The following is a 54936-nucleotide window of genomic DNA, read 5'->3' as shown; positions in this document are numbered from 1 at the left end:
CAAAATGAACGAGACTTTACATTCACCCTTAACAAAGATCTTGTGAAGATGAACTCTGCCACATTCCTTGGTACAGGCACCAATAAAACTGTTATTACTGGCGATTCCATTACGCAAACTGCAGGTACTCAAACAAATACATCTACTGCAGCAGGTAATACTGTAGCTAATGGTACTAAGTCCACAGAGACTACTGCAGCTGGTCAAGTGATTAAAGACGGTGCTAAGACTAATACTTCTACTGTTGATGAAAATACAATTGTAGATGGTACTAAGTCAAATAAATCCACTGTGGATGGTAATACTATTACAGATGGTACAAATACTACAGCAACAACATCTAGCTCTGTAACTGTCAAAGATAATGCTGGTAACAGCACCGTTATTACAAAAGATAATGTTACAACTGGTGTTGGTGGTAACAAAATTACTCTTGATGGTACAGCTGGTAAGGCTACAGTTGGCGCCTCTGTAGTTGATGGTGTAAATAATACATTCACTACAGGTGGTGCTAATGCTGTTAAGTTAGATGGTGCAGCAGGTACAATCAAGACTGGTACTGTAACAGTAACTGGTGGTACAACAAACGATATTACTGGTTTGTCTAACACAACAGTAAATTCTGCAGACTTTGCAACGAAAGGCCGTGCGGCTACAGAAGAACAATTAAAAGCTGTAGGCGAACAAACATGGCAAATCACGGCAGATAAAGATGCTACTACTTCTGGTGTTCAAACAGGTACTAAGAAGGATGCTAAGGTTGGTAAAGATGATAAAGTTCAATTGATTGCTGGTGAAAACATGACAGTAAATCAAAATGAACGAGACTTTACATTCACCCTTAACAAAGATCTTGTGAAGATGAACTCTGCCACATTCCTTGGTACAGGCAGTAATACAACAGTCATTACTGGTAACAGTATTACACAAACTGCGGGTGCTCAAACGAATACATCTACAGCAGCCGGTAACACGATAGCAAATGGTACTAAATCCACAGAAACCACAGCAGATGGTCAAGTCATTAAAGATGGTGCTAAGTCTAACAAGTCCACTGTAGATAGTAATGTTATCGATGATGGTAATGGTAATGTAAATACATCCAATGCAACATCGAATACCATTACAGATGGTACAAATACATCTACTATAACTGCTGGTAAAGCCAACATTGGAAACATTGCTGTTGATGGTGTGAACAATAAGATTACTATGGGGAATGGTGCAAGTCCTGTTACACTAGATGGCGCTAATGGTCATTTGGATGGTTTAACTAATACAACATGGGTTCCAGGTGTAACAAAAGCTACTACTGGCCGTGCTGCTACAGAAGATCAATTGCAACAAGTATCTGATGCAGTAGGCGCTGGTTGGAAGGTGAATACTGGTACCGTTGCTGGTTCTAGCGGTGTATCTAATGGTGCTGCTTCAACTAAGGTATCCAGTGGTGAAGAAGTAAAACTTCAAGCCGGAGATAACCTTGTTATCGACCAAAATGGCAAAACAGTATCTTATTCTTTGAATAAAGACCTTACTAAGATGAATTCTGCAACCTTTGAAGCAACAGGCGGTAAAACAACTGTTATCAAAGGCGATAGCATCGTTCAAACAGATGGTGGTAAAACAAATACATCTAATGCAGCGGGTAACACTGTTGTAGATGGTAATAAATCCACTGCTACAACTGCAGCGGGTACTACTATCACTGATGGTGCTAAGACGAACACATCTACAGCTGATAAAAATGTAATTGATGATGGCGCAGGTAATACTAATGTATCCAATGCAACTAGTAATACATTGAAAAATGCAGCTGGTGATGAAACTAAGGCTGATGCTAAGGGGGTAACTGTTAAAGATGCTGCTGGCAACAATGCAACTTTCACTAAAGATGGCATAACGATTACAAAAACTGGTAAAGATACGGTTTCCTTGACTAGCAATGGCCTCGATAATGGCAAGAATAAGATTGTGAATGTTGCGGCTGGTGTGGCGAATACAGATGCAGTTAATGTTGGTCAGTTGAAAGAATATGCTGCTAAGTCCACTACAGAATTGACTGCTAATGGTGGTCAACCTGCAGGTAGTACGACGGGCAATATTGTATTAACTAAGACAACTGCTGCCGATGGTCATACAATTTATGACAATAAGTTGAATGATAAGATTACCTTAGGGACAGATCCAACGAAGGCGGTTACAGTAGATGGTACTACTGGCACGGTAACAGGCTTAACTAATAAAACTTGGACACCAGGTTCTATCGTTTCTGGCCGTGCGGCTACAGAGGATCAATTGAAAGAGGCCGTAGCTGATTCTGGTTGGAAGGCTGCTGTTGATAAAGAAGGATCTGGTCAAAGCACTGTTGTAGGTACAAGCCCTGAAAAAATCAAGGCTGAAGAAACCGTTACTTTCAAAGCAGGCAATAACATGATGGTTACTCAAACAGGTAAATCTATCAGTTATGCGGTAAATCCTGAGCTTACAGACATGAAGTCTGCTACATTTAAGGATGCGGCTGGCAATACAACGGTAACGAATGGTAATGGTATTACCATTACGCCTGGTAGTGCGAACCCTACAAATCCACATGCAGGCCCTGTATCCTTAACGAAGGATGGCCTCAATAATGGTAATAACCAAATTAAAGGGGTGGCGCCTGGTACAGATCCAACAGATGCAGTGAATGTATCTCAATTAAATGCGTCCAATGCAAATACTAGCCAAGCTATCAATCAAATAGCAGGTGAAGTACAACATGTTGGTGCTCATGCAGCGGCAATGGCAGCATTGAAACCTATTCAATACGATCCATTAGAACCAACACAAGTCATGGCCGGTGTAGGCAACTATCGCGGTGAAACTGCGGCAGCCCTTGGCCTTGCGCATTACACAAATGAAAACACTATGTTCAACGTAGGCGTTTCCGTTGGTGGTAACCATAATATGGTTAATGCTGGTGTAACTCATAAATTTGGTTACAGCCCAGAAAAGAAAAATATTCCAGATCGTTACAAAGCAGGCCCTATTAGCTCTGTGTATGTAATGCAAGATGAAGTCTCTAGCCTTAAAAAGGAAAATGCAGAACAAAAATATGTTATCGCTGATCAAGCGGCGCGTCTTACTACGTTAGAAGCTGAGAACGAACAACAACGTCGTGAATTGGCAGAAACGAAGAAGGGCTTAGATGATTTGAAAGCAGCGGTAGATAAATTGTTAGCATCCAAAGGCTAAGTAATATATGATTGATAATAAAAATCAACTTGTAAAGATATAATAATCTTGGAATAAAATAAAGAACCCTCTTAACTACGATACTTATACCCTGATAGGTATAAAACGTATGCAAGGGGGTTCTTTGCATTTTTGATATAAGTTATTATTTAAAATGCATGACATATGAATGACTTCTCATATGTTATATGATATAATACGGTAATATTATGGAAAGTTTAATGTAATCTCTTGAGGTTTATTATGGGGAGTCATTATGTTAACATCATTACAACGCTGGTTCTCAGTAGATACCATATTACCGATGAAGGATCGACTGGGGCCGGTAGATACTACAAAAAACTTATATAATAAATACTTAAAAATAGCTTGGCCTGCGACCTTGCAAGGACTCATGATGCAGTTGATGACTGCCATTGATTTGGCTATGGTAGGCTCCTTGGGTGCCTCTGCACTGGCTTCTGTAGGTATCATGGGACAACCAGAAATGGTTATGCTCGTCATTTGCCGGGCCTTATCGATTGCAGTCACCGCAATTATTGCGCGCCGTCATGGTGAAGGTGATGTAGATGGCATGAATGCAGTGCTCAAGCAATCCATACTACTGAACTTTTTAATTTATATTCCATTGCTTGCTACGTGCTTATTTAATTTAGAGCATATTTTGCGATTTACCGGCGCAGAGGATGGGTATATTGAAACGGCTGTTTGGTATGGTCGGTTCATTGTCATGAGCCTTGTGTTCCAGTCCTTTAGCCAAATTGTAGGGGGCGCTCTCATCGGCTATGGTAATACAAAGGTTATCTTTAAATCCAATGTGGTAGGGAATATATTAAATACGATTATGAATTTCTTCTTAATCTATGGTATTGCCTTTTTCCCAGAATTTGGTGTCATGGGGGCCGGTATTTCGACGCTCATCAGTAGTGCCGTTATCGCAGCATTGCTATTGCGGGCTATTTCGCAACATACCAAGACTGGTCTAACCTTATTGCATCCGTCAAAATGGCGCTTTGAGCGTTCCGTACTTCATACGATATTCCACGTAGGGGGTAGCTCTTTAGGGGAGCAGTTCTTTGAACGTTTTGGTATGTATACATATACCATGATTGTGGCATCCCTTGGTGCCGTACCGTTGGCTGCACATTATGTGTGTATGAATTTGATGGATATATTCTATTACTTTGCCATGGGCCTTGGCTTTGCCGGGGCTTCTCATACGGGGCAAAACTTAGGACATAAACGGCCGGATTTAGCGAAGGCTTTTGGTCGTATCGGTGCTCGCATGGGTTTATTTGTGGGGGTCGTTAGCGGTCTCATTTTTATTAGTGCCGGTCATTTGCTGGTACAAGCCTATACTCGTGAAAGCGAGGTTGTCACATTAGCTACGGCATTGATGGGCATTATGGCTATCGCTGCCTTTCCTCAAGCACTACAACAGGTCTTTGCAGGCGTGTTGAAAGGTGCAGGTGATACCTTCTATATCATGAATTATTCATTAATTAGCGTTGCTGTTATTCGCCCAATCATTACCTATATACTATGTATTACATTAGGTCTAGGCCTATATGGGGCATGGATTTCTCTATGCTTAGATCAATCGTTACGGCTTGTTTGTGCCTACATACGTTTTATAGGTGGTTCATGGCAGCATAAGGTGGTATAGGTACATTGAAACTTTTAAAATAGTTTATGAAAGTTTTATGAAAAACTTCTTGCCTAGTAATTAAGAATGGTATACAATACAGATGTGGAATAAATGACACGTTGGGGAACGTGTTGTTTGTAAAAATCATCAATTTCACGTATATATGTAAGGGATATATATATGAATATAAAGAGGCATCGGCCAGTAATGGTTGATGCCTCTTTTATATGCGTGTGCACATGACTAAGCCCCCAGATAAACAGGGGGCTTGTAGTATGTTTATGAGATTAATTATAGATTATTACATTCTAGCCATGCGGCCATAGCTTTTTTGCCTGCTGCTGGTAGGGACTCGGAGAATACTCGTGCATCTTTGCGGATTCTAGGAATATCAATGCCCGCATTACATAGCTCTGCACAGTGGCCCACAAGCCAGCTTTCAATAACGGTCGGATCTGCCTCTAGGTGAAATTGCAATCCTAAAATATGATTGCCAATCGAAAAGGCTTGGTTAGGACAGAGGTCTGTTTCAGCAAGGCGAACGGCACCTTCTGGAATGTCAAATTCATCGCCATGCCAGTGTAGAACAGGTGTATTGCCTAAGAGGGCTAGTGGTGTATGTTGCCCTTCAGCAGTAAAACGCAATGGTCCAAAGCCGATTTCCTTTTTGCCATGGCTCATAGGGCCCACATGGCCGCCCATGATGCGGGAAATAAGTTGCGCTCCAAGACAGATGCCGAGTAATGGTTTTTTACTATCGATGCGGTCCTTAATAAACTTGATTTCATCGGTTAAAAAAGGATAGATTTCTTCGTCGTATGCACCAATAGGTGCCCCACAGACGATAACAAGATCTGCCTTACTTGCATCGTACTGATTAAAGTCAGCAAGGGGGGCCTCAATATATTCTAAGGTAAAGCCGCGTTCTATTAATAAAGGTTCTAAAATACCTGCGTTTTCAAAGTGGATATGACGTACTACATAGGCTGTTTTACTCATGGTTCCTCCTTATAACTATGTACAACTATCTAGTGCTAGTATATCATATTCTATAGAATTTTATGTGAGCTTTCACACAAAGTAAAGCAAGTGGGAAGAGTCATGTTTACTTTCATACAATTATATCGAATAATATCGTTGGCATGACCGAAAATTTGTATATATTCATAAGGTTTTCATTAGAATATTGATTTTTTTCGAAGTGTTGTGTACAATAGAATTATCGTTAAAAAAGCCCTTATGTATGTAAGGGTGATTAATGGAGGGAATAATACAATGAATAAAAAATTAGTAGCATTATTGGCTGTAGCTACAATGGGTATTTCTGTTGTAGGTGCTACACCACAAACACAATTTACAAAAGGTGAAACTCAAGTTGATCTTGGCGCTGCAAGCGTTGAAACTAAAGCAGACGGTTTTAAAGCTGCTCACAAATGGAATTTCGATGGCAATATCACTCACGCATTACGCGACAAAACTGCTATCCAATACGGTTACCATGGTTTGAACTCTAAACATGTTGATTCCAACATGCAAGAAGTAAACTTGATTCAAACATTGAGCAAAAACTTTGCATTGTATGGTGGTTTTGGTCGTATTCATAGCGATGCTATCAACCATACAAACAATATCGCTCAAGTTGGTATTATCGGTAAAACTGCTTTAGGTTCTAAAGTAGACGTATACGGCAAAGCTGGTATCGGTACAAAAGAAACTACAACTTGGGAAGCAGGTTTAGGTTACAAAGCAACTGATGATCTTGATATCAATGCTGGTTACCGTTATGTAAATACAAAAGCAACTGATAACCACAATGTATCTTTCCAAGGTCCTGTAGTTGGCTTGTCCTACCGTTTCGGTGGCGCTGAAAAAGCTGAACCAATCGTTATGACTCCAGCACCAGCTCCAGCTCCTGTAGTTGAACACACTGCAGCACCTGTACAAAAACCAGCTAAAGCTGATTACTATGTACAATCCATCTACTTTGATTCTGACCAAGACGTTCCTCGTGCAGACCAAGGTGCTAACTTACAAGCTGCATTGAACGCTGCTAACCAATACAAAAACGACCAAGTAAAATTGTTGGGCAATGCTGATACTGATGCTAACCCTCAATACAACATTGGCTTGTCCGAACGCCGTGTACAAGATGTTGCACAATACTTGGTAAATAATGGTGTAGATGCTAACCGTTTGATCGGTATCGCTAATGGTGATGCAAAACCTGTTGCTACTAATGCAACTGCAAACGGCAAAGCTGAAAACCGTCGTGTAGACGTTTTCATTCACCGCTAATTTGAGTTCTCTCAATTTAATCTAAGCCTATACAAGTCCATCTTTTCGTCTCTCTATATATTTTGAGTGCGATAAGATGGACTTTTGTGTTATACTAAATCTATTAGAAATACTACTGTACATATGTAATTTGATCGTTGTCATATAGCTTTCATTTACATTGTGTACAATACTTACCATGTGTTTAGTAAAAGTGAGTTATTAGTATGGAAAAATTTAAATATTATAAGGAGCTTATCGGCGCGATTATCCTTGCAGGACTCATGATATTGGTGGCCTTGCGCATTAGCGATATAGCATCGGGCATCGATGCATTGATAACGGCCTTTGTACCGCTTATCGTAGGTGCCTGCATGGCCTTTGTCCTCGATATTCTCGTCGTCCGCTATGAATGTTGGTTATGGCCGCGTATCGAATCGGGGTGGCGGTATAAGATTCGTCGTCCGTTGAGCATTATCCTATCCTTTGTGACGATTAGTCTCATTGTGTACTTTATTGCCCGTATGGCTGTGCCGCAGTTAGTGCATTCCATTACACTTATCGTGTCCGCAGCACCGCAGCTATATCTAGACTTTCAACATTGGATTTATCATTTAAGTAATACCATTCCATTGGCCTCGAACCCTACGGTATTAAATACCTTGAATGGTGAAAGTGTAGTTAACTATACGCGTGAATGGGGGACCAAGGGTGGCACCTATGTGGTGAATACGATGGGCACGATTCTTTCGTGGACCGTAAATATTGCATTAGGTCTTATCTTTGCCATTTACATGCTACTCGATAAGGAACGCCTCATGTCGCAAGGTAAGCGTATTTTGAAAGCCTATGCATCTGATACGTGGGTGAATCGTGTAACCTATGTGGCCAAGGTTGCTGTTCAAACATTTAGTAGTTTCTTTGTAGGACAGTTTATCGATGCCTTGATTTTAGGTATCATGGTGGGCGTTACATTATGGATTTGTAATATTTCCTATGCTACGACCATTGCCTGTGTTATTGGTCTCACCGGTTTAATTCCATTAGTGGGTATATATGTAGGCGGCTTGATGGGAGCCGTTATATTGCTTACTATTAGCCCTATGGATGCGTTGATTTACGTCATCATTTTAGAAGTTTTACATCAAATTGAAAGCAATGTGATCTACCCAAAAATCGTAGGTAATTCTGTAGGGTTACCTGGCTTATGGGTATTTGCCGCTGTTATCATAGGCGGTAGTTTGATGGGCGTTACAGGCATGATTATAGGCGTGCCATTAGTAGCCACTTGCTATAAATTACTGATGACTGACGTTGAAGAACGTTTAGCCTCTAATGAAGGCTTATAGCATTTATTAGCTGTAATATAAATAAAAATACAAGTTTGTAGAATCCGATTACTATTGGGAGGATTATAATGAATAAAAAATTACTATCTTTGGTTATGACTGGTGTGTTGGCCGTTGGTGTTTTTTCCGTAGCCACACCGTATGAAGCGCAAGCGCGTAAGACTAAACCAGAAACAAGCACAGATATTACGATTAAACGTGCACCTGGTCAATCTGTGGTTATGACAATGAGCGAAATTGGTACGATTTTCCAAAATCGTTTCCCTAATGCAGCGTTGCACTCTGTAGAATTGAATTCCAATGATTTGGCCTATGCTTACAAAGTAACTGGATATAGCAAATATCACGAATACAAAATGAAGATTGATATCATCACTGGTAATCAATCCGATATGAGCGAAGGTGGCAAACCTAAACGCGTTATTGGTGAAATCTTCAACAAAGATAAAGTTATCGAACCATCTCAAGCAGAAGCAGCTGCTAAAGCGCAATTAGGTGCAGATGCTGTTATGAAGGGCTGGAAGGTTGAAGCTCATAATGGTAAAGTTAATTACTATGTAACGATGCATCAAAATGGTAAGAAAACAGTAGTGACTGTTGATGGTAATACCGGTGCTTACATTGAACAAAGTAAAGCAACAAAATTACCTCCAGAACCAGATCAAGGTTTTGACAAACGCCGTACGAACCTCGTATGGGGCCATGACATCGTTATGGATAAAAAATAATATAAAAAAAGGAGGGAGTCAATATCTAATGATGTTGACTCCCTATTTCATTTGTTAGGTACAATCGATTACCAACGGTTTTCGTAGTACGCTTGTGTCCACATAATAACCTCGATAAGAGATGGATGTGGACTCATTGTTTCACCTACGGTGATTACGGATCTAGGATCCATGTTGCGCATAATACCTTTTTTACGCAATCGTTTTGTGCGCTCTGATGCGATTTCTTCATTGATGGCTGTTAATGGGGTTACACCGCTGTTCATAAGGTTAACGTATGGTTGGAATAGGATAGAGGCTTGTGGTCCGATTACGTGAATACCAAGGATATGGTTTGTATCTTTGTCGACCACGATTTTTACAAAGCCGTCGTTTACATCACCAGGATCAATGCCCATAGCATAGCCTTTGGCAGTAGAGGAATAGAAGTTTTTGCCTGTGCCTACATTGTAACCAGCCTTAATTGCTTCTGCTTCAGTAAGACCTACGCTACCGATTTCAGGATAGGAGAAGGTAACTTTTGGCAACACGTCGTAGCGGGCCCAACGGAAATCTGCTTCATTTTTGGCAAAGTAAAGATTATGTGCAATGATATCCGCTTCATAGTTTGCGCGATGACGGAATGCAGGTTCGCCGTTCACATCGCCTAACGCATAGATGCCGTCCACAGATGTTTCAAGAAACTCGTTTGTTTTGATCCAGCCCTTTGGCCATGTTTCAATACCTGTATTTTCAAGGTGTAACTCTTCGGTAGCAGGGCGGATACCAGCGGCTACAAGAATTTCTTCAACCTTAGTTTCTGTGATTTCACCTGTTGTACGATCTTTTGTAACGACGACTTTTAAGCCATCTTCTTGGCGAACCTCTACGGTATCTTGATTTAGAATTATGTTAATACCACGCTCTCTATAATTGTTAAGGAGATGCTCGGACATATCCGCATCTTCCTTTGGTACTAGGCGTACATTATGCTGAATAATTGTTACGTCGGTACCAGCAGAGTCAAATACATGAGCGAACTCTACGCCGATAGGACCAGCGCCTAAAATGGCAAGGGATTTGTACGGTTGTTTAGGAAACTTGTCGCCAAAGAGGCTTTCACTAGAAAGGAAGCCTGCCTCTTTTAGACCAGGTACATTTGGAATATTACTATAACCACCAGTGCCAAGAACGATGGTTGGGGCTGTAATTTCTACGATGCCAGAGCCGTCATTGAGGTGGATGTTCATCACCTTATCGGACACAAAGCTTGCAGCACCGCGATATACATCTACGTTGTCATAAGCGTTATAGTAATCATAGATGCCTGCAGACTTGTCAATCATATGCCATGTACGTTTAGCTACAGTGCCCCAATCCATTGTTGCATCGCCAACATTGACGCCTATTTTGCCGAACTCTTTTACCTCTTGTACCGCATTCGCAGCTGTTACCATAACCTTTGTAGGAATACAACCGCGAGTTAGGCATGTGCCGCCAAATTTACCTTTTTCTATGATAGCTACTTTTTTACCTGTTTTTATAGCAGCGTCAGCAACGATGGTTGCACCACCTGTACCCACTACAATAATATCGTATTGTTTCATGTTGATTCCTTTCTATATATATCTAGTAATAGTTATTATTATTAAATATATTATACCCCATTATATTGAAAATAATCAATATAGAAAATATATTGTTTTTGTTATTAGTGAAAGTTGGCGTAAGGGTAAACTTTCACAAAAAGAAAAGACGACCTCATGGATCGTCTTGTTCTATATGATGGTTTAATCCCAGTTTTCGTGATAGCCACGTTTTGCATAATCTGCAGTAGCAGTGAAGAGAATATCTGTACTGGAATTGAGTGCTGTTTCTGTGGAGTCTTGTAATACCCCGATGATGAAACCAACGCCTACTACTTGCATAGCCACATCGTTGGAGATACCGAATAGGGAACATGCCAACGGAATGAGAAGCAAGGAGCCGCCTGCTACGCCAGAAGCGCCGCAAGCGCCGATAGTAGCGATAACGGATAGAAGGATAGCTGTAGGTACATCCACGATGATGCCCAATGTATGAGCAGCAGCTAATGTCATAACAGTAATTGTGATTGCAGCACCACCCATGTTGATAGTCGCACCCAATGGAATGGATACGGAATACATATCAGGGTTAAGTTTCAAACGTTTAGCCAAGTCAAGGTTGACAGGAATGTTGGCTGCGGAGCTACGTGTAAAGAACGCATAGATAGCAGATTCGCGCAAACATTTGAACACCAATGGATATGGGTTTCGGCGTAAGTAGATGAAGGATAAAAGTGGATTGATTACCAAGGCAACGAAAATCATGGAGCCTAAGAGTAATACGAGAAGTTGGAAGTAGCTGATAAGTGCTTCGATACCATTTGTTGCGATGGAATCAGCCACAAGACCCATGATACCAAGAGGTGCGAAGCGGATAATCCAACCTACTACAGTCGTAATTGCTTGAGAGATGGATTCCATTACTTCTTTTGTATTCATAGGTGCATGACGTAGAGCACCACCGATGATAAGAGCCCAGCCTAAAATGCCGATGTAGTTAGCGGACATTAATGCTTTTACAGGGTTATCAACGATATTCTTGAGTAAAGTTTTCATGACTTCCGCAATGCCTTGTGGAGGCGCTGCATCAGCGGCACTAGCTGCTAGATGTAATGTAGTTGGGAAGAACCAGCTCACGAGTACGGCAAGTGCAGCAGAAAGGAATGTACCTAATAGATAGAGCGTAATTACGGAGCCCATACCTGTTTTTTGTCCGGAGCGATGTTTACTAATCGCCGCGATGACTAAGAAGAATACAAGGATTGGTGCAATACCTTTGAGGGCACCAACAAATAATACCCCTAATAGCGATAATTCGTTTGCAATATCAGGGACATAGAGAGCCGTCAAAATACCGATAATCATACCGATGATGATTTGTTGGATGAGGCTGACTCTATTAATGGATTTCATAAATCGATTCATAATAGACTCCAATACTTAATTAGACTACATAAAACAATGAATTCTGTCGTTTATCGAAGAGAAATAATAAATCCTCATAGAAAAGACATATGTCATTATATAACGAACATTGTTATAATTCAATAGATAAATACTAATTATATGATGCATTTTTTTCTATGTGAACATTTTGTAATTCTTTGTATATATAGTATATATATTAGAATTCGTCTAAGTTCTAGAATGTCATCGTTGGTTATGGTATACTGTCAACATGTGATATTCTTGATTATGAAAGTGGGTACCATGAATACTAAAGAATTTAACACGTATGAAGACAAAGAACAATTTGTGCAAGGTGTATTTTCTAATATTGCCAAAAATTATGATTTGATGAATACATTGCTCAGCTTTGGGCAAGACTATTTCTGGCGTAAGTTCGCCGTTAAAGAAATGAATATTGGACCTTATCAACATGTGCTGGACGTAGCTTGTGGTACTTGTGTGTTTACGAAAGAAGCATTGCGCCAAGAGCCGACTTTGACGGTAGAAGCATTAGATTTTAATGCAGAAATGTTAGAGCAAGGTCGTGAGCGTATGGCTCACGCGGATCTGTTAGACCAAGTGAACCTGGTCCAAGGCGATGCGATGGCTTTGCCTTATGCGGATAATACATTTGATGCGGCTATGAGTGGCTTTGCAATGCGGAATGTACCTGATATTAAACAAGTGCTATCCGAAATGCAACGCGTTGTAAAACCAGGCGGTAAGGTTGTAGTCTTGGAACTCGCTAAACCAAGTGCATTTGGGTTTAAGCAACTATATAATTTTTACTTCTCCTATATATTACCTATTATAGGCAAATTAAGTAAGGATAATTCTTCCTATGCCTGGTTGCCTGAATCTTTGCGTCGCTATCCTCATCAAAGCGAGATTTTAGAAATCTGGAAGTCTTTAGGTTATGAAAATGCTACCTATACTGAATTAACTGGTGGCATTGTGGCGGTTCACGAAGGTGTTGTGCCAGAATCCACTACAAAATAATACAAAAATAAAGACCGTATAACATAGTTAGTATCGTATGTTATACGGTCTTTTGTTATGTTTGTTGTTTGAAAGTAATTGATTATAGACCATAGTCGATTATGTTGCTAAAACGTAATGGACATAGCATGTAACTAACAATCTATAAACAATAGTTGTTATTGTAGATAGTATACAATATCTGCATCTTGAGATACGATTAACGATCCTTTTTCAACAGGTGTAGAAGTGCTAAGATTTGCAGCAAGCACTTTGGCACTGCGATAATAGCCTTGGTCGAATGTACTTGTTTCTGTGTTGCTAATGTTTACAGTTTTTACAGGACCTAAGGTGCGGCCTAGAGCAGCAGCAATTACCTCAGCCTTGTGTTGGCCGTTTTGAATGGCTTCTGTAGTTAAAGAATCGGATAGTTGTTGAGATGTGTCATTTTGGAATGAAAGGCTGTTTATGTCATTTGCACCAGCATTGACAGCTGCGTCTACGACCTTACCTACACTATCCAAGTTGTTGATTTTAACTGTTACAAGGTTAGATACTCTGTATCCTGTATTAACGCGTTTGCCTTCTTGGTAATCATTAGTAGGATTGATTGAAATATTGGACGTGTAAATGTCTTTTTTTGCAACATTTAAATTTGAAAGTCTGCTAATAAGGTCGCTCATGATGCGATCATTATTTGACTTAGCGGCGTTGATATTTGTGTTTTCACTTGTAATGCCTAGTGTGAGTATTGCATAGGTAGGCGCCACAGAGCGGGAAGCCTGACCAGTGACATGGATCTCAGATGTATCAAAAGATCCTTGTGGTGCTGCAAAGCTTGCCGTAGCCACAGAAGCACAAATAGCAGCCAAAGCAACTGTTTTGGTAAATAACCGTTTTGAGAATTTCATATATCTCTCCTTATATAGTATTAAAAGAACGGGGGAAATACCCCTGAAATATGACATGTATATCTTTATAAGTATGGTATTCATGTATATCATCGTAAGTTAAGTATATTGTACAAAATAGATTGCGTAAAATCAATATATTTTATTGAAAAATGAGTTAAAAGTGAAATTTTGTAAAAATGAGAATTAGGGGTTGCGTAGGTATGTGGTTTGTACTATAATAACCATACAGTCGTTGAGGCGACTGTTTCTTAATGAGGAAACACTAGATACAATCTAGATTCTTTGTTAGTTAATTTGGAATTTTATATAAATCCCTCACATAGAGGTAATTACAAAATTCTAAAAAAGATTATAAAAAGTGCTTGACACTGAATGGTCGACATGATATTATAATCTAGTCGCCAGTTGGTGAAACACTTTAAACGAAAGTGCTTCAGAGCTAGATAATATCTGGTCTAACTGGTACAGATCTTTGAAAACTGAACAATGATAGGTAATCAATCATATGATTGAACATATGCCAGAGTGCGGGTTTTGACATAGTCAAAACCAACCATAATTCAAAGTTACTTAAATGTAACGACAACACATAATGAGCTATTCAAATAGCTTCAAGATATCTTGGAGAGTTTGATCCTGGCTCAGGACGAACGCTGGCGGCGTGCTTAACACATGCAAGTCGAACGAAGAACGATGGAAGCTTGCTTCTATCAATCTTAGTGGCGAACGGGTGAGTAACGCGTAATCAACCTGCCCTTCAGAGGGGGACAACAGTTGGAAACGACTGCTAATACCGCATACGATCCAATCTCGGCATCGAGACTGGATGAAAGGTGGCCTCTATTTATAAGCTATCACTGAAGGAGGGGATTGCGTCTGATTAGCTAGTTGGAGGGGTAACGGCCCACCAAGGCGATGATCAGTAGCCGGTCTGAGAGGATGAACGGCCACATTGGGACTGAGACACGGCCCAGACTCCTACGGGAGGCAGCAGTGGGGAATCTTCCGCAATGGACGAAAGTCTGACGGAGCAACGCCGCGTGAGTGATGACGGCCTTCGGGTTGTAAAGCTCTGTTAATCGGGACGAATGGTTCTTGTGCAAATAGTGCGAGGATTTGACGGTACCGGAATAGAAAGCCACGGCTAACTACGTGCCAGCAGCCGCGGTAATACGTAGGTGGCAAGCGTTGTCCGGAATTATTGGGCGTAAAGCGCGCGCAGGCGGATTGGTCAGTCTGTCTTAAAAGTTCGGGGCTTAACCCCGTGATGGGATGGAAACTGCCAATCTAGAGTATCGGAGAGGAAAGTGGAATTCCTAGTGTAGCGGTGAAATGCGTAGATATTAGGAAGAACACCAGTGGCGAAGGCGACTTTCTGGACGAAAACTGACGCTGAGGCGCGAAAGCCAGGGGAGCGAACGGGATTAGATACCCCGGTAGTCCTGGCCGTAAACGATGGGTACTAGGTGTAGGAGGTATCGACCCCTTCTGTGCCGGAGTTAACGCAATAAGTACCCCGCCTGGGGAGTACGACCGCAAGGTTGAAACTCAAAGGAATTGACGGGGGCCCGCACAAGCGGTGGAGTATGTGGTTTAATTCGACGCAACGCGAAGAACCTTACCAGGTCTTGACATTGATGGACAGAACTAGAGATAGTTCCTCTTCTTCGGAAGCCAGAAAACAGGTGGTGCACGGTTGTCGTCAGCTCGTGTCGTGAGATGTTGGGTTAAGTCCCGCAACGAGCGCAACCCCTATCTTATGTTGCCAGCACTTCGGGTGGGAACTCATGAGAGACTGCCGCAGACAATGCGGAGGAAGGCGGGGATGACGTCAAATCATCATGCCCCTTATGACCTGGGCTACACACGTACTACAATGGGAGTTAATAGACGGAAGCGAAACCGCGAGGTGGAGCAAACCCGAGAAACACTCTCTCAGTTCGGATCGTAGGCTGCAACTCGCCTACGTGAAGTCGGAATCGCTAGTAATCGCAGGTCAGCATACTGCGGTGAATACGTTCCCGGGCCTTGTACACACCGCCCGTCACACCACGAAAGTCGGAAGTGCCCAAAGCCGGTGGGGTAACCTTCGGGAGCCAGCCGTCTAAGGTAAAGTCGATGATTGGGGTGAAGTCGTAACAAGGTAGCCGTATCGGAAGGTGCGGCTGGATCACCTCCTTTCTAGGGAGACATACACCGAGCCAAGAGCTTGGATGTCACTTAGGTCGACACTTTGGCCGCCTAACATTGTTCGGTTTTGAGAGATCTGTAAAGACTCTCTATTTGTTCTTTGAAAACTGCATAGAAGATAATTATTATATATATTTGTAAGGTCATCTCTTAGAATTTCTAAGTAGGTTGACCCGAGCACATAGGAAATAATTCTCTGACTTATTGGTGACGTACATGAAAATGTACGGCTACAAAATAAACGACAATGTATCTAATGCATGTCATAAAATCTAAGTAAAGATTTTAAGGGCGTACGGCGGATGCCTTGGCGATATCAGCCGAAGAAGGACGCGGTAAGCTGCGATAAGCTACGGAGAGGTGCAAGCAACCTTTGACCCGTAGATTTCCGAATGGGGGAACCCGGCAGTGGTTATGCACTGTCACCCATACCTTTGAGTATGAGGAGGGCACCTGGGGAACTGAAACATCTAATTACCCAGAGGAAGAGTAATCAAACGAGATTTTCTTAGTAGCGGCGAGCGAACGGGAAAGAGGCCAAACCGGAGCGGGCAACCGCATCGGGGTTGAGGACAGTCATCAAGTGTAAATGAGGTAGAAGAATCGAGTTGGAAAGCTCAGCCGCAGAAGGTGAAAGCCCTGTAATCGAAACCTTGCATACATGGGACTGTATCCAGAGTACCACGAGACACGTGAAACCTTGTGGGAAGCAGGGGGGACCACCCTCCAAGCCAAAATACTGATATCGACCGATAGCGCATAGTACCGTGAGGGAAAGGTGAAAAGAACCCCTGGCGGGGAGTGAAAGAGAACCTGAAACCGTATGTTTACAAACAGTCGAAGTCTGTATATATATCAGGACGACGGCGTGCCTATTGAAGAATGAACCGACGAGTTACTGTTGCTAGCGAGGTTAAGTGGAAAACATGGAGCCGCAGCGAAAGCGAGTCTGAACAGGGCGTTCAGTTAGTGATAGTAGACCCGAAACCGTAGTGATCTATCCATGGCCAGGTTGAAGCACAGGTAAAATTGTGTGGAGGACCGAACTCGTGAGCGTTGAAAAGCTTTGGGATGAGTTGTGGATAGGGGTGAAATGCCAATCGAACACGGAGATAGCTGGTTCTCCCCGAAATAGCTTTAGGGCTAGCCTCGAGGTTGAGAGTATAGGCGGTAGAGCACTGATCGGGCTAGGGGCCATACCGGTTACCGAACCTAGTCAAACTACGAATGGCTATACTTATACTCGGGAGTCAGACAGTGAATGATAAGGTCCATTGTCAAGAGGGAAACAGCCCAGAACACCGACTAAGGTCCCCAATGTCATACTAAGTGGCGAAGGATGTGGAATTTCCAAAACAACCAGGATGTTGGCTTAGAAGCAGCCACCATTTAAAGAGTGCGTAATAGCTCACTGGTCGAGAGACTCTGCGCCGAAAATGTCCGGGGCTAAAGTATGAAACCGAAGTCGTGTCATATGCAGCAATGTATATGGGTAGGGGAGCGTTCTCATCGGATTGAAGCAGTACCGTAAGGAGTTGTGGACTGGTGAGAAGTGAGAATGTCGGTATGAGTAGCGAAAAGAATGGTGAGAATCCATTCCACCGAAAGCCTAAGGGTTCCTGAGCAACGATCGTCGTCTCAGGGTAAGTCGGGACCTAAGCCGAGGCGGAAAAGCGTAGGCGATGGACAACAGGTTGAAATTCCTGTACCGGTGTGAATCGTTTGATCGAAGGAGTGACACAGTAAGGTAGGTCAGCACGCGATTGGAAGTGCGTGTTTAAGCATGTAGGTTGAGTTATAGGCAAATCCGTAGCTCTAAAAGCTGAGATGTGATGACGAGCTGTTTACAGCGAAGTGATTGATCCTACACTGTCGAGAAAAGCTTCTAGGTAGAGACACATCGCCCGTACCAAAACCGACACAGGTAGGCGGGGAGAGAATCCTAAGGTGCGCGGGAAAACCCTCGTTAAGGAACTCGGCAAAATGCCTCCGTAACTTCGGGAAAAGGAGGACTCATGTAGTGTGAAGGGCAGTAACGCGTGGAGCATGAATGAGTGGCACAAGAGAGGCGCAAGCGACTGTTTACCACAAACACAGGTGCCTGCTAAAGCGAAAGCTGATGTATAGGTGCTGACACCTGCCCGGTGCTGGAAGGTTAAGAGGAGGGGTTAGACTTCGGTCGAAGCTCTGAATTGAAGCCCCAGTAAACGGCGGCCGTAACTATAACGGTCCTAAGGTAGCGAAATTCCTTGTCGGGTAAGTTCCGACCCGCACGAAAGGTGTAACGACTTGCGCACTGTCTCAACGAGGGACCCGGTGAAATTGAAGTACCTGTGAAGATGCAGGTTACCCGCGACTGGACAGAAAGACCCCATGGAGCTTTACTGCAACCTAAGATTGAACTTAGTTAATGAATGTACAGGATAGGTGGGAGACTTAGAATCTAGGGCGCCAGTCTTAGAGGAGTCGTTGTTGGGATACCACCCTTTGATTAATTGATTTCTAACAGGCCGATTAACAACCGGCTGGACAGTCTTAGGCGGGCAGTTTGACTGGGGCGGTCGCCTCCTAAAGAGTAACGGAGGCGCCCAAAGGTTCCCTCAGAGCGGACGGAAATCGCTCGAAGAGTGTAAAGGCAGAAGGGAGCTTGACTGCGAGACGGACAGGTCGAGCAGGGACGAAAGTCGGGCTTAGTGATCCGGTGGTGCCGAGTGGAAGGGCCATCGCTCAACGGATAAAAGCTACCCTGGGGATAACAGGCTAATCTCTCCCAAGAGTCCATATCGACGGGGAGGTTTGGCACCTCGATGTCGGCTCATCACATCCTGGGGCTGAAGTAGGTCCCAAGGGTTCGGCTGTTCGCCGATTAAAGTGGTACGTGAGCTGGGTTCAGAACGTCGTGAGACAGTTCGGTCCCTATCCATCGCGGGCGCAAGAAACTTGAAGGGGGCTGCTCCTAGTACGAGAGGACCGGAGTGGACGAACCGCTGGTGTACCAATTATCCTGCCAAGGGTACAGTTGGGTAGCTACGTTCGGGACGGATAAACGCTGAAAGCATCTAAGCGTGAAACCAGCCTTGAGATGAGGTTTCTCATAGCATAAGCTAGTAAGATTCCATGTAGACGACATGGTTGATAGGCCAGGTGTGGAAGAGCCGTGAGGTTTGGAGCTGACTGGTACTAATAGATCGAGGGCTTTACTTAATAACAATAAGCGGAAATGTGCAACAAATATATATACCTTCTATGTGGTTTTCAGAGTACAAACTCTGACAGATTCAGTGGCGATAGCTACGAGGGTCCACCTGTTCCCATCTCGAACACAGTAGTTAAGCTCGTAAACGCCGAAAGTACTTGGCTGGAGACGGCCTGGGAGGATAGGAAGTCGCTGATTAAGTTAAAAAGGCTAACCGAATGGTTAGTCTTTTTTGTTATATAAGCCTGCATGTAGTGTCCGACCAGCGTACCTGAAAAAAGTAGAGTATGGGGTGATAGAGGTGCGTAGAGACGTATGTGATTCATACATCATATTTAAATATGCACAAAAAATTACTCATTTTACAATTTGTTTAAATTCTATTCACTCATAATTCATATAGAATCTTTATACTATCAATAGTTGATTGAGATCAACTAGGAAATGGAGGTCTACTACTTAATAACTTTTATCTGTCCCTTTTACAAATAATACAAACAACACAACACAAAACAATACAACACATAAAACAACACTTAAATACACAACAATACTCTCCCTGTGTATAAAAAACAATACATATACAAAACTCTCTAATTATATATACCATCTCCCGTATATATAAAGATAAAAGTTAAGTAGACAAAAAGAGCCCGAAAGGGCTCTTTCCTTTTTTCGTATAAATAGTATTGTTATAGAATAATTATCTGTTTGTATACATGAAAGTGAGGGGACAATTATCTTTGTATTTTGATAGTAATTTATATATTATATAAAAAAGATGAAATTCTTAAATATCTTAGAATTACCTTGACAGATGGGGGCGCTTCTTGGTATTATATTCAAGTATCAAGTACACTTGATGTGCATAGGGGTATAGCTCAATTGGTAGAGTAGCGGTCTCCAAAACCGTTGGTTGTGGGTTCAAGTCCTACTGCCCCTGCCAAACTTTAGAGCTGCGACCTTCGGGTCGCAATTCTATAAAAAAGTTACTTAAAAATATTAAAATAATGCTTGCAAAAAGCTAGTCATTATGTTAATATAATCAAGTACCAAGTACATGACTCAGTAGCTCAGCTGGATAGAGCGTTTGACTACGAATCAAAAGGCCAGGGGTTCGAATCCCTTCTGGGTCACCAAAATAAAACTCACACGAATGTGTGAGTTTTTTTATGGCTCTATAATAAATGTTGGGGTGACACCACTACGGTGTCACTTCCAACATTATTTTTTTGCAAAAAAATAAGCATATAAGGCTCACATGCTTTACAATAAAAGTGTCAAAGTCCTAAAGAAAGGATGTGAGCTTATATGCCTACTACTGATTATACTGAATTTTTACATAATGTAAAACAAGAATATATTACAAATAGCTATGAATTAGACGGAATATTTATTTTTGACATAGAATTACCAGCAACATCACATATTTGCCCAAAGTGTGGAGAAAGCACAAAGCATATTAAGGATTACCGCATACGTACTGTAAAGTTTGGAAAAGTACAACGAGGTCCACTAATTGGAAAATACAGACAGCGTCGGTATATTTGTCCGCATTGTGGTCATTCTTTTGCTGAAAGCAATCCATTTGTACGAAAACATATGCAACTAAGTGTAACTAATATTAGAATGCTATTTGATAAACTTACTGAAAGTGTAACCTATACAGCTATTGCTAACGAGTGTGATACATCTATTACTACAGTATTACGTTATTGCTCTATGATCACTATACCTAAGCCCAAGACCTTACCCACTGTGATTGGTATTGATGAGTTTAAAGGAAATGCAGAAGGCTACCAATACCAAGTTAATTTAACTAATCCAGATACACATGAAATATTAGATATTTTACCGAAACGTGATACGCAAGCATTAATCCACTATTTTGCATCATTTAAACATAAGGATCGCCTACAAGTTAAGTTTATTGTAATGGATATGTCCATACAATTTAAGCGCATCATGGAGGCGCTATTTCCACATGCGCATATTATCTGTGATCGATACCATGTATGTCGACTTGTAGATTGGGCGGTAGAGCGAGTTAGAAAGCGTGAGCAACATAAACTGGCTGCTTATTCACGTATGTTAAAACAGAATCGACGTGTACTAATGAAGCATCCAGACCATTTAACGGAAGCCGAACATATTAAGCTCTGTGAAATACTCAGAATATCTGATGATTTACGAAAAGCATATGCTTTAAAACTTTCTTTTAGAAAAATCTTTTCAATCTATGGTAAACAAAGAATAGCTGCACATTTAACGCATTGGATGGAATTAGTAAAAGCATCTGGCTTAAATGAATTTAATAACTTCTTTACATCATTTCCTGCATGGATGACGCAATTAACTAATGCATTCTTACTTCCATATTCTAATGGATACACAGAAGGAACTAACAACAAAATTAAAGTATTAAAACGGATAAGCTATGGACTTCGCCACTTTGGTAGATTTAGAGTACGTATTCTACTTTTGAGCAAAAAGAATGGCACCAACCATAACTATGATTGGTGCCAAAGAAGACTCGTAGGGTGAATACCCCAACATTTGACAGAGAGCCTTTTTTATTTGTCTAACTATATTTTATGGATCTTATTGACTAATATTAACTTAAGTGCCTTTTTAGAATTAGAACAGGCCTGTTCTAATTTGTAGGCCTCATATAGATAGGCCAACTCAGAGATAGTACAGGCCTGTTCTAATTCGTAGGGAGCCTATATGGATAGGTCGTCTCAGAGATAGAACAGGCCTGTTCTAATTCGTAGGACCCTATATAGATAGGTCGTCTCAGAGATAGAACAGGCCTGTTCTAATTTGTAGGCCTCATATAGATAGGCCATCTCAGAGATAGAACAGGTCTGTTCTAATTCGTAGGGAGCCTATATGGATAGGTCGTCTCAGAGATAGTACAGGCCTGTTCTAATTTGTAGGACCCCATATAGATAGGCCATCTAAGAGATAGTACAGGCCTGTTCTAATTCGTAGGCCTCATATAGATAGGCCAACTCAGAGATAGAACAGGCCTGTACTAATTTGTAGGACCTTATATACGGAGGCTTAACAATAATAAAACGGAGCTGCTTTGTATTAACAGCTCCGTTTTGTTAGTTGGATACTTCTTTTAATTGTCCTGCAGCAATTGCCATATTTTTAGAATAGATGGCTTGCATATAACCATAGGTGTCTGGTTTTAATTCTTTTAGCTTAGGGTTTTTCTTAATGTTTCTACGTAGAATTTGACCTGTACGAGCATCAATTAGATTGATTTCATCTTGTGTCCAATAGATGGTATCAGCATCTTGGTTGAAATAGTAATGATTGATATATTCTGTCATGTAATACATGGCGCCTTGATGGCTATATGTTTTTGCGATGATTTCGTAGTTATTGCCTTCGCCTGCACGGACGATGACGCGATTATCTGCATAGTATTGTTGGCCGTTCATGCGATACATATAGGAATAGCCTCTAGCGTTCTCTAGGTCACCTATATTAACTGCGTAGGCACTACCCGTTAAGGCAAGGAATGTAAGCGTTAGAATAGCTAATTTTTTCATAGTGTGGTGTTTGCTCCTTATTTGGCATGAGGCTGATCTGATTCAGCGACGACGTTGACCACAACTTGTTGGTTGGATGGTATTTGACTCATGATAACCGGCATTGGTTGTTCCATGGCTTGAGCAATGCCTTTTATTTGTCGAATCGCAACTGGTACGGGTGTAGAAGACCCGTCTTGAAAGTTTTGTTCTAGTGTATTGATTTCGCTAACTGTTAAACCTGCTTTTGCTGCAAATGTTTCTTGTGAAAGTTGATGTTCCTCGCGGAATGCTTTTATAATGTCTCCGATATACATAATGACCTCCATAATGTAAATTACTCTATCATTATACATGAAAGCATGATGAGATAATAGATAGATTGAAATATAGTCTTTTGTTATTAGTGTATTATAAATATTTATTTATGAAAATGTAAAAAAGGTTTGACGAAAGTAACATACGGTGATAATATAAACACATAGACAACATCATATTTGGGAATAGGTGCTGAAAAGCATAATAGAGAAGCTGGTTAAAGGCCAGCACGGTCCCGCCACTGTATGGTTGAGCGAGTCTAATTAAGTCACTGGGAAACTGGGAAGGCTAGATGAGCGTTGACACCGAGTCAGGAGAACTGCCTATTCAACATTCACCATTTGACCTACGAGTGATAGGGAGGAGAAGTTTGAGACTCCCTTTTTACGTACCCGTAAAAAGGATTTTTTTGTGTAAATGATGTTTTGTAGTACACAAATTATAATCTCTGTATTGTTAGAGCAGTCATGGTGAATATACCGTTTGGTATTATCAGCATGGCTTTTGTTATGTCTGTTAATATATTTATTGGTAAATGTAGGGCATGCATTTATTCATCATCATCCTAAAAAGAGAGATGGTCCTAGCACCTAGGTTAGGTGTTTGGACCATCTCTTTTTTTGATCTTTCAAATTTTGACATTGAGACATTGATGGATATATAAGTATCTTGAAATTGTTATTACATATGTATTTAATTATATAGGTATGATGAAGTCTTATAAAAATTACAAAAAATGATTGACGTCATATATAATAAGTGGTATTATAATTTCAGTCGGTACGCGGGAGTGGCGGAATTGGCAGACGCACCAGACTTAGGATCTGGCGCCTTACGGCGTGGGGGTTCAAGTCCCTTCTCCCGCACCAACTATATTTGCACCTGTAGGTGCTTTTTTTTTGCCCATTTACATCTATTCAAGAAGATAGGTGTTTTTTTGCATATTCGTAAATATGCTATAATAAATTATCAGTACTATTGTACTTGTAACAGATATGTTTAAGATATTATATAGATAATCATTATATATGGTGCAGTATGGATACTTCAATTGATACACTGCTTTCACAAAACCCATCTATGACAGATGGGCTAAAGGCGTTTCGCCAAAAGGGAAAGTCAGTTATATATGGTTTAAGCGGATCGCAAAAGTCGTTCCTCTTAAGTTGTGCTGTTCCAGAGGAACAAGTACAATCTATTATTATCGTGGTGCACGATAAAGAACATAAAGAATTGTGGGAACGGGATTTGGCGTTTTTCTGGCCTAATGTGCAGGTATTGCCATTTCCCATTACAGAACGTGTAGAATTTACTACCGTAGCTCGTAGCCTTGAAGGACAAGGGGCTCAAATGCGAGCGCTCAGTATGTTGGCCTGGAATCGTCCTGTTGTAGTCCTCGCTACAATAGAAGAGGCCACGCAATATGTAGTGAGTCCTCAATATGTTATATCTCAAAGTGTGCATCTTGAGGTTTCTCAATCTATAGAGCGAGATGAGCTGTTAGAAAAATTAGTTAAAATTGGATATGAACGCGTAGACCAGGTAGAACAACGTGGTCATTTTTCTGTGCGCGGAGATATTTTTGATATCTTCCCTGTGAATAGTGATGATCCAATACGTATGGAATTCTTTGGCGATGAAATCGACACGATGCGCCATTTCTCCGTAGATACACAACGGTCTATTGAAACGGTAGATGCCTATACGGTAACACCATTCTTCTTAACTAGTGATGACGCAGATAGTACATTGCTATCTTATGCAAAGGATGGACTTATCATTTATGATGAACCGGTGCGCATTCAAGAAGCGTTGAAGAAATTCTTAAAAGAAGATACAACACATCGCAAGCAACATTGTGAATGGTCTGAATTACAACGCTCTGTAGATGCTAAGATTGAGGTGGCTTTCACATTCATGCAACAGCGTTCTATAGGGCTAGCTGGATTTTATCCGATTGGCATTCAAGGTAAAACGATGACGAGCTTTGAGCGTCAAATTCCATTGTTGATGGATGAAATCAAGCAGTGGCAAAAGCTGGGCAATCAAGTTGTGCTTGTGATTAATAATTTGCAGCGCCGTGAAGGCATAGAAAAGGCTTTGCATGGTGATGCCATTCCGTATAAGCTTTGTGAAAGCTGGGATTTTGAGCCTAATACGGTTCACGTTATGCAAGGCTTATTAACTGATGGCTTTGAATTACCGCATAGCCATTTAGTCGTCGTTGTAGAAGGCAATATTTACGGGCAGCAAAAACGCAAACTTCGCAATAAGCCTAAAAAGGGCCAAGAAATTAATTATTTCACGGATTTATCGGTCGGCGATTACGTTGTTCACAGCATGCATGGTATCGGTAAATATGTGGGATTAAAAACGATTGAAACAGAAGGTATTCATCGAGACTACATTGAAATTGCTTATGCCGGAACAGATAGACTGTATTTGCCTGCTAGTAATTTAGATCAATTGCAAAAGTATATCGGCAATGAAGGCGATGTACCTCGCATTCATAAGATGGGTGGTAGCGATTGGCGTAAAGCGGTTACAAAGGCACAGAAATCCATTGATGATTTGGCGGATAAGCTAGTTGAACTGTATGCGAAACGGGAAATTACAGAAGGATTTGCGTTCTTGCCGGACCAACCGTGGCAACAAGAATTTGAAGATGCCTTTCCTTATGAGGAAACAGAGGACCAATTACAAGCTACGCGAGAAATTAAAGAATCCATGGAACGACCAACACCGATGGATCGCTTGTTAGCGGGGGATGTGGGCTTTGGTAAAACAGAGGTCGCTATGCGTGCCATCTTTAAGGCCGTTGTGAGCGGTAAGCAAGTGGCCGTATTGGTACCAACTACTGTATTAGCTCAGCAACATTACCAAACGTTTTTAAATCGATTTAATCCATTTGGTGTAAAGGTAGATGTACTCAATCGATTCCGTTCTACAGCGGAGAAGAAAGAGGTGCTAAAGGGCGTCGAAAATGGTTCTATCGATATCTTAATCGGCACACATTCCTTGTTAAATAAAAAGGTAAAATTCAAAGATTTAGGGTTCCTCGTCGTCGATGAAGAGCAACGCTTTGGCGTAGCACAAAAGGAAAAATGGAAGGAATGGGCTAATAATATTGACGTCCTTACCTTAAGTGCGACACCTATTCCACGGACACTTCATATGTCTCTTGTAGGTGTTCGTGAAATGTCGGTCATTAGTACACCTCCAGAGGATCGACTACCAGTACAGACCTATGTAGTAGAATACGATATGAATCTCATAGCTGATGCAATTAAACGAGAACTTGCTCGAGGGGGACAGGTTTACTTCGTGTATAATCGGGTAGCATCGATTAATCATATGGGTGAACTATTAGAACAGGCGTTGCCAGATTTGCGTTATGCTATTGCACATGGACAGATGACAGGCCGTCAAATCGAAGAAATTATGACCGATTTCTATGAAGGTCATTATGATGTATTGCTCAGTACAAGCATCATTGAAACAGGCCTTGATATACCAAATGCCAATACGATTATCATATACGATGCGGATCGTTTAGGCTTATCTCAACTCTATCAAATGCGTGGCCGTGTAGGTCGGTCTAGACGACGCGCCTATGCATATTTCATGTATCGACCTGATAAGATGCTTTCAGAAGCGGCAGAAAAACGTTTAAAAGCCATCGAAGAATTCACAGAATTAGGGGCGGGATTTAAACTGGCTATGCGCGATTTGGAAATTCGAGGGGCTGGTAATCTATTAGGTTCACAACAACATGGTAATATCGCATCGGTCGGCTTTGGCATGTATGTATCTATGTTAGAGGAAGCCATTGCGAAAGCACAAAATAAAGAGGTTGTCAAAGAGGTAGTACCAGATCCTGCCATTGACCTTGAAATCGATGCTTTCATAGATGATGCCTATATCAAGGATAGTGCGCGCAAGATTTCCGTATATCAACGGATGTTACAAATCAAGAATAAAGCGCAGCTTGATGATTTGACGGATGAACTTATCGACCGTTTTGGTACACCAACGGATCCGGTAGATCGTTTACTACGAGTCGCTCAAATTAAGGAACAGGCTCGTTTGTTGGGGATTAAGAGCATCGTTCGTCGCGAGGGTCAGCTCATCATCCATTGGCAAGATGATTCAAAAATGGCCGATTGGGATATGGGTGCTGTTCGCGAAGATTTATGGAAGAAAATGAAGTTCATGGACACAAAACCTGCGTCATTATACATCAGTTTGAATGGATTAAAGGAATCTATTTTAACGATTACAGAAGCGGTGATGAAGGAGTTGTCAAAGAAATCTAAGGGGGGCCTATGAACCGATTTTTAAAGGGAGCCATGATTTTAACAATAGCTGGTGTTATCGTTAAAATTATTGGTGCTTTCAGTAAGGTACTCGTCGCTCGTATTCTTGGAGGCGAGGGGATAGGTCTCTATATGATGGCCTATCCGATATACCAGATTATAGTTAGTATTTCGGCTGCAGGGATTCCTGTGGCAATCTCCATTATGATTGCTGAAAAATTGGCGAATAGAGATATGCGTGGGGTACAACAAGTTTTTAATGTATCCTTACGGGTGCTTACACTAGTAGGTATTATATTTAGTGTGGGACTTTATGCTAGTGCAGAATGGCTTATAAAATGGAACATTATAACGGATCCAAGGGCTTTAATACCGATTCAATTATTATCGCCGGCTATTATTGTTGTCACTATTTTAAGCTGTTTTAGAGGCTATTTCCAAGGTTTCCAATATATGGTTCCTACCGGGACAAGTCAGGTTTTTGAACAAATATTTCGCGTAGGGTCCATGGTGGGGCTTGCGTACTATTTTATCGACTCCGGATTACATCTGGCCGCAGGTGGCGCTACCTTTGCTACATTTCCGGGCGTATTAGCGGGTTTAATCGTACTTGTGTATTTTTATAGGTCTCAACGTAGTTTGCGTCAGCAGATGCTAAGTGAGCAAAATGAAGAGGCCCCTATAGAACGTACTAGTGCGGTTATTAAACGTTTATTTGCCCTAGCTATTCCCGTTTCCATGGCCAATATTATGTTGCCTATGGTATCTTTAATTGATACTTTTATCGTTCCAAAACGATTGATGGATATTGGCTACTATTTACATGAGGCGACTACACAGTTTGGATATTTGACAGGGATGGCAACGTCATTAATTGGATTACCTATTATTTTAACGACGGCTCTCGCAGCGAGCCTCGTACCGGCTGTATCCGAAGCGCATGCAACGGGGAATAAGGGTCGTATAATCGAGCGTGCTAGTACAGCGATGAAGATTGCCAATTTATTTGCTATACCGGCTTGTGTAGGTTTATGCGTATTGGCAACGCCTATTTCTCAGTTAATATATGCAACGCCCAATGCAGGTCCCGTTATTGCCGTGATTAGTCTTAGTATTATCTTTTTAGGATGGCAACAGATTACGGCTGGTATATTACAAGGATTAGGGCGCACCATTATTCCTATGCTGTCTATTTTTATAGGGCTTATGGTGAAAGCTATCTTAGACTATCAATTGACCGGGTCCATTGAACTCGGTATTAATGGTGCTGCATGGGCTACGAACTTAAACTTCGCCATCGCTGCCTTAATTAATCTAGTATTTGTAAAACGGTATGTAGGTAGTATTATTCAATGTATGAACCTATTGAAAATCATCATTTCCGCTATGGCTATGGGTGGTGCTACACAAGTTAGCTTTATGTTCCTTGTCGATATGGTTGGTAATGGCGCTGCCGTAGCTATATCCATCCTTATTGCTTTCATTGTATATATACTATCTCTTTGGATTACTAAGGCTATCGTAATGGATGATATGTATCATATGCCTGTTATTGGAAAACGATTGCGTAAACGCCAAGCAGAGGAGAATCAAATCTATGAAGACCAATATTGATATACAACCTCTTGTAGAGGTGGTACAAAAATTATGCTCTCCTAATGGATGCCCTTGGGATAAGGTGCAAACTCATGAATCATTGCGCCGTTATTTTATTGAAGAAACCTACGAAGTAGTGGATGCCATTGATAATAAAGATATGGATAATCTGCGTGAAGAGCTAGGTGATGTATTATTACAAATCGTGTTTCATAGTAGTCTTGCTGAAAAATCAGGAGCTTTTACATTACAAGATGTAATAAATGACGTAACTGAGAAGATGATTCATCGTCATCCTAATGTATTTCCAGAAGAAAATCCTGACAATAAAGGAAAAACATACACTTGGGATGAATTAAAAGCACAAGAAAAGGGAAATATACGAAAAAGTGTATTAGATGGAGTATCCAAGGGTTTACCTGCATTGGTGGCTGCTCAAAAGCTACAAGATAAGGCCGGAAAGGTAGGTTTTGACTGGGATGAGCTGGAGCCAATTTGGGCAAAAGTAAGTGAAGAAATCGGTGAATTTAAGGAGGCTGTGGCCTTAAAAGATAGAGAAAATATGGAAAAAGAGGCTGGAGATGTGCTTTTTTCCTTGATTAATCTCTTTAGATGGTATAAAATAAGCGGTGAAAATGCACTGAATCGCACAAACACTAAGTTCCGACAGCGTTTTTCACATGTAGAAGCTTGTGTTAACCAAAGCGATCGCTCATGGGAAGACTTTTCATTAGCTGAGCTGGATGCTTTTTGGGAGGAGGCTAAAGTGCAGGAAAAGTAACCTAGAGGTATGTTAGTAATCTCGGGTATTGTATTTTTAAGGAGGTTCTGTCATGAATAAAACAGAATTAATCGCAAGTGTTGCACAAAAAACTGAATTGACTAAAAAAGACGCTGAAAAAGCGGTAAAAGCTGTATTCGACACAGTTGCTGAAGAATTAGCTGCTGGTGGTAAAGTTCAAGTTATCGGCTTCGGTACTTTCGAAGTTCGTGAACGCGCTGCTCGTGAAGGCCGCAACCCACAAAACGGTAAAACTATCACTATTAAAGCTTCCAAATCTCCTGCATTCAAAGCTGGTAAAGGTTTGAAAGAACAAGTTAACGCAGCTCCTGCAAAAAAACGCAAAAAATAATCTGAATAAGATGTAAAAGAGACCCGATAGGGTCTCTTTTTTCGTCTATGTTATTTTTTCTTGTTTATGTGGTATAATCACAAGGAAAGGATAGATTATGACTACAGAACAATCACGGAAGGTCCTCATTGTATCTGCCTCTATTGGGACAGGTCATATGCAGGCCGCAAGGGCGATAGAAGAATATTGGAAATTAAAAGAACCACATGCAGAGATTAGCCATGTGGATTTTCTTGATACGGAAACTATGTCAGTAGAACATCTTATCAAGGGTACATACATTAAGATGATTGACGTATTTCCTATGTTATACGATATGATTTATCGTGTATCAAAGGGGGAGAAAAAAGGGACTATTTTACAAACCGTTTTGTCCTACATTCTTAAAAGTCGTATGTTGAAGCTCATTCAACAAGAGAAGCCTGATGTGATTGTATTCACGCACCCATTTCCGTGTGGAGCCGCCTGTATTTTGAAACGCCAAGGCCATATTGATGTCCCGTTAGTGGCCATCCTAACGGATTTCAGTAGTCACCAATTCTGGATTTACCCTCAAGTAGATACCTATTTTGTCGCTACAGAGGACATGGTAGGAGAAATGACGGCCGTCGGTATTGAGCAGAATAAAATCCATGTATCCGGTATTCCGGTGCGTAGATCATTCTTTAAGGATGCCATCGATCACTATGAAATGAAATCACCTGTTAAGGTTCTCGTTATGGGGGGAGGATTAGGCTTAGGTTCATTAGAGATTGCACTTCAACATTTAGATGCGGTCAATGGTATTGATGAGATTACTGTCGTAGCGGGACAGAATACATCGCTCTATGAGTCTCTAGTAAATCTTAGTGTACGGATGAAAACGAAAACCACTGTATACGGTTATACATCTAATATTTCTGAGCTAATGCACTCAGCGACTATGCTCGTTACAAAGCCTGGTGCATTGACCTGTATGGAGGCTGTTACCATTGGGCTTCCTATGGTTTTCTTTAATGCTATTCCCGGTCAAGAAGAGGCTAATGCGGAGCTATTAGAAGAGCGAGGTTGTGCGCGTTGGGCTAGAGATATACATAATTTAGAGGACGTAGTGGCTGCGTTGTTAATCAATCCGCCACGGTTACAACAAATGTCTGAACAAGCACGTGCTTGGCATGTAGATGGTGCTGCTAATATCGTAAACGAACTCATTCATATTCTAGATACAAAAACAGATGCACTTTCTACTAAGTGCGAGTTAGAAATACTATAAATAAAAAGGTCATCCACGAAACTAATTTACCTACCATATGTATGGATTAGGTAACCATTAGTTTGGGGATGACCTTTTTATTATTCGCGTGCGAAATTATTGATAGTTTTTAATGTTTTCTGTACGTATCATTTGTAATGCGTTTAAGAAATCTTCTGTTGAAGTATGTTCTTCCAGTAGTGCTTGTAATTGATGAGAATCATTAAGGCTTACACTCCATTGGAATGAATCGGTATCGTCATATACATTGAATACGATTGGGGTATCGAGTGTATCTGGCATATGACCATCGTCGTCGGATACAGTTGCATAAGTACCATCGTCTAGTAGTTCAACAAAAAGTGTATCATAACCATCAAAGTCGATAATTTCAAAATCTAGAGCATCATAAAAATCTAATATTGCATCTGTTGCCATGAGAACCTCCTAATAGTATGTACTTATCATGTTGGATTACTGTCTAGTTATCTATCTGTATTCTACTGATGCGGTGTATGACTGTCAATGAAAATCTGTAGTATAATAAATAACATAATGATAATAGAGGAGTACGGGTATGAATGTAATTTGTTTGCAGAATATAGAGAAATCGTATGGCACACGATTGTTATTTACCGATGTGTCCATAACATTTACAAATCAAAAACGATTGGGACTTGTGGGAATCAATGGAACTGGTAAATCAACCTTTTTAAAGATTTTAACAGGCCAGATGGAGTGTGATAAGGGTACTATTGAGCGCAATGGCAAGGCTACCATCCATTATTTAGCACAAACGCCAAGTTTTGATGAAGGTAATACCTTATTGGAAGCCATTTTAGATGGTGACCATCCGCGATTACAAATGGTAAAACGATTTGACAAGGCCAGTCGCGATTACCATTATATACAAGAACAGGACGTATCTGATGAACGTATTGAGCGTCATTATATGCAGTGCTTAGAAGAAATGGATACCCAAGATGGATGGCAAGTAGAGCAAGAGGCGCGTATCATTTTGAGTAAATTGGGCTTTCACGACGTTAATATGTCAGTTAGCTTATTATCGGGTGGTCAAAAACGTCGATTGGCATTAGGACAAGCCTTATTATACCCTTGTGATTTACTCCTCTTAGATGAACCTACTAACCATTTGGATGAAGATAGCATCGAGTGGCTCGAAACATATTTAAGCAATCGTCAAGGTGGTCTTTTAATCAGTACTCATGACCGATATTTTTTAGACTCCGTATGTAATGGTATTTTGGAATTATCCAATCGTCACATGTATGAGTACGAAGGGAATTATGAAAAATTTATTGAATTGAAAGCAGACCGTGAGGCACGCCAAGCTGCAACCGAGGAGAAACGCCGTCAATTTTTAAAGCGGGAAATCGAATGGGTACGCCGTGGTGCTCAAGCCCGTAGTACCAAACAAAAGGCCCGTTTGCAACGGTATGAAACGCTTAAAAATATGGAGAAAACTAGACGTCCTGATCAAATGGATCCGATTGCTTTAAAGACTCGATTGGGCAAGACTATTTTTGATATTGAACATTTATCCTTTGATTTTGATGGACGCCCTATGGTTGATGATTTTACATATCACGTGGTGCGTCATGACCGCATTGGTATCGTAGGTCCCAATGGGGTTGGTAAATCGACATTTATGAAAATCATCGATGGCACCTATGAGCCAGTATCAGGAACTATTGGCAAAGGCGAGACTGTTCGCATTGCACACTTTAAACAGGAATTACCTGAATTTGATGAAAATATGCGTGTCCTTGATTATATAAAAGAGGACCATTCCTATATGTCGCTTGGTGATGGTACAACGTTAAGTGCAGGTCAAATTTTAGAACGCTTTTTATTCACCCCTGAATTACATGGTGTGCCTATTCGTAAATTATCTGGTGGTGAGCGTCGTAGATTGTACCTTTTAAAATTGCTTATGAGTGCGCCTAATGTACTTCTCTTGGATGAACCGACTAATGACTTAGATATCCCTACACTAGAGGTATTAGAGGATTTTCTTGATTCCTTCAGTGGCGTTATCATAACCGTGTGCCATGATCGCTATTTCCTAGACCGCGTGGTAGATAAATTATTTGTATTTACAGGCAATGGTCGTATCGATATCGTTCACGGATCTTATTCTGATTATAAGGCTGACATTGGTGAAAGTAACAATTCACCATTCTATGTACCTGAACAACAGGGTACTAGTACTCATAGAACTGAGGCAGAATCTGATTCTATGGATACAATTGGTGCATCCTCTAGTACTGAATCTAGTCATACAGAAAGTCCTGTAAAGAAAGGCCTCAATAAGGCTGAAGAGGCAGAATATGCATCGATTATGGAGGAACTGCCAAAACTAGAACATCTTGTTAAAGGATTGGATGTCATGATTGGCCAAGCCGGTACAGACTATGAAAAAATGCAAACCCTCATAGCTGAACGAGAAGAGACACAATCTCAAATCGATACATTGACTGAACGATGGATGGAATTAGAAGAACGTCTATAAATCTTTGTTTTATGCGATTTTTTAATACCTGATATGCATAGGAATTACTTTCAGAATCATTGATAAAAATCACATTTTGTAGTATAATTTCATCGATTAACGATAACAACGTTACCTAAGTAGGAGGAAACATGAGTAAGTATCAATTTTTAGATCGTCGTGTGCCAATTGAAGACGGCAATATTGCATTAGTACAAGATTTATCCAAATGTAAAAACTGCTCCTTATGTCGTAAAGCTTGTGCTGTAGACATGGGCGTATTTGATTATTATGATTTAACAACTAATGGGGATCATCCAATTTGTATTCATTGCGGTCAATGTGCATCTATTTGTCCATTCGATTCCATCAATGAACGTTCTGAAATTGATGAAGTAAAAGCAGCTATTGCTGACCCTAATAAAATTGTCGTTTTCCAAACTGCACCTGCTGTACGTGTTGGCTTAGGTGAAGAGTTTGGCCTTGATGCAGGTACATTCGTAGAAGGTAAAATGGTAGCGGCTCTTCGTAAATTGGGTGGCGACTATATTTTAGATACAAACTTTGGTGCTGACATGACTATCATGGAGGAAGCATCTGAGTTGTTGGAACGCGTTATCAATAGTGATTCCGTATTGCCTCAATTCACATCTTGTTGCCCTGCTTGGGTTAAGTTTGCTGAAACATTCTACCCAGAATTCTTGCCAAACTTGTCTACTGCTAAGAGTCCAATTGCAATGCAAGCGCCTACACAAAAAACATATTTTGCTGAAAAAATGGGCCTTGATGCAAAACAAATCGTTGCTGTTGCAGTAACACCTTGTACAGCTAAGAAATTCGAAATTCGTCGTGACGAAATGAATTCCTCTGCTGAATACTGGGATGTACCAGAAATGCGCGATACAGACTACTGTATTACTACACGTGAACTTGCAAAATGGTTACGTGCAGAAGAAATCAACTTTGATGAATTAGAAGATTCTGCATTTGATCCATTGATGGGTGAAGCATCTGGTGGTGGTATCATCTTCGGTAATACTGGTGGCGTTATGGAAGCGGCTATGCGTGCGGCTTACAAACTAGCAACTGGTGAAGATGCACCTCAAACATTGATCCCATTCGAAGCAATTCGTGGTATGGACGGTGCTCGTGAAGCAGATGTTGTGATTGGTGATAAAACATTACATGTAGCGGCTGTTCATGGTACTGGCAACTTGCGTAAATTCATTGAACGCATGCGCGCAGAAAACATCCATTACGATTTCATCGAAGTTATGGCTTGCCGCGGCGGCTGTATCGGTGGTGGTGGTCAACCACGCGTTAAATTACCAATGGCTGATAAGGCTCGTGAAGCTCGTATTGCGTCCTTGTATACTCGTGATGCAGAGGTACAAGTGAAAGCGGCTTGTGATAATCCAGATATCCAAAAATTATATGCTGAGTTCTTCGATGGCAAACCTATGAGCCATAAAGCACATCATATGTTGCATACTACATTTGTGAGCCGTGCAGAAGACTTAGGTCCTAATGGTGCATGTACACCTGCTACATGTCCAACGTCTGTACCTAATTTGAAAAAAGCAGCAGAAGCTGCAAAAGCGGCTGCAGAAGCAAATAAATAATTAATTATTTATAAAATTGAATAAAAAACTTGAAAATTCGCATAAAATAGCATATACTAATTATTGTGAGAAACAATAATATAATGGTCCTTAGAGAGAGGTATATGTTAATGACATGGGGCGGACAGAGAGAAGGTTCTGGTCGTAGACCTCGTATGTACAAACGCGAATGTCGCTCGTTCCGTTTGACAGATGAGGAATATCAAATCCTGAAACCATTAGTAGAGGCTATTAGAACGCGTACAGATGCATCTAATAAGCAACACTTAGAGTACTTGAATAACTAAATATTGACATGGTGTATGTATATAAAATATCTTTTTTGTACTCTTCCAATAATAGCAACTCTTATATATGCCATGTGAATAAGCGAAAGTTAGACCCTTTTGGGGTCTAACTTTTTTTTGTAAATAAATACATAAGGTATAGGCATTTTAACTATACCTAGTTATAATATGAGTATACAAGTTGTGAGTATAGGAGGTGTTAGCTTGTTACAAGATTTATTATCAGAGGATAATGTATCGTTTCATTATCCTGCTGAGACATGGGAAGATGTAATTCGTCACGGTGGTCAGCTCATGGTCGATGCTGGTTTTACAGAACCTACATACACAGAGGCTATGATTGATGTAGTTCGTGACATGGGGCCGTACATCGTATTGGCACCGGGTCTTGCTATGCCTCATGCGCGTCCAGAGATGGGGGCTAAGCAAGTAGGTACGGCTCTGGTAACGTTAGAAAAGCCTATCGATTTTGGTAGCCCAGAAAATGATCCTGTATCAGTAGCGGTATTTTTATGTGCACCGAATAAGGAAGAACACATTCAATTGCTTACAGATATTGCGACGCTCTTTGAAGATGAAGAATTTCTTGATGCAGCGGTAAATTTTGAAAGTATTGAAGATGTACAAGCTTTTTTATCGGAACATCTTGATGAAGCGTAATTTTGGAGGTAAACTATGATTTCCATTTTAACTGTATGTGGTAATGGCATCGGTTCTAGTTTGATGCTAAAAATGAAAATTGAAGAAATTTGTGCTGAAAATAATATCGAAGCGCAAGTAGAATCAATCGATTTTAATGCGGCTCAAGGTCGCAAGGCCGATTTAATTGTTACTGTAAAGGAATTAGCAGAACAATTTGAAGACAAGGATGTAGCTATTGTACGTAGTTATATTAATAAAAAGAAAATTAAAGAAGATATTTTGGAACGATTACAACAAATCGCTAAGTAATTCATAGAGGGAGATAATTCTATGGAAATGATATTAGAATTCTTACGAGATGTATTGAGTCAGCCAGCGTTGTTGATTGGTATTATGTCCTGCGTTGGTTTAATCGCTTTGAAACGACCATTTCATAAGATTATGACTGGTACATTAAAACCAATTCTCGGCTATTTAATGCTTGCTGCTGGTGCAGGTGTTATCGTTAGCAATCTTGATCCACTTGGAAAAATGATTGAACACGGATTCCATATTACCGGTGTTGTGCCAAATAATGAAGCTATCGTAGCGGTAGCACAAAAGGTGCTTGGTGTTGAAACGATGTCTATCCTCGTTGTAGGCTTATTGATGAACTTATTAATTGCTCGTTTCACCAAATTTAAGTATGTATTCCTTACAGGTCACCACAGTTTATTTATGGCTTGCTTAATGTCTGCCGTGCTTGGTACTGCAGGTTTATCTGGTATTGAATTGATTCTTGTTGGTGGCTTCTTAATGGGCGCTTGGTCCGCTATTTCTCCAGCTATCGGTCAAAGCTATACTTCTAAAGTTACCGATGGCGATGAAATTGCATTGGGCCACTTTGGTAGTTTAGGTTACTATCTATCTGCATGGGTGGCAAAATACGTAGGTAAGGCAGAAGAAAGTACAGAAGATATTGAGATTCCTGAAAAATGGGGCTTCTTGCGTGACTCCACGTTATCTACGGCATTGACCATGATAGTATTCTATTTAATCGCAGCTATTGCAGCGGGTTCTGAATTCGTAGCAACCTTATCCGGTTCTATGAGCCCATACCTATTTGCAGTTATGAGCGCTATGAACTTTGCTGTAGGTGTAGCTATCGTATATTCTGGCGTTCGTATGATCTTGGGGGACTTGATTCCAGCATTCCAAGGTATTGCTACAAAAATCATTCCTAATGCAATTCCAGCGGTAGACTGTGCCGTATTCTTTACCTATGCGCCAACAGCCGTTGTATTAGGCTTTATTAGCTCCTTTATCGGCGGTATCATCGGTATGCTTATTCTAGGTGCTGTAGGTGGCGTACTCATCATTCCTGGTCTTGTACCTCACTTCTTCTGCGGTGCAACAGCAGGTATCTATGGTAATGCTACCGGTGGTCGCCGTGGTGCAGCTGTAGGTGCATTCCTTAATGGTTTGGCTATCACATTCTTGCCAGCACTAGCATTGCCAGTTCTTGGCCAATTAGGTTTCCAAAACACAACATTTGGTGATGCAGACTTTGCTGTAATAGGCCTCGTATTAGGTAATGCCTTTGAATGGATTGGCATGGCTGGTATTTATGGCGTTGTTGTTATTGCAGCCCTTGTTCTTATTATTCCGAATTTCATTAAAACAAAAGGGAAAGTTATTAATTACGTAGAAGAGGAGTAATGAAAACAACTGAGCAACATAGTAATGTAGTAATTCGATATATATTCTTGACTATTGGTGCTATCAGTTTTTGCCTTGGTACAGCAGGTATCGTATTACCAATATTGCCAACAGTTCCTTTTTATATGCTTACCTTATTTTGTTTAGCGCGTGGATCTGAACGCTTTCACAGAATGTTTTTGGAGTCCCAATTATATAAAAAGACAGTTGGTGCGTATGAACGCGATAAAGCATTGACGTTGCGGACAAAGTTGTCCATTTTAGCTTCTGTAACTACAATCATGTTAATAGGTGCTTATTTTTCTAGGAATATTCCTGTTGCCCTTATTATTATGGCAATTGTATGGATTGCTCATGTTATAGCATTGTTATTTATTGTTAAAACAAAAAATAGTTAGCTATATACTAAATCCCTCGTATTAGAGAATACTTTAATACGAGGGATTTTTTTGTACTAGCAGATTCCATTATATAGAGTAAATGAATATTTTGTATGTATTTTAATAAAGATTACATGAATTATTACAAAATTGAATTTGACAATTAATCTCAAAGTGCTTACTATTAATGTATTGTTTATAATATTTATATATATGGTGATACTATGAATCCACATGCTCATATGAAATTACAATCGGGAGTATGCATGGCTAGACATACCGTATTTGACGGTATTGATTTGCTATTCCTTGATGTAAAGCGCGAAACGATTCAATTTTTCGCCAAATCTCATACAAAGACCTTCGCAATTAATCATTGTGAAGAGGGACGTATTGAATGCAAGTTTGCATCTGGAGAATACTTGTATATGGGACCAGGAGATATGTCGTTAGGATGGCATATCCGGGCCGACTATCAACATGAAAATTACTTCCCTACAAAATCGTTTAAGGGAATTGTTCTATTAGTAGATGTAGCACGAGCACAGCATGTATTAGATACCTTAGTAGCTGATACACCAATTGATTTGACTGCCATAGCCAATCGATTTTGTGAAAATACAGACTTTGGTATGATGATGGAGGAAACAGAGTCGGTTCGCCAAATTTTTTCCAGTTTATATAATGTGCCAGATTCCATTAGAGCTCATTATTTTAAACTAAAGATTGTAGAAATATTTTTATTATTGTCTGTAATCTCTACAGAATCCCATGAAAAACGAGGTAGCTACCGAAAGCAACAGGTAGATATTGTAAAAGCAGTAGGTAAATATTTGTCTAAGAATTTCGTCAAACGTATAACCATTGATGATCTATCCCGTGATTTTGATGTTCCTGCATCAACCTTAAAACGTTGCTTTAAGGGCGTATATGGTGTGACAATTCATCAAAGAGTGCCGTCTTAATGAAGCAAAACGTTTACTACATGAAACGGATGAATCCATCTTACAAATTGCCAATGCCGTAGGTTATGAAAACGGTAGTAAATTTACAAGTACCTTTAAGGACTTTGTCGGTATGACACCGAGTGATTATCGTAGAGTATAATTACATATTGTTTAACTGTATCTAATAAAAGTATCAAAATCGTATAATTTTGGTCTTTTCGGAGTAGATATACATAATACACTTTGCTAACATATTAAATGTAAATGATTTTCAATGTCATTGTTGTTAGTAAAGTGTATTTTTTATTACTAATTTTAATGATGCATATAGTTGAGTGAGATTATAAGAGGAGGAAACAATGAATCGGTGGAGCCGTACAAAACGCTATTTAGTCCTATCTAGTGCGGTTGCATTATGGCTAAATGCACCTCTCGTCGTTATGGCGGATAATGCAGCCGTTACGACAGATGTAGTTCATGTACAAGGCACATGGGCAGAGGAAGAAGCAAAGTTAAATCCACAGCAAGTGCAAATCATTACCAAAAAAGAGATTGAGAAGAAGCAGGCGAAGTCCGTCGAAGATATTATATTTACCCAAACGGGTGTTTCTAGAACCGTTGATGCCATGGGACGTGTCGGTGTATCCATTCGCGGTGCAGAGGCTCGTCATACATTGATTCTTGTGGATGGTCAACCAGTATTGGGGGATTTTGATAAGTATTCTGGCGCAGCGGACGAAGTACAACGGTTAGGTGCCGAAAATGTAGAACGCATCGAGGTTATTCAAGGTGCAGCGAGTGCTAAATATGGTTCTGATGCGGTGGGTGGTGTCGTTAACATCATCACTAAGAAGGCTCTTAAGAAACCAACATTGCAAGTAAATGCCGAAGGAATGCGTCGTAAGAGTGATGGCGATTTATTCCCATTCCAAAACTTTTATATTCGAGCTGATTCGGGGCAGATGGGGAAATTAAAGGTTGGCTTATCAGGTAGTAAACGGGATTTAATGCCTGTCCTTGCATCGGTTAAACGCCGTGCATCAGGTATGGGCTTTGATTATGCAAAACATAATTTTAAGCCTAATGTGCTTCGCTATTATGGTGATGCCTCTGATATTGGCTTTGTGGCAACGTATGAGGCTAATAAAAATAATAAATTTGAAATGCGTTTAAATCGATATACGGAAGACCTTGTACGGGATATTAAACATTCTGATTCTGATTTAGAGCCACAACAACATTTCAAACGTACTGCTAATCGCAATACGATTAATCTTTCATGGAATGCTAAAGCGGGTAAAAGCGATTGGACAGTAGAAACAAACTACTCCCGCATTAAAGAAGATGACGTAGCGCTTATCAATTATACGGGGCGATCATCTTATGAAGGTTCTAATGAGTTACGATATATCGATAATATCGACCATCGTCAACTAGATATTCGGCTCAATGCAAATACACAGCTTAATAATAAACATCGTCTTAGTTATGGTGTTAGCTATGCTCGTGAAGAAGGTTCTGGTAGCCGATTAAAAAGTTCTCCAAATACGAGTACCATGTACATCGACCCTTGGGCGTATGATAAAAGCTTGCTTGTCGATAAGCTAGATCGTCTTGTGCGTAAAAAAGGGGATAACAGTGTTAAGGTTTATTCCCATATTCATGATTATAAATTTATAAACTCCAGTAGCGGTATGCCACAATGGGATATGGATTATGAATATTATGGTGCTGAAACGGATGCGCAAAAACCAGGCATTACATACGATGATTATGTAAATTATGGATTGTCTGAAGGGGCTATTAGCTCTTGGTCGAGTACATCCCCTAATAATCAACCTATATCCGATGACTTTAGAAACCGTTATAATGCATTAAAATCACGGTTAGAAGCTGAAAATCCAGACATGGCTAACACCCGTTCTAATATCGTAGGCGACTACTTTAAATATGGCGAGTCCAGTGATCCAGAAATGCGTAAAAAAGCGCCGAAACTGAATGGTAAGGCTTTCTTAGAAGAGTATCGTAATCGCGACCAACGATTGACGACTGGTCAAGGTACGATTCGCAAGATGAATGCTTATATCTCAGATACTTGGCAAGTGAATAAGAACCTTACCTTTGTTCCTATCATTCGACTAGATAATAGTAGTTTGTTTGGTTCCAATTTATCCGCTTCCATGGGGATGACATACAATGTGAAAGGCAATCCTCATCGTCGATTTAAGGCCAATGTTGGCACTGGTTATACAGAACCTGGTATGGGCGAATTGTGGTATAACTGGGAAATGTATGCGTCTAATCCGGTAGGTATTGGCGTCGCAAAACTCGGTTGGTACTGGGCTGGTAATCCAAACTTAAAACCTGAAAAATCGCTCAATATTGATATGAGTTTAGAAGGTGAAAATAAAAACACCTATGCTCGTGTTGGTGTATTCCATAACCGCATCAAGAACTATATGTCGGTTTACTTTACAGGAGAATTCCAAGATTTTGCACCATATTTGAAAGGGGATGCAAAATACCAACGTGCCCCAGATATGATTTACAGCTTTAAAAACATCGGTATGGCTGAAATCACAGGCCTTCAAGCGGAAGTACAACAAAAATTTGGTAAATATTGGTCCGGTAAATTAGGATATACCTATTTGCATGCTATTAATAAGAGCGATCCAACGATGCCTCGACAATTATTGGATAAACCAGTGCACAAGGTAGATATTGGTGTAACCTATGATAATCCAAAAACTGGTTGGAATGGATCTATTTGGGGTGATTACTACATCAATATGCTGGATAGTAACACATTGAATAATGGTGGTAACTACTGGCCAGATATTTTATCCGGTGATGCAGGTGTGTACAAAAAGCAAGTTTACCAAAAGAAAACATTTGGCATTTGGAATTTGATGGTCCAAAAACGATTTAACAAGAATGCCATGATGTACTTTGGTATTAATAATATCTTTAATCATCGAGATGATGATCGAGCAACACAAGAACGGGTATATCGTATCGGTGTTAATCTTAAGTTTGGTGGTGGCGATACTAAGACTACGCCAATCGGAAAAGATGGTAATAAAGCTATTGATGCAAATGGTAGCGTAACTAATGTAGCGGTCGGTAATGAAGCAGGCGTACAAAATATATCCGAAGTTGTTAAACTAACTGACTTTATTCGTCCTGATTTTGATACGACTAAGGAACGTGGCGTCACATTTATCGGAGATTATCGTGCACGTTGGATGTCTCACGACGGCACCAATCGTCCACAATCTCCATTCCGCTCTAATTCAGCCATCGGTTCTGCTAAAGCGAATATGTACGATTCTAATCGCCATAGTTTTGAACAACGCATTCGCCTTGGTCTTGATGCTCGCATCAACCCATTCACAAATCTCTCCGTTATCGGTAGCATGACCGGTATGAGCGGCGTTGATACAAGTTGGACTAAATCGGAGTCAAAAGGTTTCAATCATCAACGTCTTGATACGGTTGATCTTACAAGACATGTCAAGAAATGGGATGTTTCTGTGGGTCGTTTAAACGAACCTATGGGGGCTAGTGGATACTGGTTTGGTCAATCCTATGATGGGGTTCGTGGCGTATGGACTGGTAATGATACGCAAGTTCGCATTGGGGTAGGTAGCTTTAAACATAGCACGGGTACTAGTGATTCTGCGTATACTCATGTGGTGCATGAAGTGATTACTAGACCTCCAACAGCAGCAGAGTTAATTGGTATTAATCGTGATGAGTATCCTTATGATATTAATAATGCTACAAAAACTGGGTCTGATGGTGAAAGCAAATCCACTGAGGATGCACCAGCACCAGATAGCCCAACAGGTATTTATGAATCTACTTATAAAGGTAAGGTAGATACAATTTACTTCTATCAACAGCTAAAAGGATTACAAGATGAATATGATGCGTATAAAGCTACGTTGAATCTAAGTTGGAGCAATCCGAATCGCGATCAAGAGATTGAAAAGGCTAATGCAAAGCTCGCAGAAACACAACAAAAACAAGCTCAAGTGATGAGCCGCTTACAAGATATTCTTACAAAGGCGTACCCTACAGATATAGCTGAGAAAAAATTCTCCCTCGATATTCCATCTGGTGGTTATGCAATGTATGAAATCACTAATAAGAATACAGGGGAAAAACTCTATAGGACCGGGGACATTATGTATAATGTGAACTCTTCTTTATACCCTGAATACTTAAAAGAAAAGGCTAAAGGTCTTATCGTATCTACTGATAATAAAGAGGCTTTAGTAAATCCTAAAGCCTATGTTGAAAAACATAGTGACGAAATCAATCAATCCGTAGCAGAAATTGCTAAATATAATGCTACAGATAACTGGAGCAACTATAACAATAGTGAGCTTGATGTGGTTTGGGTTAAACAGCCAGATGGCACGTTCAAACAATCTTATGATTACTATGGACAACCAGCTAGTGATTATGAGTTCACTGGTTACTTAGGTGCTAAAACATATAAATACAATAGTGGTAGTTATGTATTTAGTGATTATGATGCTAAAGATGCGATTTACAAAAAGAACTTTACAATGTCCTCTAATGATTATGGTGAAGGTAGTTCTGACTATGGTTGGGGCATGCCAAATGCATTGTTCAACTATATGTATAATCTTGAAAAGGTTGTACATGATGCAGAGTCGGAAAATAAATTACCACGTGAAGCAATTGGTAAAATCATTGGCAATATTATTCAAACCGAAGGCATTGTTCTTGAAAAAGATACAATTCCACCTATTGAAACGGCAGCCTTTGTTCAAGTGAAGAAAAAAATTGGAAATCGTCTTGGCCTACAAGCATGGTACTTACGCTCCTTTAATGGTAGTAAACGTACATTCTTAAATGCCAATGGTAATGGTAATGATGAACAAAGCTTCTCCAATATAGCGAGTGTATTTGGTATTGGCGCTAAATACCAAATCGGTGAAAGCGCAGTACTTACTGTAGATTATGGTCAAAATAGATCGAAATTTGGCCGTTATATGAACGGTAATACTGTATATGACCATGAACGTGGAACAGCAGACTTTACTGTGAAAGGTCACCAAATGGGCGGTACACCTCATTTCTGGATGGCTCGCCTCGACATTGGTCGTGCTGATATCGATATTCCTAAATCATGGAATGCGTTCATAGATTATAAATACTTCGCTCATGGCTCATTCCTCGGCGGTAATGGTACAGGTGCTGTACCGGATCGTTACCTCGATGGTATTCGCAGCTTTACATTCGGCGCTGGGTATGTACCGCGCAAGAATTTACTCCTTGAAGCATTCTATACATTCGATGCTAAGGGCACAAATAAACGAGATACTTTATATGGTAATGAAAGCTTTAAGTTAGGCGATTATGCAAGAATTCAAGGAACCTACCGGTTCTAATGTACAGTCTGTAAACAGACAGAAAGGTTTATTAGTATGGAAAATCTAAATTATGTCATTCACTTGTTTCATAGTGGCGGATATGTAATGTATCCATTATTATTCTTGTCTCTTATGGTCATTGCAATCGCTGTAGAACGCACTTTCTATTATCGTAAATATGCAGGAAAAACCTATATGGTGATGCATGCGGTTAATGAGTATGCAAAATTGCAAAAATGGGATGAAATAGAAAAGGTAATCAAAGAAAATCCATCCATTGCAAGTCGTATTGCTGAAGCTGGTTTGAAAAACAGCGCTACTGAAGAAGGTATGAAAACGGCATTCTCTGATCAAATGGGGGTTGATGCAGTAGGCTTCAGAAAATATATGGATTACTTAAGTGCAACCGTTACAATTTCCCCATTGTTGGGCCTACTTGGTACTGTAACAGGTATGATTGGTTCCTTTAGTATCCTCGATGCTGGTGCGGGTGCATCTGCTATTACTGGTGGTGTAGGGGAAGCCCTTATCGCAACGGCGTCTGGCCTATGTGTAGCCATCATGGCTTTTATTGTGTATACCTTCTTTAGTCATCGTTTGGACTCTATTATCAACCAAATTGAAAATATGTGTGTTAACATCATTACTGCAAAACGAGAAGGGTGGAAATAACTATGAATTTACAAAGTTTTCGTATGAAATCCAAGCCTGAATTCATGATTATCCCTATGATTGATATCATATTCTTCCTATTGGTGTTCTTCATGATGAATAGCTTACAAACAATAGCCCAAAAGGCTTTGTCTGTACAGTTGCCACAGGCAACAACCGCATCTGCACCAGCTCAATTACCAGTGGTGCTTACATTAGATGCAGAAGGTCACATAACAATTGATAATGTCCCAATGAGCATTGATGCGGCCGAGGCAATGGTAAAAGAACGAATTGCACAAAATCCGAATGCTAGCGTTATATTACAAGCGGATAAACGCTCTGCTCACGGACAAGTAGTGGCAATTATGGACATGCTTAAACAAGCTGGCGTTAAACGCTTAGCTATTGCAGCAGAACAGAAAGGATAACTATGGGATTAGGCATATCATGGAAAAAAGCAGCCATAATATCCGCCGTAGTTCATCTAATCATTCTCTTTATTGCCGTTATCTTTTTCGTAGTTGTTCCGGCTATTCAAGAGCAGGAAACCTATGAAGTCGATCTCACCCAAAGTGTGCTCGATGATGGCGGTAGTGGTCACGCTGGTGGTGGCGGCGGTGATAGGTCATCTCTATTCCCAAAACCATTGTCTGCAGATGAAGTGGCGGCAAGAACAAAGGCTGTAGTAGCGAATGTAGAACCATCTACAGCGACGGATATTCCTGATGCGGTAGATGTCCCAAGTAAGGGTAGTGAAAATACATCAAATGTATCTGGTGAAAGCGGTGGTGCCGGTAATGGTCCAGGCTCTGGTGGCGGCGAAGGTGGCGGCCATGGTACTGGTACAGGAACGGGCGTTGGTGAGGGACAGGGCGAAGGTGAAGGCTCTGGTACCGGCAAAGGCTCCGGTGGTGGACATGGTCGAGCTCATGTCGCTTTTGATAAACAAGGCTTTTATAATGCTGTAAACAATCAAAAGGTGATTCCTCAACAATACATTCGTCAACATAGAGAAGTTCATGAAACAATTTACGTATTTGTACGTATTGATACAAATGGTAATGCTGTTGAACAATATGTGGAATCTGGCGATGACCCATTGTTGAGAGAAGAGGCTATGGCTGCGGTAAATCGTGCATTACCATATCAAAATCCAACAGACGACATTCAACCGGTAACTGTTCCGGTACGATTCGACCTATCCGAAGGTACAGATGACGATGATTAATCATACATAATGTAAGGAGATAAATATGGGTACTATTATTTTATATTCTTCCCTCACTGGGAATACAAAAAGCGTAGCAGAGGCGATGGCCTCTGTTATGCCTGAAGGTACACCTTGTGTACCGGTAAAAGAGGCACCGGCCAATCTAGGGGATTACGATACTGTATTTGTAGGTTTCTGGGTGGATCGTGGTACAGCTAATAAAGAAGCTGCTAAGTTGATTGAAACCCTTACAAATAGACATGTAGTATTCTTTGCTACACTAGGTATGTATGCCGATTCTGATCATGCTCGTGAAAGTATTGAAAAGGCATCTGCCTTATTGCCTAATAAAGAATCTCTTGTAGATGGTTTTGTATGCCAAGGTAAAATCGACCCTAAGGTTATTGAGATGATGTACAAAATGTTCCCACCAGGATCTGCTCATGGACAAAGCCCTGAACGTGATGCATTGCATAAGGCGGCAGAAACGCATCCTGATGAACAAGATTTTGCAAATGCGAAAGAATTTGCTAAATCTGTGCTTGCAAAGTTGCAAGGCTAATGAGTGAAAGGGGGAACGTATGAGTTTAGCGAGTTTTTTCGAATCGATTCCAGAAAAACAACGGAATCTGCAATTAGGATTGGCCTGTGATAATCCTATGAGTGGCGCCTTTCCTCATAAGCGCGTTGTTCACGCAGGCCTTAATGGGACTTTAATTTCACCGAAGGAATCACAATCTGTATGGGATGCTGTAATGCGTGGTACTCCTAAGAGGGGGCAAATGCAGTGTGCTTATATACATATTCCATTCTGCAAGACAAAATGTACGTACTGTGGGTTCTTCCAAAATGGTACAAGTCAAAGTATTGAAGATAACTATATTGATGGCCTCATTGGGGAACTTAAGCTGGCTAGTGAATGTCCACGCTTAAAGGATGGGCTTATCCACGCTGTATTTATTGGTGGTGGTACACCGACATCTCTATCTCCAGCAAATTCAGAGCGCTTGTTAAAAGCGATTAAAGAATACTTACCACTAGCTAATGATTATGAGCTTACCCTAGAAGGTCGCATTCATGATTTGATTCCTGAAAATCTTGAAGTATGGATGAATAATGGAGTTAACCGTATGTCTATCGGGATCCAGTCGTTTAATACTAAGGTGCGCCAAATGGTAGGACGTTTGGATACAAAAGAAACTGTACTTGAACGGTTAGCGGCTCTAAAGGCCTATGGGCAATGTTCTGTTGTTATCGACTTAATTTACGGATTGCCTGGTCAAACAATGGAGGTTTGGGAACAAGATTTAGCTGATCTAGTAAAATCTGGTGTAGATGGCGCTGACCTATATCAATTAAATGTATTCGATGGTAGTGATCTAAACCGCGATATTACGAGCGGTAAGGTACCACCAGCAGCCACAACGTCTATGCAAGGGGATATGTTTGAATTTGGACGTACCTATTTAGAGGCTCGTGCCTATCGAAGATTGAGTGCCGCACACTGGAGCGCTAATAATCGTGAACGTAGTTTATACAATATCTTAGCTAAAGCAGGTGTACCGATGTTCCCATTTGGCAGTGGCGCCGGTGGCAATGTTGATGGCTATGGTATGATGCTGCATCGTGCGCTTAAACCATATGAAGATATGGTAAGCCGTGGCGAAAAACCATTTATGGCACTTATGAAGCAAAGTGATTTACAACCATTTGTAAACCAAGTAGTAAGTCAATTGGAACAAGGCTACTTGAATATCAATACATTAGTGGCTATGGATTCTCGTTTAGATGAATTGAATTGGTTGTATAAACTATGGGAGAAACGAGGCCTAGTTTTGTATAATGGCTTATTGTATAAATTGACATCAGCTGGTGAATTCTGGACTGTAAATATTACGCAAAGTACATTGGAGGCTATGGAATATATTATAACGGGCAAAAACTCCTTTGCCTTAGAATCCGTAGCGGCCCAAGATACGAAGACTACATCTAAAGAAAATCCTAATCAAGAGATACGTGGTATTGGCCAAGGTAAGGCTAATATTTCGGTACCAACCGATGAACAGACAGAAGCGCAACGCAAAGAAGCACTCATGACAAAAGCGAAAGAAGAAATCGCTAAGAGTGGTGCCTCTGGTGAATCAGCAAATCGCATGATTCAAGCTATGGCGAATTTGAGCGCTGATGAAATTGAATACATGATGGAACGTATGATGTCCTAATTATCACTAACAACCTCTCATATAAATAACTACAAACATTGACAGGTACGTTTTATCTTAGTATTAAAACCCTAGATTACGATCTATTCTTTAAACTGGACTATTCAGTTTAACGAGAATATATCGTGGCCTAGGGTTTACTTTTTATGTTTCGGAATGTATTCTGTACATATAGTTATACAAGGTATTAGGAGGTTAGTATGAATGCATTTCCTAACGAATTGATAGATATAGTTGGTATTGGGGCTAGTACCTTAGATCGATTCATCGTGGTTGATCATTTTCCAACGGGGCGTGAGGTGCAAGAGGCCATCTCATCTACTACAGATGGCGGCGGGCCAGTAGCGACTGCACTAGCCACGGCTGGTAAATATGGATCTCGGACGGTAATGATTGACCGTATTGGGGATGATATGGTTGGACGCTATATTCTAGAGGACTTTCATAAATATAATGTCAATACAGAGGGCATCCAAGTTGATGCGGATGCTAAGAGTGGAACTGCAACGATTCTTGTAAAACAGAAGACAGGGGAACGCGCTGTATTTTTTGAACGATCTACTGCAACTGAGCCTGAGTTCTTAGAGGCTCATAAACAACTCATAGAATCTGCCTATATTTTGCATATCAATGGTAGACATCGCAAACTCATGCGCTCTGCTATGGCCGTTGCAAAAGAGGTAGGCACTATTATTTCTTTAGATGGTGGTGCTCAACGCTACGATGAAGATATGAAGCCTATTACAGAAGCCAGTCACATCGTTATCGTAGCTCGAGACTATGCTGAAAAATATACAGGCACAACTAATTTAGAAGATGCTTGTCGTATCATTCATGAACGAGGAGCCTTCATAGCAGGTGTTACCGATGGTGCTAACGGTAGTTATTTTGTATGGCCTGATGGAACATCTTATCGATGTGAACCATTTTCTCAAGCTACTGTAGTAGATACAACGGGGGCTGGGGATAGCTTCCATGGTGCTTTTTTGTATATGCTTACAAAAACACTTTGCAAAATAGCAGATGGTACTAACACATCAACTATGAATGAAACGAGCCAGTCCTTAAATGCTATCGATTTACTCCATAGTTGTGCGCACGAGGACTTAGAAAAAGCGGCTACTTTTGCTTCTGCTGTAGCAGCTCTTAATACGCAAGGAATTGGCGGCCGCAGTCCATTGCCGAGTTTAGAAGATATCAAGGCGCTTATAGGATAGGATTATGGTTATGTGGAAAAATACTTCAAAAAATCAAGTTCAGCAATATATGCAACATAATCCTTATCGTCTATTAGCTCTTAGCTTTTTGGCTGTTATGACTATAGGGACGATATTGCTCATGTTGCCCCTATCAAATGCTCAAGGCCATAGTACAGCGCTTGTAGATGCAGCTTTTACCGCAGTATCTTGCGTTTCTGTAACAGGATTGGCGACAGTAGATACCTATTATCATTGGTCCTTGTTTGGCAAAATCGTCATGGTAATCCTTATCCAATTAGGTGGTTTGGGGATTGTTTCCTTTACCACTATTATCGCTCTAGTATTAGGGCGACGGGTAGGTCTAAAAAATCGCGTGCTTTTATCTGAGGATGTAGGGCAAGATGGAATGAAAGGGCTTTTACACATTACGAAAAAGCTAACTATTTATACCTTTTGTGCCGAAATTATTGGTGGTATTCTCTATACCATTCAGCTATATCCTTATATTGGTGATGCTGCATTATATACGGGAATCATGCAATCCATCTCGACCTTTTGTAATGCAGGGTTTATATTCTTTGATAATAATCTACCTTATGCCATGGTGGGCGATGTATTATTTAATATAAATACAATGGCCCTTATTGTAATAGGTGGTTTCGGATATCTCGCAACCTTTGATATTTGGTCGCATCGCAAGCTACGACGTTTTGTAGATTTAAAACTACACACAAAAATAATGTTAGTTGGCACAACGGTGCTTATCCTTTTAGGGACTATTATTTTCTTGGGAGTTGAGTGGGCGAATCCCAAAACTTTTGGTCCTTTACCTATATGGAATAAGGTCATGGCTGCTCTATTTCAATCGATTACCCCTCGTACGGCAGGTCTTGCAACTGTAGATTATAATGATTTACATCCCATAACTCTGTTTATTACCATCATTTTTATGTTTATCGGGGCAGGTCCTAACTCCACAGGAGGAGGTGTTAAAATTAGTACTATTGCTGTCGCTTTTCTAGCATCGCGTACATTATTTAATAACCGTTCTGATACAGAGGTTTTTGAACGTCGTATTTCGTTGGTTACTGTCCTTAAGGCAAATGGGATAATCTTTTTATCCATCCTTCTTGTTTTGCTTGCTACTTGCTATTTAGCTTGGGATGAGCCGTATAACTTTATTCGAATACTTTTTGAGGTAACCTCTGCCTTTGGGACCGTAGGTCTTTCGACGGGGATTACACCTGATTTATCTGAAAGTAGTAAATGGGTGTTGATGCTTGTCATGTTTACGGGCCGTGTTGGGGTTATGACTGTTATTGGTACTTGGGCGTTAAGAACGGCACCGACTAAACCAATTAACTATGCAGAAGAGCGTGTATTGTTATAAAAACAGATTAGATTGAATATAAAAGGGGGCATATATGAAACATAAAACGATAGCAGTAATAGGTCTTGGTCAATTTGGTGGCACTGTTGCCAAGATGTTAGCTTCCATGGATCATGAGGTATTAGGTGTAGATATTGATCCAGAAGTTGTACAGAAAATTTCACCATTTATAACACATGCTATAGTTGCAGATACAACCGATGAAGAGGCAATCAAAGCATTGGCGCTAAGCCAGTTTGATATGGTTATTGTGGCTATAGGTGGAAATCTTCAAGCTAATCTAATGACAGCTATGCTTCTTAAAGAGTTAGACGCACCTAAAATTGTGGCCAAGGCTGAAAATAATATACAAGGTAAAATGCTTCATAAAATAGGTGTAGATCAAGTGATTTACCCTGAATATGATATGGCATTACGTCTTGTACAATTTTTAACTAGAGACCATGTGATGGATTATTTACAACTATCCAAAAATATTAGTCTTATAGAAATAAAAATGCCTTCATTTATGGTTGGCACATGTTTGAAAGATTCCAATTTGCGTGAGAAATATAATCTTAATGCAGTAGGCATAAGACGCGGTGAGGATTTAGAAGTTCCACCAAACCCAATTACCATCCTCGGTGAAGATGATAAATTATTAGTTATTGGGAATAATTCTGATTTAGATTCATTAACAGTGTAGTAAGTATACGAAACAGATATAATTATATCGAAAAATTATGATACAATAGGAATAGAATTCAGTATAGGCCGTACGTATTCGTATGGCCTTTTTAGATAGAAATGAAGGGTAGTATGACAGAAGAACAATATATAACGGCTCTCAAAAACAATCCCCATGGCATTCGCAATATCCCTAATCCTACAGAGGGGATGCAGCTAGTATGTGTGGAGCAGAATGGGATGCTATTACAGTACATTAAAAATCCTACTCAGCGTGTGATTGAAACTGCGTTAGCACAGTCGCCACGGGCCATTCAATATGTGGAGAATCCAAGTGACGATTTACTGATTTCATTGGTAAAACAAGATTGGGCAGTTCTTGAGTATATTCAAAATCCATCGGATGAAGTCGTTCGCATTGCATTAGACCAATCGGGCTGGGCCATTCGATACATTACAAATCCATCAGAGGAATTACAGTTAAGGGCTGTAGAAACACAATATGATGCATTGCAATATATTGCAAATCCATCAGAGCGAGTTCAAATGGCGGCTGTAAAGTCTAATTATCTAGCATTGCGCTATATCCAGTATCCGACATTGGAAATTTTGAAAGCCGCCGTGTTACAAGATCCGCAAGCTATGCGTCAAATTACAAATCTGGATTTAGACACAGTGCTAGAGCTATTGAAGGTTTCTACATTAATACTTGGGTATGTACCAAAACAAATAGGATTGACTGTCGATATGGTTAGACAAATTATAACTGAAATGATTGCAAATCCAGCTGTAGAGGAGCGATACGTACGGGAACTCGTGAGCAATCCTGCCATTGGCGGACGCCAATCAACATGGCCTATCGACATATTGTCATTAGTTGATGTATACGGATCAGTACAGGCGAAGAAAATCGCTATCGATCAATATTTACTGTATTAAGAATAAGGAGTCATAATGAATTTTACAGATACAATGGCTAGTGTGGAATTGGTACTAGCCGCGAATCAAGTGCCATTGCTCGTCGGTGAAACGGGGATTGGTAAAACATCGCTAGCAGCGCGCGTAGCAGAGGTTCATGATTGGGAGCTCGTCACCATTGATGGCAATCTTTTAAAAGAAGGCGAAATTGGGGGCCTCCCAACGGTGGAAACTGTATCCCATAAAGATAGTAATGGTACGGTTAAAGAAATAAAGACTACCGTGTATGCCGTGCATCATACATTGGAACATGTATCACGGGCCGTTAATGCAGGTCGACATGTGTTGCTGTTTATCGATGAAATCAACCGTGCAGAACATGCGGTGCAACAAGAGTTGATGAACTTGATTTTGAACCGAGAAATTAATGGATTTGCCTTGAGTGATGATGTGCGTATCATTGCTGCTATGAACCCAGAGGATTCCTTTGACTACCAAACAATTGATATGGACCCAGCTCAACAAAATCGTTTTGTATGGCTTTATATGGAAGCGGATTATATGCAATGGATTGACTGGGCTATTTCTGCAGGCATTGAGGATAAGGTAGTGGAATTTATCTCCTCTTATCCAGATTATTTAAATCAACGTCACGAAGATGATATCGATGCTACACCGCGTTCCTTTGAACGGATATCTCATATTTATGGTATCTATAAGGAAGGTGGTTATAGCCGTGAAGTATTCCAAAATGTTATCCGTGGTAATGTAGGTAAACTCATTGCGGAGGCCTTAGTTAATTTCGTTGAAACTGAACAAGAGCCATTGATCTCCTTTGATGATGTGTTAGAGGCGGTGCATAAACCGGGTGCCATTATGTCCTTGCAAGAACGTGTTAATGGTGAAAGTCCTACTCGCCTCTATGTTTCTGCGAAAAATATGTTGTATCGTTTGAATCGTAATAGTAATGCCGAAGAAGTTCATTACTTTATTGAGTTCATCACATTGTATCCAGGTGATTTGCGCATTGCTGTTATGAAAGATTTACGCAACGCATATGCTCATGTGTATAGCTATGCTATTGAGGATGAGCTCTTTATTGAAACGTTTTTTGAAGCCAATCGTTAATTGTGAAAGTGCATATGACAGGTAGAAATTATGAATCGAAATTTAGATAAAGACGATATTCGGGATGCATCTGACCTGCTCACTCATATAGACGGATGGGAGAAGACTGGACGTTACGATGAAGAGGCTATTAAGGAACTCGATCGATGGCATCGAAAGCGTAATCAGATTGCTCGTGAGGCGGATGCGTTGTATGAGCAATTATATGCGCGTTATCAAGCGTATGTAGATGGACATCCCGTGCATAAGCAACACGCAGAAGAGATTGCTGTAGATATGGTGAATCACAATATGTCAGATAGTCATATTGGCACGATAGGCAAGGGCTTAACGGAACTGTATGATGGGGAAGGCACAGATCTTGATGTATTGACGCAACATGCGTTATC

At 40.5% G+C, this 54936-nt stretch carries 38 protein-coding genes, 3 tRNA genes, 3 rRNA genes, 1 pseudogene and 1 riboswitch (1 of these 46 cut by a window edge); of the genes and pseudogenes, 38 read left to right on the top strand and 7 right to left on the bottom strand.

Annotated features, from left to right (window positions below; genetic code table 11):
- On the top strand, positions 1 to 3234 hold a 3234-nt coding region (locus HMPREF1477_RS09720; RefSeq protein WP_016475909.1), incomplete at its 5' end, for a YadA-like family protein.
- Between the two features lie 256 nt (positions 3235 to 3490).
- A complete protein-coding gene (locus HMPREF1477_RS04020) occupies positions 3491 to 4900 on the top strand; it encodes an MATE family efflux transporter (protein ID WP_016475908.1) in 1410 nt (469 codons plus the stop codon).
- Positions 4901 to 5173: 273 nt separating this feature from the next.
- Here HMPREF1477_RS04020 and HMPREF1477_RS04015 read toward each other — a convergent pair whose 3' ends face one another.
- Entirely contained in the window at positions 5174 to 5881 is a 708-nt protein-coding gene (locus HMPREF1477_RS04015; protein WP_016475907.1) for a glutamine amidotransferase, read from the bottom strand.
- Between the two features lie 276 nt (positions 5882 to 6157).
- Here HMPREF1477_RS04015 and HMPREF1477_RS04010 point away from each other — a divergent pair, with 276 nt between their 5' ends.
- From HMPREF1477_RS04010 to HMPREF1477_RS04000, 3 genes are all read left to right on the top strand, one after another.
- Complete coding sequence (locus HMPREF1477_RS04010) at positions 6158 to 7177, top strand: OmpA family protein (protein WP_016475906.1); 1020 nt, start codon at positions 6158 to 6160, stop codon at positions 7175 to 7177.
- Between the two features lie 206 nt (positions 7178 to 7383).
- A complete protein-coding gene (locus HMPREF1477_RS04005; protein ID WP_016475905.1) occupies positions 7384 to 8505 on the top strand; it encodes an AI-2E family transporter in 1122 nt (373 codons plus the stop codon).
- A 68-nt stretch (positions 8506 to 8573) separates the two neighbouring features.
- Entirely contained in the window at positions 8574 to 9233 is a 660-nt protein-coding gene (locus tag HMPREF1477_RS04000; RefSeq protein ID WP_005377261.1) for a PepSY domain-containing protein, read from the top strand.
- Positions 9234 to 9301: 68 nt separating this feature from the next.
- Here HMPREF1477_RS04000 and HMPREF1477_RS03995 read toward each other — a convergent pair whose 3' ends face one another.
- Both HMPREF1477_RS03995 and sstT read right to left on the bottom strand, forming a co-directional pair.
- Positions 9302 to 10819: an NAD(P)/FAD-dependent oxidoreductase gene (locus HMPREF1477_RS03995; RefSeq protein ID WP_016475904.1), complete on the bottom strand. Its 1518-nt coding sequence runs from the start codon at positions 10817 to 10819 to the stop codon at positions 9302 to 9304.
- Positions 10820 to 11002: 183 nt separating this feature from the next.
- Positions 11003 to 12223, bottom strand: a complete 1221-nt coding sequence (gene sstT / locus HMPREF1477_RS03990) for a serine/threonine transporter SstT (protein WP_005377270.1) — start codon at positions 12221 to 12223, stop codon at positions 11003 to 11005.
- Positions 12224 to 12508: 285 nt separating this feature from the next.
- On the opposite strand from sstT, the gene HMPREF1477_RS03985 reads away from it, so the two are divergent.
- Positions 12509 to 13246, top strand: a complete 738-nt coding sequence (locus tag HMPREF1477_RS03985; RefSeq protein ID WP_038148068.1) for a ubiquinone/menaquinone biosynthesis methyltransferase — start codon at positions 12509 to 12511, stop codon at positions 13244 to 13246.
- 158 nt (positions 13247 to 13404) lie between these two features.
- Here HMPREF1477_RS03985 and HMPREF1477_RS03980 read toward each other — a convergent pair whose 3' ends face one another.
- Positions 13405 to 14136: an SIMPL domain-containing protein gene (locus tag HMPREF1477_RS03980; RefSeq protein ID WP_005383646.1), complete on the bottom strand. Its 732-nt coding sequence runs from the start codon at positions 14134 to 14136 to the stop codon at positions 13405 to 13407.
- A 621-nt stretch (positions 14137 to 14757) separates the two neighbouring features.
- Here HMPREF1477_RS03980 and HMPREF1477_RS03975 point away from each other — a divergent pair.
- The 6 genes from HMPREF1477_RS03975 (at position 14758) to HMPREF1477_RS03950 (ending at position 22069) form a co-directional block, all read left to right on the top strand.
- Positions 14758 to 16320, top strand: a 16S ribosomal RNA gene (locus HMPREF1477_RS03975).
- 284 nt (positions 16321 to 16604) lie between these two features.
- Positions 16605 to 19533 (top strand): 23S ribosomal RNA (locus HMPREF1477_RS03970).
- Between the two features lie 73 nt (positions 19534 to 19606).
- Positions 19607 to 19723, top strand: a 5S ribosomal RNA gene (gene rrf, locus HMPREF1477_RS03965).
- Together the 16S, 23S and 5S rRNA genes form the textbook arrangement of a ribosomal RNA operon.
- Before the next feature lie 672 nt (positions 19724 to 20395).
- Positions 20396 to 20471 (top strand) — tRNA-Trp (locus HMPREF1477_RS03960).
- 116 nt (positions 20472 to 20587) lie between these two features.
- Positions 20588 to 20664, top strand: a tRNA-Arg gene (locus tag HMPREF1477_RS03955).
- Between the two features lie 172 nt (positions 20665 to 20836).
- Positions 20837 to 22069 (top strand): ISL3 family transposase, encoded by a 1233-nt coding sequence (locus HMPREF1477_RS03950; protein ID WP_016475902.1) that lies wholly within the window; start codon positions 20837 to 20839, stop codon positions 22067 to 22069.
- Positions 22070 to 22638: 569 nt separating this feature from the next.
- On the opposite strand, the gene HMPREF1477_RS03945 is transcribed toward HMPREF1477_RS03950, so the two are convergent.
- Positions 22639 to 23091, bottom strand: a complete 453-nt coding sequence (locus tag HMPREF1477_RS03945; protein ID WP_009661397.1) for a hypothetical protein — start codon at positions 23089 to 23091, stop codon at positions 22639 to 22641.
- Positions 23092 to 23108: 17 nt separating this feature from the next.
- The gene (locus HMPREF1477_RS03940) at positions 23109 to 23387 is read right to left on the bottom strand and encodes a helix-turn-helix transcriptional regulator (RefSeq protein ID WP_016475901.1); all 279 of its coding nucleotides are present in this window, start codon (positions 23385 to 23387) and stop codon (positions 23109 to 23111) included.
- A gap of 171 nt (positions 23388 to 23558) precedes the next feature.
- A riboswitch (cobalamin riboswitch) is annotated at positions 23559 to 23730 on the top strand.
- A gap of 442 nt (positions 23731 to 24172) precedes the next feature.
- Between HMPREF1477_RS03940 and HMPREF1477_RS03935 the strand changes: the two genes are divergently transcribed.
- From HMPREF1477_RS03935 to HMPREF1477_RS03910, 6 genes are all read left to right on the top strand, one after another.
- A tRNA-Leu gene (locus tag HMPREF1477_RS03935) sits at positions 24173 to 24257 on the top strand.
- Between the two features lie 169 nt (positions 24258 to 24426).
- Positions 24427 to 27717: a transcription-repair coupling factor gene (gene mfd / locus HMPREF1477_RS03930; RefSeq protein WP_016475900.1), complete on the top strand. Its 3291-nt coding sequence runs from the start codon at positions 24427 to 24429 to the stop codon at positions 27715 to 27717.
- On the top strand, positions 27714 to 29318 hold the full coding sequence (locus HMPREF1477_RS03925; RefSeq protein ID WP_016475899.1) for a polysaccharide biosynthesis protein: 1605 nt from the start codon (positions 27714 to 27716) through the stop codon (positions 29316 to 29318). The genes mfd and HMPREF1477_RS03925 overlap by 4 nt, the downstream gene beginning before the upstream one ends.
- Positions 29302 to 30081 (top strand): nucleoside triphosphate pyrophosphohydrolase, encoded by a 780-nt coding sequence (gene mazG, locus HMPREF1477_RS03920; RefSeq protein ID WP_005381939.1) that lies wholly within the window; start codon positions 29302 to 29304, stop codon positions 30079 to 30081. The genes HMPREF1477_RS03925 and mazG overlap by 17 nt, the downstream gene beginning before the upstream one ends.
- Before the next feature lie 52 nt (positions 30082 to 30133).
- Complete coding sequence (locus HMPREF1477_RS03915) at positions 30134 to 30433, top strand: HU family DNA-binding protein (protein WP_005381952.1); 300 nt, start codon at positions 30134 to 30136, stop codon at positions 30431 to 30433.
- A 97-nt stretch (positions 30434 to 30530) separates the two neighbouring features.
- Complete coding sequence (locus HMPREF1477_RS03910; protein WP_016475898.1) at positions 30531 to 31685, top strand: glycosyltransferase; 1155 nt, start codon at positions 30531 to 30533, stop codon at positions 31683 to 31685.
- Positions 31686 to 31781: 96 nt separating this feature from the next.
- Here the strand turns inward: HMPREF1477_RS03910 and HMPREF1477_RS03905 are convergent, their stop codons facing one another.
- Positions 31782 to 32102: a hypothetical protein gene (locus tag HMPREF1477_RS03905; RefSeq protein ID WP_005382856.1), complete on the bottom strand. Its 321-nt coding sequence runs from the start codon at positions 32100 to 32102 to the stop codon at positions 31782 to 31784.
- 139 nt (positions 32103 to 32241) lie between these two features.
- Here HMPREF1477_RS03905 and HMPREF1477_RS03900 point away from each other — a divergent pair, with 139 nt between their 5' ends.
- The 20 genes and pseudogenes from HMPREF1477_RS03900 to HMPREF1477_RS03810 form a co-directional block, all read left to right on the top strand.
- The gene (locus HMPREF1477_RS03900) at positions 32242 to 34197 is read left to right on the top strand and encodes an ABC-F family ATP-binding cassette domain-containing protein (protein ID WP_016475897.1); all 1956 of its coding nucleotides are present in this window, start codon (positions 32242 to 32244) and stop codon (positions 34195 to 34197) included.
- A gap of 131 nt (positions 34198 to 34328) precedes the next feature.
- Entirely contained in the window at positions 34329 to 35798 is a 1470-nt protein-coding gene (locus HMPREF1477_RS03895; RefSeq protein WP_016475896.1) for a [FeFe] hydrogenase, group A, read from the top strand.
- Between the two features lie 104 nt (positions 35799 to 35902).
- Positions 35903 to 36085, top strand: coding sequence for a hypothetical protein (locus tag HMPREF1477_RS09660; RefSeq protein WP_005382859.1), 183 nt, complete (start codon positions 35903 to 35905; stop codon positions 36083 to 36085).
- A gap of 204 nt (positions 36086 to 36289) precedes the next feature.
- The gene (locus HMPREF1477_RS03890; RefSeq protein ID WP_005381934.1) at positions 36290 to 36745 is read left to right on the top strand and encodes a PTS sugar transporter subunit IIA; all 456 of its coding nucleotides are present in this window, start codon (positions 36290 to 36292) and stop codon (positions 36743 to 36745) included.
- A gap of 15 nt (positions 36746 to 36760) precedes the next feature.
- Complete coding sequence (locus HMPREF1477_RS03885; RefSeq protein WP_005381928.1) at positions 36761 to 37036, top strand: PTS sugar transporter subunit IIB; 276 nt, start codon at positions 36761 to 36763, stop codon at positions 37034 to 37036.
- A 21-nt stretch (positions 37037 to 37057) separates the two neighbouring features.
- The gene (locus tag HMPREF1477_RS03880) at positions 37058 to 38425 is read left to right on the top strand and encodes a PTS ascorbate transporter subunit IIC (RefSeq protein WP_005381862.1); all 1368 of its coding nucleotides are present in this window, start codon (positions 37058 to 37060) and stop codon (positions 38423 to 38425) included.
- Positions 38425 to 38823: a YbaN family protein gene (locus HMPREF1477_RS03875; RefSeq protein ID WP_009661400.1), complete on the top strand. Its 399-nt coding sequence runs from the start codon at positions 38425 to 38427 to the stop codon at positions 38821 to 38823. The genes HMPREF1477_RS03880 and HMPREF1477_RS03875 overlap by 1 nt, the downstream gene beginning before the upstream one ends.
- A gap of 206 nt (positions 38824 to 39029) precedes the next feature.
- Positions 39030 to 39912, top strand: a pseudogene (locus HMPREF1477_RS03870) (helix-turn-helix domain-containing protein).
- Between the two features lie 199 nt (positions 39913 to 40111).
- Positions 40112 to 45178 carry a TonB-dependent siderophore receptor gene (locus HMPREF1477_RS03865; RefSeq protein WP_016475894.1) on the top strand — a complete coding sequence of 1689 codons (5067 nt, stop codon included), beginning with the start codon at positions 40112 to 40114 and terminating at the stop codon, positions 45176 to 45178.
- 36 nt (positions 45179 to 45214) lie between these two features.
- Entirely contained in the window at positions 45215 to 45832 is a 618-nt protein-coding gene (locus tag HMPREF1477_RS03860) for a MotA/TolQ/ExbB proton channel family protein (protein ID WP_016475893.1), read from the top strand.
- Positions 45833 to 45834: 2 nt separating this feature from the next.
- Positions 45835 to 46242, top strand: a complete 408-nt coding sequence (locus HMPREF1477_RS03855) for a biopolymer transporter ExbD (RefSeq protein ID WP_005381857.1) — start codon at positions 45835 to 45837, stop codon at positions 46240 to 46242.
- 2 nt (positions 46243 to 46244) lie between these two features.
- On the top strand, positions 46245 to 47042 hold the full coding sequence (locus tag HMPREF1477_RS03850) for a hypothetical protein (protein WP_016475892.1): 798 nt from the start codon (positions 46245 to 46247) through the stop codon (positions 47040 to 47042).
- 25 nt (positions 47043 to 47067) lie between these two features.
- Complete coding sequence (locus HMPREF1477_RS03845; RefSeq protein WP_016475891.1) at positions 47068 to 47586, top strand: flavodoxin family protein; 519 nt, start codon at positions 47068 to 47070, stop codon at positions 47584 to 47586.
- A gap of 19 nt (positions 47587 to 47605) precedes the next feature.
- Positions 47606 to 49246, top strand: a complete 1641-nt coding sequence (hutW, locus tag HMPREF1477_RS03840) for a heme anaerobic degradation radical SAM methyltransferase ChuW/HutW (protein WP_016475890.1) — start codon at positions 47606 to 47608, stop codon at positions 49244 to 49246.
- Positions 49247 to 49446: 200 nt separating this feature from the next.
- Entirely contained in the window at positions 49447 to 50463 is a 1017-nt protein-coding gene (locus HMPREF1477_RS03835) for a carbohydrate kinase family protein (RefSeq protein ID WP_016475889.1), read from the top strand.
- A gap of 10 nt (positions 50464 to 50473) precedes the next feature.
- A complete protein-coding gene (locus tag HMPREF1477_RS03830; protein ID WP_016475888.1) occupies positions 50474 to 51835 on the top strand; it encodes a TrkH family potassium uptake protein in 1362 nt (453 codons plus the stop codon).
- Positions 51836 to 51869: 34 nt separating this feature from the next.
- Positions 51870 to 52520, top strand: a complete 651-nt coding sequence (locus HMPREF1477_RS03825) for a TrkA family potassium uptake protein (RefSeq protein ID WP_009661413.1) — start codon at positions 51870 to 51872, stop codon at positions 52518 to 52520.
- Positions 52521 to 52633: 113 nt separating this feature from the next.
- Positions 52634 to 53440 (top strand): hypothetical protein, encoded by an 807-nt coding sequence (locus HMPREF1477_RS03820; RefSeq protein ID WP_016475887.1) that lies wholly within the window; start codon positions 52634 to 52636, stop codon positions 53438 to 53440.
- A gap of 15 nt (positions 53441 to 53455) precedes the next feature.
- Positions 53456 to 54547, top strand: a complete 1092-nt coding sequence (locus tag HMPREF1477_RS03815; protein WP_016475886.1) for an AAA family ATPase — start codon at positions 53456 to 53458, stop codon at positions 54545 to 54547.
- A gap of 30 nt (positions 54548 to 54577) precedes the next feature.
- Positions 54578 to 54936, top strand: the start of a protein-coding gene (locus HMPREF1477_RS03810; RefSeq protein WP_016475885.1) for a VWA-like domain-containing protein. It continues 1279 nt past the right edge of the window; only the first 359 of its 1638 coding nucleotides appear in the window; it begins with the start codon at positions 54578 to 54580; its stop codon lies beyond the right edge, outside the window.

It is taken from the genome of Veillonella sp. HPA0037, assembly GCF_000411535.1.
In the GTDB taxonomy this organism is placed as follows: Bacteria; Bacillota; Negativicutes; order Veillonellales; family Veillonellaceae; genus Veillonella; species Veillonella atypica.
Note: the sequence above shows the minus strand (reverse complement) of the source record. Positions and strands in the feature narration are given on the sequence as shown.

What these genes read in the sequence shown, in the direction of transcription:
- HMPREF1477_RS03895 (WP_016475896.1), top strand. Translation starts at nt 34,329, where the DNA reads ATGAGTAAGTATCAATTTTTAGATCGTCGTGTGCCAATTGAAGACGGC.
- hutW (WP_016475890.1), top strand. Translation starts at nt 47,606, where the DNA reads ATGAGTTTAGCGAGTTTTTTCGAATCGATTCCAGAAAAACAACGGAAT.
- HMPREF1477_RS03855 (WP_005381857.1), top strand. Translation starts at nt 45,835, where the DNA reads ATGAATTTACAAAGTTTTCGTATGAAATCCAAGCCTGAATTCATGATT.
- HMPREF1477_RS03905 (WP_005382856.1), bottom strand. Translation starts at nt 32,102, where the DNA reads ATGGCAACAGATGCAATATTAGATTTTTATGATGCTCTAGATTTTGAA.
- mfd (WP_016475900.1), top strand. Translation starts at nt 24,427, where the DNA reads ATGGATACTTCAATTGATACACTGCTTTCACAAAACCCATCTATGACA.
- HMPREF1477_RS03945 (WP_009661397.1), bottom strand. Translation starts at nt 23,091, where the DNA reads ATGAAAAAATTAGCTATTCTAACGCTTACATTCCTTGCCTTAACGGGT.
- HMPREF1477_RS03850 (WP_016475892.1), top strand. Translation starts at nt 46,245, where the DNA reads ATGGGATTAGGCATATCATGGAAAAAAGCAGCCATAATATCCGCCGTA.
- HMPREF1477_RS03830 (WP_016475888.1), top strand. Translation starts at nt 50,474, where the DNA reads ATGTGGAAAAATACTTCAAAAAATCAAGTTCAGCAATATATGCAACAT.
- HMPREF1477_RS03900 (WP_016475897.1), top strand. Translation starts at nt 32,242, where the DNA reads ATGAATGTAATTTGTTTGCAGAATATAGAGAAATCGTATGGCACACGA.
- HMPREF1477_RS03925 (WP_016475899.1), top strand. Translation starts at nt 27,714, where the DNA reads ATGAACCGATTTTTAAAGGGAGCCATGATTTTAACAATAGCTGGTGTT.
- HMPREF1477_RS03875 (WP_009661400.1), top strand. Translation starts at nt 38,425, where the DNA reads ATGAAAACAACTGAGCAACATAGTAATGTAGTAATTCGATATATATTC.
- HMPREF1477_RS04005 (WP_016475905.1), top strand. Translation starts at nt 7,384, where the DNA reads ATGGAAAAATTTAAATATTATAAGGAGCTTATCGGCGCGATTATCCTT.
- HMPREF1477_RS03865 (WP_016475894.1), top strand. Translation starts at nt 40,112, where the DNA reads ATGAATCGGTGGAGCCGTACAAAACGCTATTTAGTCCTATCTAGTGCG.
- HMPREF1477_RS03910 (WP_016475898.1), top strand. Translation starts at nt 30,531, where the DNA reads ATGACTACAGAACAATCACGGAAGGTCCTCATTGTATCTGCCTCTATT.
- HMPREF1477_RS09660 (WP_005382859.1), top strand. Translation starts at nt 35,903, where the DNA reads ATGTTAATGACATGGGGCGGACAGAGAGAAGGTTCTGGTCGTAGACCT.
- HMPREF1477_RS03880 (WP_005381862.1), top strand. Translation starts at nt 37,058, where the DNA reads ATGGAAATGATATTAGAATTCTTACGAGATGTATTGAGTCAGCCAGCG.
- HMPREF1477_RS04015 (WP_016475907.1), bottom strand. Translation starts at nt 5,881, where the DNA reads ATGAGTAAAACAGCCTATGTAGTACGTCATATCCACTTTGAAAACGCA.
- HMPREF1477_RS03845 (WP_016475891.1), top strand. Translation starts at nt 47,068, where the DNA reads ATGGGTACTATTATTTTATATTCTTCCCTCACTGGGAATACAAAAAGC.
- HMPREF1477_RS03995 (WP_016475904.1), bottom strand. Translation starts at nt 10,819, where the DNA reads ATGAAACAATACGATATTATTGTAGTGGGTACAGGTGGTGCAACCATC.
- mazG (WP_005381939.1), top strand. Translation starts at nt 29,302, where the DNA reads ATGAAGACCAATATTGATATACAACCTCTTGTAGAGGTGGTACAAAAA.
- HMPREF1477_RS03915 (WP_005381952.1), top strand. Translation starts at nt 30,134, where the DNA reads ATGAATAAAACAGAATTAATCGCAAGTGTTGCACAAAAAACTGAATTG.
- HMPREF1477_RS03860 (WP_016475893.1), top strand. Translation starts at nt 45,215, where the DNA reads ATGGAAAATCTAAATTATGTCATTCACTTGTTTCATAGTGGCGGATAT.
- HMPREF1477_RS04020 (WP_016475908.1), top strand. Translation starts at nt 3,491, where the DNA reads ATGTTAACATCATTACAACGCTGGTTCTCAGTAGATACCATATTACCG.
- HMPREF1477_RS04010 (WP_016475906.1), top strand. Translation starts at nt 6,158, where the DNA reads ATGAATAAAAAATTAGTAGCATTATTGGCTGTAGCTACAATGGGTATT.
- HMPREF1477_RS04000 (WP_005377261.1), top strand. Translation starts at nt 8,574, where the DNA reads ATGAATAAAAAATTACTATCTTTGGTTATGACTGGTGTGTTGGCCGTT.
- HMPREF1477_RS03820 (WP_016475887.1), top strand. Translation starts at nt 52,634, where the DNA reads ATGACAGAAGAACAATATATAACGGCTCTCAAAAACAATCCCCATGGC.
- HMPREF1477_RS03885 (WP_005381928.1), top strand. Translation starts at nt 36,761, where the DNA reads ATGATTTCCATTTTAACTGTATGTGGTAATGGCATCGGTTCTAGTTTG.
- HMPREF1477_RS03980 (WP_005383646.1), bottom strand. Translation starts at nt 14,136, where the DNA reads ATGAAATTCTCAAAACGGTTATTTACCAAAACAGTTGCTTTGGCTGCT.
- HMPREF1477_RS03825 (WP_009661413.1), top strand. Translation starts at nt 51,870, where the DNA reads ATGAAACATAAAACGATAGCAGTAATAGGTCTTGGTCAATTTGGTGGC.
- HMPREF1477_RS03950 (WP_016475902.1), top strand. Translation starts at nt 20,837, where the DNA reads ATGCCTACTACTGATTATACTGAATTTTTACATAATGTAAAACAAGAA.
- HMPREF1477_RS03815 (WP_016475886.1), top strand. Translation starts at nt 53,456, where the DNA reads ATGAATTTTACAGATACAATGGCTAGTGTGGAATTGGTACTAGCCGCG.
- sstT (WP_005377270.1), bottom strand. Translation starts at nt 12,223, where the DNA reads ATGAATCGATTTATGAAATCCATTAATAGAGTCAGCCTCATCCAACAA.
- HMPREF1477_RS03985 (WP_038148068.1), top strand. Translation starts at nt 12,509, where the DNA reads ATGAATACTAAAGAATTTAACACGTATGAAGACAAAGAACAATTTGTG.
- HMPREF1477_RS03940 (WP_016475901.1), bottom strand. Translation starts at nt 23,387, where the DNA reads ATGTATATCGGAGACATTATAAAAGCATTCCGCGAGGAACATCAACTT.
- HMPREF1477_RS03835 (WP_016475889.1), top strand. Translation starts at nt 49,447, where the DNA reads ATGAATGCATTTCCTAACGAATTGATAGATATAGTTGGTATTGGGGCT.